The 42579-nt window shown below is 41.8% G+C and carries 39 protein-coding genes, 4 tRNA genes, 1 pseudogene and 2 riboswitches; of the genes and pseudogenes, 21 read left to right on the top strand and 23 right to left on the bottom strand.

Annotated features, from left to right (window positions below; genetic code table 11):
• Positions 1–209: 209 nt before the first annotated feature.
• The 4 genes from KI210_RS07840 to KI210_RS07825 all read right to left on the bottom strand — a co-directional run bounded on the left by KI210_RS07840 (position 210) and on the right by KI210_RS07825 (position 3928).
• Complete coding sequence (locus KI210_RS07840; protein ID WP_212781324.1) at positions 210–1589, bottom strand: amino acid permease; 1380 nt, start codon at positions 1587–1589, stop codon at positions 210–212.
• A 4-nt stretch (positions 1590–1593) separates the two neighbouring features.
• The gene (gene mmuM, locus KI210_RS07835; RefSeq protein WP_212781323.1) at positions 1594–2520 is read right to left on the bottom strand and encodes a homocysteine S-methyltransferase; all 927 of its coding nucleotides are present in this window, start codon (positions 2518–2520) and stop codon (positions 1594–1596) included.
• Between the two features lie 402 nt (positions 2521–2922).
• The gene (locus KI210_RS07830) at positions 2923–3249 is read right to left on the bottom strand and encodes a hypothetical protein (protein ID WP_212781322.1); all 327 of its coding nucleotides are present in this window, start codon (positions 3247–3249) and stop codon (positions 2923–2925) included.
• 196 nt (positions 3250–3445) lie between these two features.
• Positions 3446–3928 (bottom strand): hypothetical protein, encoded by a 483-nt coding sequence (locus tag KI210_RS07825; protein ID WP_212781321.1) that lies wholly within the window; start codon positions 3926–3928, stop codon positions 3446–3448.
• Between the two features lie 100 nt (positions 3929–4028).
• On the opposite strand from KI210_RS07825, the gene KI210_RS07820 reads away from it, so the two are divergent.
• The 7 genes from KI210_RS07820 to KI210_RS07790 all read left to right on the top strand — a co-directional run bounded on the left by KI210_RS07820 (position 4029) and on the right by KI210_RS07790 (position 10968).
• Entirely contained in the window at positions 4029–4730 is a 702-nt protein-coding gene (locus tag KI210_RS07820; protein WP_212781320.1) for an NAD-dependent protein deacylase, read from the top strand.
• 35 nt (positions 4731–4765) lie between these two features.
• Positions 4766–5539 (top strand): TerC family protein, encoded by a 774-nt coding sequence (locus tag KI210_RS07815; RefSeq protein WP_212781319.1) that lies wholly within the window; start codon positions 4766–4768, stop codon positions 5537–5539.
• Positions 5540–5611: 72 nt separating this feature from the next.
• A riboswitch (Lysine riboswitch) is annotated at positions 5612–5788 on the top strand.
• Between the two features lie 132 nt (positions 5789–5920).
• Complete coding sequence (locus tag KI210_RS07810; RefSeq protein ID WP_371870193.1) at positions 5921–7507, top strand: ABC transporter substrate-binding protein/permease; 1587 nt, start codon at positions 5921–5923, stop codon at positions 7505–7507.
• 1 nt (position 7508) lies between these two features.
• Positions 7509–8264, top strand: a complete 756-nt coding sequence (locus KI210_RS07805; RefSeq protein WP_212781317.1) for an amino acid ABC transporter ATP-binding protein — start codon at positions 7509–7511, stop codon at positions 8262–8264.
• A gap of 219 nt (positions 8265–8483) precedes the next feature.
• On the top strand, positions 8484–9377 hold the full coding sequence (locus tag KI210_RS07800; protein WP_212781316.1) for a PTS sugar transporter subunit IIAB: 894 nt from the start codon (positions 8484–8486) through the stop codon (positions 9375–9377).
• 9 nt (positions 9378–9386) lie between these two features.
• Positions 9387–10172, top strand: a complete 786-nt coding sequence (locus KI210_RS07795) for a PTS mannose/fructose/sorbose/N-acetylgalactosamine transporter subunit IIC (protein WP_212781329.1) — start codon at positions 9387–9389, stop codon at positions 10170–10172.
• Positions 10147–10968 (top strand): PTS system mannose/fructose/sorbose family transporter subunit IID, encoded by an 822-nt coding sequence (locus KI210_RS07790; RefSeq protein ID WP_371870192.1) that lies wholly within the window; start codon positions 10147–10149, stop codon positions 10966–10968. Before KI210_RS07795 ends, KI210_RS07790 begins: the two co-directional genes overlap by 26 nt.
• 43 nt (positions 10969–11011) lie before the next feature.
• Here KI210_RS07790 and KI210_RS07785 read toward each other — a convergent pair whose 3' ends face one another.
• The 5 genes from KI210_RS07785 to KI210_RS07765 all read right to left on the bottom strand — a co-directional run bounded on the left by KI210_RS07785 (position 11012) and on the right by KI210_RS07765 (position 14865).
• Complete coding sequence (locus KI210_RS07785; protein WP_212781314.1) at positions 11012–11947, bottom strand: HNH endonuclease; 936 nt, start codon at positions 11945–11947, stop codon at positions 11012–11014.
• Position 11948: 1 nt separating this feature from the next.
• A complete protein-coding gene (locus KI210_RS07780) occupies positions 11949–12590 on the bottom strand; it encodes a YfbR-like 5'-deoxynucleotidase (RefSeq protein WP_212781313.1) in 642 nt (213 codons plus the stop codon).
• Between the two features lie 123 nt (positions 12591–12713).
• Entirely contained in the window at positions 12714–14111 is a 1398-nt protein-coding gene (locus KI210_RS07775) for a DHA2 family efflux MFS transporter permease subunit (protein ID WP_281412876.1), read from the bottom strand.
• 134 nt (positions 14112–14245) lie between these two features.
• On the bottom strand, positions 14246–14389 hold the full coding sequence (locus KI210_RS07770; protein WP_212781312.1) for a hypothetical protein: 144 nt from the start codon (positions 14387–14389) through the stop codon (positions 14246–14248).
• 74 nt (positions 14390–14463) lie between these two features.
• Positions 14464–14865: an iron-sulfur cluster biosynthesis family protein gene (locus tag KI210_RS07765; RefSeq protein ID WP_212781327.1), complete on the bottom strand. Its 402-nt coding sequence runs from the start codon at positions 14863–14865 to the stop codon at positions 14464–14466.
• 213 nt (positions 14866–15078) lie between these two features.
• Here KI210_RS07765 and KI210_RS07760 point away from each other — a divergent pair, with 213 nt between their 5' ends.
• The 3 genes and pseudogenes from KI210_RS07760 (at position 15079) to htpX (ending at position 17763) form a co-directional block, all read left to right on the top strand.
• On the top strand, positions 15079–16185 hold the full coding sequence (locus KI210_RS07760; protein WP_212781311.1) for an SLC13 family permease: 1107 nt from the start codon (positions 15079–15081) through the stop codon (positions 16183–16185).
• 113 nt (positions 16186–16298) lie between these two features.
• Positions 16299–16847 carry a LemA family protein gene (locus KI210_RS07755; protein ID WP_212781310.1) on the top strand — a complete coding sequence of 183 codons (549 nt, stop codon included), beginning with the start codon at positions 16299–16301 and terminating at the stop codon, positions 16845–16847.
• 9 nt (positions 16848–16856) lie between these two features.
• Positions 16857–17763, top strand: a pseudogene (htpX, locus tag KI210_RS07750) (zinc metalloprotease HtpX).
• Between the two features lie 51 nt (positions 17764–17814).
• Here the strand turns inward: htpX and KI210_RS07745 are convergent.
• Complete coding sequence (locus KI210_RS07745; protein WP_212781309.1) at positions 17815–18783, bottom strand: AEC family transporter; 969 nt, start codon at positions 18781–18783, stop codon at positions 17815–17817.
• Between the two features lie 19 nt (positions 18784–18802).
• Positions 18803–20434 (bottom strand): malolactic enzyme, encoded by a 1632-nt coding sequence (locus KI210_RS07740; protein ID WP_212781308.1) that lies wholly within the window; start codon positions 20432–20434, stop codon positions 18803–18805.
• Positions 20435–20601: 167 nt separating this feature from the next.
• Between KI210_RS07740 and KI210_RS07735 the strand changes: the two genes are divergently transcribed.
• Positions 20602–21486 (top strand): LysR family transcriptional regulator, encoded by an 885-nt coding sequence (locus KI210_RS07735; RefSeq protein ID WP_212781307.1) that lies wholly within the window; start codon positions 20602–20604, stop codon positions 21484–21486.
• Positions 21487–21527: 41 nt separating this feature from the next.
• Here KI210_RS07735 and KI210_RS07730 read toward each other — a convergent pair whose 3' ends face one another.
• Entirely contained in the window at positions 21528–22466 is a 939-nt protein-coding gene (locus KI210_RS07730; RefSeq protein ID WP_212781306.1) for a helix-turn-helix domain-containing protein, read from the bottom strand.
• Between the two features lie 86 nt (positions 22467–22552).
• Positions 22553–22642: riboswitch (TPP riboswitch) on the top strand.
• 39 nt (positions 22643–22681) lie between these two features.
• Between KI210_RS07730 and KI210_RS07725 the strand changes: the two genes are divergently transcribed.
• Entirely contained in the window at positions 22682–24019 is a 1338-nt protein-coding gene (locus tag KI210_RS07725; protein ID WP_371870191.1) for an ABC transporter ATP-binding protein, read from the top strand.
• A 2-nt stretch (positions 24020–24021) separates the two neighbouring features.
• Entirely contained in the window at positions 24022–24675 is a 654-nt protein-coding gene (locus KI210_RS07720; protein WP_212781305.1) for an energy-coupling factor transporter transmembrane component T family protein, read from the top strand.
• A 34-nt stretch (positions 24676–24709) separates the two neighbouring features.
• On the opposite strand, the gene rlmH is transcribed toward KI210_RS07720, so the two are convergent.
• From rlmH to yycF, 9 genes are all read right to left on the bottom strand, one after another.
• Positions 24710–25189: a 23S rRNA (pseudouridine(1915)-N(3))-methyltransferase RlmH gene (rlmH, locus tag KI210_RS07715; protein ID WP_212781304.1), complete on the bottom strand. Its 480-nt coding sequence runs from the start codon at positions 25187–25189 to the stop codon at positions 24710–24712.
• 464 nt (positions 25190–25653) lie between these two features.
• On the bottom strand, positions 25654–26943 hold the full coding sequence (locus KI210_RS07710) for a S1C family serine protease (RefSeq protein ID WP_212781303.1): 1290 nt from the start codon (positions 26941–26943) through the stop codon (positions 25654–25656).
• A 128-nt stretch (positions 26944–27071) separates the two neighbouring features.
• Complete coding sequence (locus KI210_RS07705) at positions 27072–27869, bottom strand: MBL fold metallo-hydrolase (RefSeq protein WP_212781302.1); 798 nt, start codon at positions 27867–27869, stop codon at positions 27072–27074.
• A gap of 96 nt (positions 27870–27965) precedes the next feature.
• The gene (locus tag KI210_RS09110; RefSeq protein ID WP_212781301.1) at positions 27966–29468 is read right to left on the bottom strand and encodes a glycosyl hydrolase 53 family protein; all 1503 of its coding nucleotides are present in this window, start codon (positions 29466–29468) and stop codon (positions 27966–27968) included.
• Positions 29416–31293 (bottom strand): glycosyl hydrolase 53 family protein, encoded by a 1878-nt coding sequence (locus KI210_RS07695; protein ID WP_212781300.1) that lies wholly within the window; start codon positions 31291–31293, stop codon positions 29416–29418. Before KI210_RS07695 ends, KI210_RS09110 begins: the two co-directional genes overlap by 53 nt.
• A 177-nt stretch (positions 31294–31470) precedes the next feature.
• Positions 31471–32295, bottom strand: coding sequence for a two-component system regulatory protein YycI (locus KI210_RS07690; RefSeq protein WP_212781299.1), 825 nt, complete (start codon positions 32293–32295; stop codon positions 31471–31473).
• Positions 32295–33617 carry a YycH family regulatory protein gene (locus tag KI210_RS07685; RefSeq protein WP_212781298.1) on the bottom strand — a complete coding sequence of 441 codons (1323 nt, stop codon included), beginning with the start codon at positions 33615–33617 and terminating at the stop codon, positions 32295–32297. The genes KI210_RS07690 and KI210_RS07685 overlap by 1 nt, the downstream gene beginning before the upstream one ends.
• The gene (gene walK / locus KI210_RS07680) at positions 33607–35463 is read right to left on the bottom strand and encodes a cell wall metabolism sensor histidine kinase WalK (RefSeq protein WP_212781297.1); all 1857 of its coding nucleotides are present in this window, start codon (positions 35461–35463) and stop codon (positions 33607–33609) included. Before walK ends, KI210_RS07685 begins: the two co-directional genes overlap by 11 nt.
• Positions 35464–35513: 50 nt before the next feature.
• Complete coding sequence (gene yycF, locus KI210_RS07675) at positions 35514–36230, bottom strand: response regulator YycF (protein WP_212781296.1); 717 nt, start codon at positions 36228–36230, stop codon at positions 35514–35516.
• Positions 36231–36364: 134 nt separating this feature from the next.
• Between yycF and KI210_RS07670 the strand changes: the two genes are divergently transcribed.
• The 8 genes from KI210_RS07670 (at position 36365) to KI210_RS07635 (ending at position 40770) form a co-directional block, all read left to right on the top strand.
• Positions 36365–36437 (top strand) — tRNA-Lys (locus KI210_RS07670).
• 137 nt (positions 36438–36574) lie between these two features.
• Positions 36575–36647 (top strand) — tRNA-Lys (locus KI210_RS07665).
• Between the two features lie 108 nt (positions 36648–36755).
• Positions 36756–36828, top strand: a tRNA-Lys gene (locus KI210_RS07660).
• A gap of 150 nt (positions 36829–36978) precedes the next feature.
• Complete coding sequence (locus KI210_RS07655; RefSeq protein ID WP_212781295.1) at positions 36979–37731, top strand: lysophospholipid acyltransferase family protein; 753 nt, start codon at positions 36979–36981, stop codon at positions 37729–37731.
• 39 nt (positions 37732–37770) lie between these two features.
• The gene (locus KI210_RS07650) at positions 37771–38622 is read left to right on the top strand and encodes a glycosyltransferase family 8 protein (protein ID WP_212781294.1); all 852 of its coding nucleotides are present in this window, start codon (positions 37771–37773) and stop codon (positions 38620–38622) included.
• Positions 38622–39569, top strand: a complete 948-nt coding sequence (locus KI210_RS07645; protein ID WP_212781293.1) for a glycosyltransferase family 8 protein — start codon at positions 38622–38624, stop codon at positions 39567–39569. Before KI210_RS07650 ends, KI210_RS07645 begins: the two co-directional genes overlap by 1 nt.
• Positions 39566–40426: a 1-acyl-sn-glycerol-3-phosphate acyltransferase gene (locus tag KI210_RS07640; RefSeq protein WP_212781292.1), complete on the top strand. Its 861-nt coding sequence runs from the start codon at positions 39566–39568 to the stop codon at positions 40424–40426. The genes KI210_RS07645 and KI210_RS07640 overlap by 4 nt, the downstream gene beginning before the upstream one ends.
• A 113-nt stretch (positions 40427–40539) precedes the next feature.
• Positions 40540–40770, top strand: coding sequence for a cytochrome b5 domain-containing protein (locus KI210_RS07635; protein WP_212781291.1), 231 nt, complete (start codon positions 40540–40542; stop codon positions 40768–40770).
• Positions 40771–40815: 45 nt separating this feature from the next.
• Here the strand turns inward: KI210_RS07635 and brnQ are convergent, their stop codons facing one another.
• Both brnQ and KI210_RS07625 read right to left on the bottom strand, forming a co-directional pair.
• A complete protein-coding gene (gene brnQ, locus KI210_RS07630) occupies positions 40816–42213 on the bottom strand; it encodes a branched-chain amino acid transport system II carrier protein (protein WP_246487338.1) in 1398 nt (465 codons plus the stop codon).
• Between the two features lie 272 nt (positions 42214–42485).
• Positions 42486–42558, bottom strand: a tRNA-Asn gene (locus tag KI210_RS07625).
• Between the last annotated feature and the right edge of the window lie 21 nt (positions 42559–42579).

The following is a 42579-nucleotide window of genomic DNA, read 5'->3' as shown; positions in this document are numbered from 1 at the left end:
TCCATTTGTGACCTCCAATAGATGTTTTTGTGGTCATTAACATTCTATCAAACAGGTCCAAATGGACTTTTTTATTTTTCTAAAGTGTTCAATTTGATTTTACAATCGGCGAAATTAATAATTAAGTATGTTTCCATACGCAATATGCATACTAAAATCAAATAAAAACTGCTGATGGTTTGAAGTACACATCAGCAGTTTTTACATATTTAATCTGTCTCAATTTTGCCGTTTTTCCTCCAAATATAGTGCAATAAATAGCACAATGCCACAAATGGAATTGTATAGTACAGTGCCACCCGCTGAGTTGGATCAAACCAGATCAGCAAACAAGACAATAAGCTAGAAAAAAACGCAAAATACGGAACTACCGGATACCAAGGCGTGCGATATTTCAGTTCACTTAATTGATGACCTTCTTTGATAAAATTTTTTCGGAAATTCAATTCAGCTACTGCAATAGCCATCCACACGATAACCACTGCTAAACCGGAAATTGACACCAGCACCAAGTATACTGTGTCGGCAGCGACTTTGCTGGAAACTAAGGCAAGAATTCCGCCAAGCATACTGGCAATCAGGGCCAGGGTCGGAACACCATTTTTGTTAGTTTTTTGAAAAACTTTAGGAATAGTACCTTCATTGCTGAGTGACCATAACATTCTAGTTGAAGCATATAGACCGGAATTAGCTGCTGAAATAATAGCAGTCAAGACCACAAAATTCATAATATCAGCGGCAAAAGGAATGTTGATTTGCTCCAGCACGTAAACAAACGGACTTTGCGTGACCCCAGCTGTTTTGTAAGGAATTAAGGCAGCCATAACCACAATACTGCCAATAAAGAAAATAACTAGTCGCCAAAGAGTCGTTCTAATAGCTTCCGGGATAGCTTTTTGGGGGTCCTCCGCTTCACCCGCTGTGATGCCAATTAATTCAGTCCCTGAAAAAGCAAAATTGACAGTCAGCATGGTGGTAAAAATGCCGTACCAGCCGTTGGGAAACCAACCATTTTTATAAAAGTTAGCCAGTCCCGGCGCATGCTGATAGCCTTTTACTGGTATTACCCCAATGATTGCCAAAAAGCCCAAGACAATAAAAGCTACGATCGCAAAAACTTTTATGGCAGAAAACCAAAATTCGCTTTCTGCAAAAACTCGCACAGAAAAATAATTACTAATAAAAATCAACAGCATGCAAGCCAAGCTCCAAATCCAAACGGGGGTGCTAGGAAACCATTTTTTCATGATTAATCCCGCCGCCGTAAATTCAGATCCCAGAGCAATTGTCCAAGTAAGCCAGTACAAAATAGCGACCACGAAACCAGTCGACGGACCAATATACTTTTTAGCGTAGTAGTGAAACGAGCCGGTATATGGCATGGCGACAGAAAGTTCACCCAAACAAAACATAACTGCAAAAACAATTACCGCTCCCACCAAATAAGCAACAACCGTGCCTAAAGGACCTGCTTCGTGGATAGTATAGCCAGAACTTAGGAACAAGCCCGTACCAATCACGCCGCCAAGAGAAATCATTCTGATATGTCTGGTTTTCATCTTTCGGTTTAAATGTGTTTGATGTGCCATCTTTTCAATCCTTTTTAAGTTCAGTTAGCGTTTGACTAATTTGTTTAATCTCAGTTGGACCGGTTGTACAACATCCACCGATTAATCTGGCACCCAACTGGTACCACTGGCGGGTTAGTTTGGCAAAATCAAATTTTTGATCAAATACCCGCCACTCTTTGATTTCAGGATCATATGATCCACCTAGATTGGGGTAGACAACCAACGGAAGCTGGGTATACTTGCTAAATTCTTTTAGAGCAGGACTCACTAGTAATGGGCTAGTACAATTAATACCAATTGCAAAAACTTGCGAATATTGGTCAACTGCTCTAGCTGCATCTGCTATTGTCGTGCCGTCACTAATAGTCTGACCGTCTTTTAAAGTAAAGCTGACATAGACAGGGATATTAGGGTGATGCTGTTTTAACCAGTTAAGCACCGCTAGCGGTTCAGTCAATTTAGGCTGAGTTTCTAAAGCAATCAGATCCGGCTGTTCTTCCAAAACTAGCTTCAGTCGGGGCAAATGAAAATCAAGGTATTCGGATTCTGATAAATCATAATCGCCTCGATATTCATTACCATCAGCTAAATACGCACCATAAGAACCAATTGTAGCTGCCACATAATTGTGTTTACCAGTTTTGGCAGCATAATCATCCCGAGCTTTTTTAGCGATTTTAACTGCATTTCGAATAAATGTTTCCGCTTCTGTTCGACTATAACCCGCCTGAATAAAAGCCTGCACATTTGCTTGATAAGTATCAGTAATTACCAATTCCGCCCCAGCATTAAAGTAGTCGCTGTGAGCTTGATAAACCTTATCTAATTGATCAATCAAGGCGGTTGCTGTCCATAACTTGTTATTAGTTTCAACCCCTTGACGCTCTAATTCATCAGACATTGCGCCATCTAAAACAATACCGGCCTTTGCCTTTGTCAATAAACTCATACTTTTTCCTCGCTAAAAATAAAAAAGCACTCGCCCAGAAAAGGACGAATGCTTCGTGTTACCACCTTTTTTTGCTTAACGCTTACGCGCTAAACCTCAACGACTACAAATTCATAGTCTGTGATTGTTAACGGGTCACAACTCCGTTGCCAGCTAAATATCACCAGCACCGATTATTTCAAGCCCATGTTCACTAATCCCGCTAACGTCGCTTCACACCAATCACGATTCTCTGAAGAAAGTGGTAATTAATTACTCTGCTTTTTAAAATCTTTTAATTATTTATTCATCATGATACACTTAAGCTTTTTATCTGTCAAGCCAGAATTTTCAAAAACTATGAAATAAAAACTGCTGATGGCTTGAAGTACACATCAGCAGTTTTTACATATTTAATTAAGTTCAAGATTTATAGTACAAGTTAAATCCAATGAATATTAAAGCATAGACGGAATAATAAATTGATTCTGCATACCATGTCACCCCCCAATAATAAATCAGGATAGCCATCAGAATTATAGCTAACACTATTGTAACTAGGCGCAAATTTGGAAAATATGACAAGATTGGTAGAGCTAATACCAGTACTACTTCAGCAATACCTGAAACTATAATTATTATGTCTTTTTTACTATAAATATATTGTGTTCCTGGCAAAACTTGAATTAGCAAAAATAATGTCGAGAATATTCCAAGTACTAGCAATGCAATGTTAAGTTTCTTCTTCATTTTCTTCTCCTTCCTACTCAAGCCAATTATATTGTAAGCGTTTGCTAATATAAATTCAATGCATAAACATCCCTCATACCGTTGACAACAGGCTCCTATCCTATTCGTTTAAAGCTAATGCTTATATTTTTCTTTGGTTAGATCAAAATACTAAGTGCATCAAAAAACGCCTCGACTACTGTCAAAGCGCTTGTTTCTATTCCATTGGAGTCTGAACTTCAATCTCAACTCCATCGTTTAAATGGGTTTTTAGCTGTCCCAGCACATCACTTAAAGTTCCCATAAACTTCAGCATGTAGCTGCGCTGCCGGTCGGCTTTAAAGATGCAGACAACTTGCGGCTTAACAGGATTAGGCACATTTAAAACCGTTACCTGTTGAATTCGTTCGAATGGCAAAGTCCGTTTAAAATAGCCAGACAAGACCACCCGTTTTTTCGCAAATCCGCTAAAGCCGTCGACTACTCCGATCAGGATAAAGAGTGCCAGGAAAATGACAATAATCTTACCTCCTGACTCAGCCATCGGGTACAGAAGCCAAATAAAAATAAAGGTCCATACTATGCCAGAGTAGCGATACTGGGCGCGATATTCAACGATTGCCTGCCAATACCAGCTGTAGCAAGCATAAATCGCCATCAGTAAGACTATTACCAAGTTTATTTGGTTATCAAAATTCATCCTGATCGTCCTTTCGTAGTTAAGTTATTACTATTATAGCAAACTAAAGAACTATAATTGTAGTGATACCTAGCAGTTGTTTTTCATTTAGGAGGGCTTTATGGACCAGAAAATTACTGAATTGCAAACCGATATCGATCAGGCTAAGCATATTGTCTTTTTAACCGGAGCGGGCGTTTCAACTCACTCCGGCATCCCCGACTACCGGTCAAAAAACGGAATTTACAACGGCGTAAGCGAAAGCCCGGAGACCATCTTAAGCAGCGAGACCTTGCATCAGCGGCCAGAATTTTTCCACGAATTCGTGATGAAAAATATGTACTTTCCTGATGCCAAGCCAAACCCGATTCACCAAAAGATGGCTCAGATTTGCCAAGAAAAAGGCAGCCTCATTACCCAAAATGTGGACACTTTAGACACAAAAGCCGGCAATCCCCATGTCACGGAATTTCATGGCAACCTCTATAATATCTACTGTACTAAATGCCAGCAGCCAGTCAGCTACGAAGACTACGCGGCCAGCCCTTATCATAAAAATTGCGGCGGAGTTGTGCGACCAGGGATCGTCCTCTATGGTGAAGAAATTGACAGTCAAGTATTGCAAGCTTCCGTTGCTGCCATGCAGGCTAGTGATTTGGTAATCATTTGCGGAACCAGCTTTGTGGTTTACCCCTTTGCCCAGCTGCTAGCTTACCGCCGGCCAAATGCCAAGATTTGGGCAGTTAATAAGACTGAAATTGCTGCCCGTGGGGTTAACAGTATCATTGGTGATGCCCTTGACGTCTTTGGGGCATTACGTTAGATTACATATCGTACACTTTTTAAAGAAGGATCGATATGAATATTTTAAAACTTTATGCCCCATTCTTCAGTCTCAGCAACTGGGAACATGTGTTAACCAGTGCCAGCGACTGGATGATTATCCTAACCCTGATCTTAATGGAATGCCTCTTGTCCGTTGACAATGCCGTAGTATTAGCCGCCCAGACCCAATCTCTGCCCGACAAAGATGAACAGCGCAAGTCACTCTTTTACGGCTTGTGGGGAGCCTATATTTTTCGCTTTATTGTCATCGGAATTGGAACTTACCTGATTAATTTCTGGGAAATAAAACTAGCTGGCAGTCTTTACCTATTTTATTTGGCAGTTAAATATTTCTGGGATCAACGCCACCCCCAAGCAGCTCAAAAAAAGCACAAGGAACACCATAAACAGAAAAAGAATAAAAAGCATATTCTTTCATTATTCTGGCGTACGGTTATTTCAATTGAAGCAATGGATATTGTTTTCTCCATTGACTCTGTCTTAGCTGCATTGGCGGTCTCCAGCAATCCAGTAGTGGTCTTGCTTGGCGGAATGATCGGAATCCTCTGCATGCGGGGCGTGGCCGAAGTAATTATCAAGTTAATGGAAGTTATTCCAGAACTGCAGACCATGGCTTACGTCTTAATTGGCGTAATTGCCATCAAATTAGCTCTTTCCTTGCCGCCGCTGGATTATGAAGTGCCAAACAGCTGGTTTGCTGCCTTTGTTTTTGGCATTTTAGCGCTTACCATCATTTTCCATTACGTTCGCGTTAAGCATCATGGTCACAAGACTTTGAAAAAATAGCAGCTTCTTGAGGCTTTTTCTTGACAAAAAAGCAAAATTCATTTAATCTGTTTTTCAGTTAAATAAATATCCCAATGCAATAGAGGTCGCAACCAGAACTAACTTGATTGGAGCACACGAATGCGGTGAAGATCAAGTTGAGGCTGGGTTGCCGAAGCGGCTTGCTTCTTCGTGGAAGTCGGCTGCTGGGCTGCAGGAGCATATTCTGCAGACTGTCCTGGTTAGTCCCCAGGGAGCGCTATATGATTTGGTACTACTACTGATGATTATCCTCGTTGCAATTTGCGACGAGGTTTTTTTACGCTTTATTGTTTGGGCTTTTCTTGAAATGATATATTGGAGGATTTCAAAGTGAAGTCAAAAATTCGCATGATTGCAGTCATGGCTCTCTTTACCCTGCTAATGGTGTTGGGCTTGACTAATAATCAGTCGCAAGTTGAAGCTGCCAGTGATTCCGGCACGTTAAAGATCGGAATGGAAGCTAACTACCCGCCATACAACTGGACCCAAACAACCAGTGCTAACGGCGCTGTCAAGATCGACGGCTCAAAGCAATACGCTAATGGGTACGATGTGCAAATTGCTAAGCTCATTGGTAAGTATCTTCATAAAAATGTCGTTGTCGAAAAGACTGAATGGGATGGGCTATTGCCAGCCTTGACTTCTGGTAAGATCGACTTGATCATTGCCGGAATGTCGCCAACAGCTGAACGGCGCAAGCAAATCAACTTCTCAAACCCTTACCGTAAGAGTTCATTCGTGGTAATTGTCAACAAGGACAGCAAGTATGCTAAAGCCAAGACCTTGAACAGTTTCAAGGGAGCAAAGCTGACCGCGCAACAAGGGACGCTGCACTACAACTTAATCAAGCAATTAAAGGGTGCAGTCAGAGAAAATGCCATGAAGGACTTCTCTGCTATGCGTCAAAGTCTGCAATCTGGCACAATCGACGGTTATGTTGCCGAAGATATTGAATACTTAAGCTACAAGCGGGTTAACAGAAATATTACCGCCATCAACATCAGCAAGATGAAGGGCTTCAAGGTTTCAAAGAGTGACTCAATTACCTCAATCGGGGTTAAAAAGTCTAACACCAAGCTCTTAGCTCAAGTCAACCAGGCCTTAGCGACAATTTCGACCAAGAAGCGTAATCAGTTAATGGCCACTGCGGTTAAGCAGCAGCCTAAGGCTGGTTCGTCCCAAACTTCAGCCGAGAAGTCGCAGCCATGGCTGGTTAAGACTTGGAAGCAATACGGCAACATGATCCTGGGCGGTGTCGGCATGACCTTGCTTTTGGCCTTAGTCGGTACGATTGCCGGTTTCTTTATTGGTTTGGTAGTCGGAATTATTCGGACAATTCCTACTCCAACGACTGCTGGTAAAAAGGCCTTCTTAAAAGTTGTCAACTGGCTTTTGGCCGTTTATGTCGAAGTCTTTCGTGGCACTCCAATGATGGTGCAAGCGGCCGTAATTTACTACGGGATTGCCCAATTGTGGCACATCAACTTAAACCGCACGGTAGCTGCTTTGGTTATTGTTTCTATTAATACCGGGGCATATTTGGCCGAAGTTATCCGGGGCGGGATCATCTCTACTCCAGAAGGTCAGTTTGAAGCTGCCAGTGCCTTAGGGATGACGCACAACCAACGGATGTGGCATATCATTCTGCCACAGGCAATTCGGAACTGCTTACCTTCAATTACTAACGAATTTATCGTTAACATCAAGGATACTTCCGTATTGAGCATCATTTCTGTATCTGAATTGTTCTTTGTAGGTTCTACGGTTGCTAGTCAAACCTTCGAATTCTTCCCAACCTACTTCATAATTTCAGTCATCTACTTGATCCTGACCTTTACCATTACCCGGATCTTCAACTTGATTGAAAAGAAGCTGGCTGGTCCAAAGAACTACAACTTAATGGCCAACCAAATCCAAGTAGGCAATCCTGAAGACGAGGTAAAATAAGATGACAGAAACAAATCAAACAATTATCAGCCTTAAGCACATGCAAAAAGCTTACGGCGATCACCAAGTGCTTAAGGATATCAATGTCGACATTAACAAGGGCGAAATTGTCACCATCATCGGCCCTTCCGGTGGCGGTAAGTCAACTACCTTGCGTTGTATCAACCTTTTAGAGCAGCCAACCGGCGGTGAAATTGATTTTCACGGCGAAAACATCCTCGCTCCCGGCTATGACTTGAATGACTACCGGGCAAAGGTCGGCATGGTCTTCCAGCAATTCAACCTCTTTAACAACTTAGACGTCTTGAGCAACTGCATGGTTGGTCAAGAACTAGTTTTAAAGCGATCCAAAGATGAAGCTAAGAAGATTGCTTTGGAAAACTTGAAAAAGGTTGGCATGGAGCCATTCATTAAGGCTAAGCCTAGCCAGTTATCCGGAGGTCAGCAACAACGGGTAGCAATCGCCAGAGCGATTTCAATGGACCCTGAAGTCCTCTTGTTCGATGAACCAACCAGTGCCCTCGACCCGGAAATGGTCGGCGAAGTTTTGGAAGTTATGAAAAAGCTGGCTACGACTGGTTTAACCATGATTATCGTTACCCACGAAATGGCTTTTGCTAGAGATATCTCAGACCAGGTATTGTTTGTAGCTGATGGGATTATCACTGAAGCTGGTGAACCGGATCAAATCTTCAACCATCCACAAAACGAAAAATTGCAAAAATTCTTGCGCAACTTCCGCGCAAATTCTTTATGAAAACAAAGTCCTCGGAGCACTCCGAGGACTTTTTCATTTAGGCTTGATAAAAAATAGGCATTTTTGGCAAACAGCAAAATAAAAAGCAATTTCAAATTACCGGTCTAGACATTGGTATATACTACAAATATCCTATTATAAGCGTTTACATTCGATATTTTCTTTAATTGGTATAATTCTTAGTCTATAATAATCCTCGTAGTTTTTCAGGAGGGAATCATGGAGAATCTATTACTTATCAGTCATGGCAGTTATGCCCGTGCTACCCTAGAGAGCTGCGAGATGATAGTGGGTCCGCTAGCTAATGTCAGGGCAATTGAATTTAAGCAAACCATGAATCAAGATGATCTGCTAGCCGAAATTGCAAAAACGGCCACTGAATTTTCAGCCATGCCAACCATCTTGGTCGATTTCAAAGGCGGAACTCCATCAAATACCGCCTTGCGTTTTCAAAAAGCTCATCCAGAAGTCAAAATCTACACCGGACTTTCATTTTCCGTCCTGTTAGGGCTGGCTACCGGGTTGAGTTTTGCTGAAGCATTTAAGGAGAGTGCCGAAACTTCGGGTCTTTTAGGAGATCAACCAGCTGCACCAAAGCAAAAGGAAAACAATCAAAAAGAAAATACTACAACTGCTGGCGCCTTAAATATTCGGATTGATGAACGTTTAATCCATGGCCAAGTTGCGACCATGTGGACCAACCGGCTGCAATTAACCCGTTTGATGGTAGTTGATGATCAAATCGTCAAGAGCCCAATCCAAAAGACCGCGCTAAAAACAGCCTGTCCTGCTAATGTTCACCTCAGCATTTTAACTGCAAAAGGCGCAGCCAAACGGATTAACGAAGGAAAATACCGGCAGCAGCGGGTCTTATTGCTGGTTAAAAATCCTGGCGTCCTCCGCCAATTGCTGGATTACGGCGTTGATTTACCGGCAATCAATGTTGGCAATATGTCAACTAAGGACGATTCCAAGCAGGTTGCTAAAAGCGTCGCAGTAACCAAACAAGATATCAGCGATTTTGAATACTTAGCGCAACACGGACTTAAGCTTTATCACCAAATGGTTCCTACCGAACCAGCAGCAGACTTTATGCCTATGCTGCAAAAATAGAAAGGATGCATCATGATTACTTGGTGGCAAATAATTTTATTATCAGCCTTGGCCTTTTGGATGATTATCGACCAGCTGACCGTTTATTGGGTTAACAATCCCCTCTGTATTGGAATGATTAGTGGCCTCATCATGGGCGATATCAAAACCGGCTTGATCGTCGGCGCAACATTGCAATTAATGGTATTAGGAGTCAGCACTTACGGCGGTGCCAGCATGCCTGACTATATGACCGGAGCGATTGTCGGGACGGTTTATGCCGTACTTGCTGGAAAAGGTACTCAATTTGCAATTGGCTTAGCAGTACCGGTTGGTTTATTGATGGTACAGCTTGATGTCCTAGCACGTTTGGCTAACACCTTCTTCCAAAAACGCGGTGAACGCTTCATCAACGAAAATAACCCCAAATCAGCCGGTCGCAATGCCTGGTTGGGGATTTTCTCTTGGGGCTTTTCACGGGCAATCCCCGTATTCTTACTGTTACTTGTCGGCAACAGCATTGTTAAAGCCATTTTGAATGCTATTCCCGTTTGGTTGACTAATGGGTTAAAAGTTTCCGGCAAAATTTTGCCAGTTGTGGGTATCGCAATCTTGCTTCGCTATCTTCCAACCAAGAAATACCTTTCTTATTTAATTATCGGCTTTGTTGCAGCAGCTTACCTGAAGATTCCAATGCTGGGAGTAGCCTTGTTAGGACTAGCTTTAGCGCTGATCAACTATCAACGTCAAAGTGAAGCCCAACCAAAAGCAGCAGTTAGCGAATACGAAAATGCGGAGGGTGAATATGAAAACTAGTGAAAACAAGAGTTTAACCAAACACGATCTTTTTAGGGCAAACTGGCGCTGGTTGTGGGCCAGCCAATTATCCTGGAACTATGAAAAGATGATGGCCCCAGGCTACTTCTACACCGTCCTGCCTTTCTTGCAACGTTTCTATCATGATGATGAATTAGTAGAAATGATGCGGATGCATGACCAGTTCTTTAATACTAATGCCTTCACCGGTCCGTTTATCATCGGGATGGACTTAGCGATTGAAAATCACCAAGGCTATGCTGCTAAGGACACTGTTGCCGGACTGAAAACCGGTTTGATGGGACCACTAGCCAGTGTGGGCGATACGATTTTTGGCGTTATCATCCCTACTGTTTTTGGTTCTATCGGCGCATATATGGGGCTTAAAGGCAGTCCAATTGGGGCTTTGATGTGGATTGCCGTCAACTTGCTGATCTTCTTCCTCCGTTTTTCACTGTTGCCTTTAGGATACTATCAAGGAGAAAAGTTAATCGACTCTGCTGAAGGCAAACTTAATTTGATTACCCAGTCTGCAATTTTGCTGGGGTTGACCGTAGTCGGAGCCTTAATTCCCACTGTGGTTACCGTAAATGTGCCATTAGTTTTCCAAACCGGTAAGGTTACCTTAAAGCTGCAGAGCGTTTTAAACGAAATCATGCCTTCGCTGGTACCAGTCTTGCTTGTAGCATTTGTTTACTGGCTGCTCGGCAAAAAGAAAGTAACCTCTACTAAGGTTATCTTATTCGTTTTGGTATTAGGAATTGTGTTGAGTTATTTCAACATTTTAGGCGTATGAAAAAAACCAGGCTTGCTAAACTAGCAGGTCTGGTTTTTGATTATTAAATTATATCAGGATTTTGCCCAGCCTCATGTAGCTTCCAGCCAGATGCAAAATAAGCTTCTCGTGCTTGGCGCAAGGCATCATAATCAGCCTGCAGACTATCAATGGTATCCTGCAGACTCTTATTGGTTTTACGCATCGCAGCCAGTTCCGGATCATTAACGACCCCTTTCAGATGGACTTGCCCAGCTAAGTCTCGCTTGCGGGTTTGAAATTCTTGTTTGAGTGTTCCCAGCGTATTTTCGTATTTAACTAATTTAGCATTTACTGGCTTAAGTTCATCATTCAGTTTCACGAACAAGTCATAGGGCATGTTGGACTTGATGCGATTGCACTCGCTGCATGCCAAGATCAAATTATCCAGCTTATTATTATGCGACAAAGATACCGGATCCTTGTGGTCGACACTGCGCCCATAACGTCCGCAATACTGGCAGCGGTAATGATACTTGGCTCTAATCCGTTCACGGTCGATATAATCAACCTCATTCAGTTGGAAATTGACCTGCAAGCCCAGTTGCGTCAGATTTTCAGAAAATTCTCGTCCTTGGTCCGGCATGGGCAAACTGCCATCTTCACAACTGATGATGGCCTGTTCCAAATCTTTGGCAGCCACTTGCTGGCGGACCAAAGAATTAGTATCAAAGTCCTGCAAAAAAGCCTCAAGCTGCTTGCGTTGGCGCTTGTCAGCTACCAGATAAGTCGCCGGCTGGGTCTTTTCTGCTAGACTTAAACTCTGCTCGCTCTTTCCGTCAAAGCTATAAAGCATCCCTTTAGCCGCTACTTCCACGGCACTATTAGCGTAGCTTGCCGCCACCAGCCCCCGCGCCCGGCAAAAGTTGCAAATACTTGCCAGCTTGGGATTAAGCAGGCCGGCTTCTTTAAAATGCTGTCCATTTATCCGCAAACCGCAGCTGGGACATTGAAATTTCAATTTAGTCCTCCATCAATAAAATACTGAAGGCAATTCGTTGCATTTTGTCTTTGCCCACAAAATCACCTTCGAATAAATCAGGCAATATATGTTTAATGAAGTATTTTACGCAAACTAAGTCGTCAAACTGCTTGATCGTCTCTAAGCTTTCCCGGAACATCTGCATGTAAACCGGATTAGGATTGCCCAATTCAATTTCACCATATGCTTCATATAATAAGTCTAGCTTATCGCAAACTGACAAAATTTTGCCTTCCAAGGTACTATCTTTGGCTTCAGCTAACCGTTTAATATAGATTTCTTGAAATTCTTGCGGAATCTCATCTTTGATAAACTTGTTGGTCATCGTCTCTTCGACTTCGCCGATCTGCTTACGCAGCTGTGGAGTGGCGTATTTGACTGGTGTTTTAATGTCGCCAATAAAGCGTTCGGTGTAATCGTGATTTAAACTCTTTTCGTAGAGAGCCTTCCAATTAATCTTTTGCTTACCTTTAACTTCTTCAATGTCGCCCATCATTTGTGCCAATTCGGCCGTCCGAAAACAGTGTGCAGCTACTGAATGATGTTGATATTTAAAGTAGCCTGGAGCTCGATCGATTGATTCCAGACTGTTAAAACCTTGAATGTATGCATTTAATCCCATATTTTCATGTCCTCCCTAACAAAAAAGTTTAAAAATTTTTACTATGTTACCAAAGAAACAAGATTTTTGCAAACAAAAAGATGCAGACAACTGCCTGCATCCCTAATCATAATCATGTTAATTTTATTCGTTATCGTCTTTTTTAATTGCCAAGCTCAACAAGAAACCAACAATTACCAAGACTAAGGTGAAATGAAAACCAAAGTGGGTTCCCTTAGTAAACCGATCTGCTGAATTAGCAGCATGAGCCATATTTTGTCCTAAAGACAACAAAATCGTCGCAATAGCCGTACTAATTGCTCCGACAATCTGCTGCAAGGTGTTCATAATCGTGCTTCCGTCAGCACTAGCCCGGCCTTGAATTGCGTTCAAAGCATAAGTTTGTGATGGTGACATTGCCAAAGAACAACCAATCATCAAGATCACATGAGCTAAAATAATGTACCAAACTGGCGTCTTAGTGGAAACAAAGATGAACATCAAAACCCCAATGAAGGCCAAGACAAAGCCAATCATGGCTGGTTTTCTAGCCCCAATGCTATCGTAGATCCGACCAGCAAAAGCCGAAGTAATGGCGTTGATAATTCCACCAGGAAGCATAATGATCCCAGTTAAAGCAACTGCTAATAAACGACCGCTTTGGATGTATTGGGGTAATAAGTACATGGCTGACAAGATAATTCCAAAGTCAACCATTACAATCAAGGCACCTACTCTAAAGGCTTCAACGCTAAAGATCTTTAAATTCAAGATAGGATTTTCTAAAGTAATTTGGCGCCGGACATACAATCCCACGACCACTATTCCTACTATCAATAAGATGATAACTAATGGTGAAAAACCCATATCAGCAATCAAGCTAACGCCACTAACAATCGCTGCAAAGCCAACTACTGATTCAATAATGGACGGCACATCAACAACCGGCTTAGTAAGCTCATTCGTACTTTTAATGGAAGTAATTGCAAAAATAAGGGCAACGACCAAAACCGGTACAAAGCACCAAAAGATCCAGTTCCAGGACAATGCTCCCAGGATGATCCCGGTTAAAGTCGGGCCAATAGCTGGAGCCAGCATAATCACCATGGCACAGGCCCCCATGACGGTCCCTAACTTATAAGGAGGGAAAATCCGCATGGCTACAGTGAACATTAATGGCAGGATGATCCCGGTACCAATCCCTTGAATCATTCTCCCAATTAACAAGACACTAAAGACTGGAGCAAGGGCTGAGATAATTGCTCCAACCAAGAAAGCAGATAAACCAAAGATTACCAACTTCTTAGTTGAGAACCACTTGGTCAACAAACTTGATAAGGGTAAGACAATCCCAATCACCAGCATATAACCCGTTACCATCCACTGCATGGTCCCGGTCGAGACCTCAAAGGCCTTCATCAATTGTGGCAAGGCAATGTTTAGTGACGTTTCTGACAACATTCCCACAAATGCACCCAACATTAATGGTAAAAGTGCTAACCACGGATGCGCAATTTTATCCTTTTCGTCTTTTAAAGTCAAAAAATTCTCCTTTCAACAAATCCAATTTTTTGAGTCGTTGATCAGAGTACCACAAATATTTTTTTCTCGTAAGTAATTTTTAGGGATAGAAAAAAGCTAAGGCATCAACCTTAGCTTTTAGTTCGTATTAAATACTACTTGTTTTCGTCTTGTGTAGCCTTACCGTTCAAGAAAGCAACAACTTCAGCAGCGTGACGTACACGAGCTTTAGCATTGCGCTTGTTCTTAGGTCTTTGGTTTGGTTCACAACCAGTATTGTAGTTTTCGCCTTTACGCATAGATCTATACTTCCTTTCAGATTTTCGAAAATCTATATTAGTTTACCACGTCTATACGCTAGGCGCAAGAGCCTTTAGCAGGTCTTGCCTTCCTTCAAGTCTTTAGCAGTCAATTCTTCTGGGGCATATTCAGCAATTGAAACGGCGCCATCAATAATCCCGCTATCATCAGACAAGCTCATTACCGCGTTTCTGGCATTAATTACCAAGTTATCGCTCAAAAAGCCCATTTCAGGTTCAGCGGTCCATAAGTTTAAACCGGCATTATTATCGATCTTAATGGTGTATTCTGGGTCCTTGGCATCCAAAATAACAAATTGGAAGTTAGCCCCAATCGTACAAGTACCACCCATCTTGGAGTACTTGTTTGAACCATCATTCAAAGCGAGCAAGACTACCTTGTCGCCATGGATACGCTTCTTAATGATGTCAGCAGCCTCTGGCTTGATGTTCATCGAAATCGTCTTAGTTTCAATCATAAATACTCGTCCCTTCTATTGAGATGATAATGTTATATGTCATTTACTTTTTGTTAGTGCTTACTATACTCTCATCTTTACACCGTGTAAATTTTTTTGCTTGCAATTAACCCTAAGTTTTCTGAAATTTACTATTGCAAGCATTGCCAGAAAAACCTTAAAATGGAAGTTAGGGTTTTTAGGCGATTATCACAGTAAGGGGGACCCTTAATGACCGTCTTAAAAAATATTGCTAAAGATCGGATTCTGCAGATTACCGTAGTAATCACGATTATCAGTTTATTCTTTGCGAGGCCCCGCATAGGAGACATCAACTTCCATACGTTATATTCAGTGGCCGCAATGCTGACGCTGATCCAGATATATTCTTATCTGCACGTCTTGGATGTTATCGCATATAAACTGACAAGCATTGCGGACGACACCCGTAAGTTGAACGTGGTGTTCACCCTCTTAGCAATAGCTTCAGGGATGTTTTTGGGGAATGATATCACTGCTCTAACACTCATCCCATTATATTTAAACATTGCAAAGAAATACGATTTACCCCAGATTCTGCCAGCAACTTTGATCGGCATGGGTGCCAATATCGGAGCTGCCTTTACACCATGGGGTAACCCACATAACCTTTTCGTAGTTAGTCATTTTAGTGTCACGGCGAATCAGTTTTTCAAATGGTCAACCCCATATCTGATCGCTGCACTGATCATCTTCGCGATTATTTTTGTGAAGATTCCTAAAGTTAAAGTACCAGTACAACGAGCTGAAGACATCGACATTAATTGGCGACTGACTTTGATCACAACAGCCGTTTTTATTTTCTTCTTTTTTGGCGTGTTTAGGATTGTACCCATTCAATATCCGATGATCGCTGCTGTTATCCTAGCACTCTTGATAAGACCAAGAATTATGTTGAAAATTGACTATTCCTTGCTGCTGACTTTTCTCTGCTTCTTTATCTTCATTAGTGATATTCAGCAGATTCCAGCAGTTTTAGCAATTATCAACATGACTGTTCACACTGAATCGTCAACTTATTGGACTTCAATCATTTCTAGTCAGTTTATGAGTAACGTTCCATCGACAATCTTAGTTGGGAAGTTTACCAAATATGCTGAAGCACTATTCTTGGGATCCAATATCGGTGGGTTTGGTTCACCAATCGGTTCAATGGCCAACATGTTGGTTATGAAAACCTTCAACCAGCACGCATCCGTAAGCAAAGGCAAATTCTTTAAACAATGGCTTTTGATGCAAATAATTGGTTTAATCATCTTAGCAATTATTGGCTGGCTATTATTATTCTTCAACATTTAAGCTTGAAAATTGCTACAAGAGCGCCGCAATTCGGTGTTCTTGTTTTTGTTTGCGTAATTAATTAGAATATAGGGAAAGACAATACTTATAATTGAAAGGATCAAGGTGTAATTATGATAATTGCCCTGGTTATTATTGCGATTCTCGTAGTCGCATATATCGTCATTTACAACGGTTTGCAAAAAGCGAAAATTAATGCTGATGAAGCTTGGAGTCAAATCGATGTTCAGCTTAAACGCCGGAATGATTTAATTCCCAATTTAGTTGAAACCACCAAAGGCTATGCTAAACATGAAAAGGAAACTTTTGCTCAAGTGGTAGAATTGCGTAACCAACTGACTGAAGTACCAGCCAATAACCATGAAAAAGCAATGGAAGTTTCTAACCAATTGTCGCAATCTTTAAAGTCAATTTTTGCGCTAGCTGAAGCCTACCCTGACCTTAAAGCCAACCAAAACTTCTTAAGCTTGCAGGAAGAATTGACCAATACGGAAAATAAGATCGCTTATTCACGTCAGCTCTATAATTCAAGCGTTCGTATCTACAACCAAAAGCTTGTAGTTTTCCCGTCCAATTTGGTTGCCAAAATTCATCATTTCGGTGCAATCAACTTTTTGGAAGTACCAACTGAAGAAAAGTCAGTACCAAAGGTTAAATTCTAGGATTAAATTATGTTATACCAGCAAATTGCCCGTAATAAGCGAAAGACTTGGGGGCTATTAATCGTCTTCTTGATCATTCTCGCTTTAGTTGGAGCGGGGCTGGGTTATTTACTTGGTGATGATCCCTTATCAGGGATCATTATTGCGTTAATAGCCAGTGTGATCTACCTCTTTATCGTCTATGGCAACTCATCTGACATGGTGATGAGTTTAAATCATGCCCAAGAAATCCATGAAAAAGATAATCCCCAGCTTTGGTTGGCATATTGTCGAAGATATGGCTTTAGCAGGCCAAGTCCCTATGCCCCGCGTGTTTATTATCCCAGATCAAAGTCCTAATGCTTTTGCTACCGGACGCGACCCAGAACATAGTGCGGTGGCGGTGACCCAGGGGCTATTAGCGATGATGAACCGGGAAGAATTGGAAGGCGTTTTAGGACACGAGATCTCTCACATCCGTAATTACGATATCCGCGTCTCCACGATTGCCGTTGCCTTAGTAGCAGTAATTTCCTTTATTTCTGGCTTTGCTAGTCGCTTTATCTGGTGGTTTGGACCCGGCGACCGGCGAGATAATGACCGGGAAGAGGGCGGCAACCCCATTACCATGATTTTACGAATTGTAGCAATTCTTTTTGCCATAATTCTCGGCCCATTAGCTGCCACCTTAGTGCAGCTGGCTTTATCACGTAACCGTGAGTATTTGGCTGACGCAGGTTCAGTAGAATTAACGCGGAATCCGCAAGAGTTAATTTCTGCCTTGCAGAAGATTGAAAATAGTCAGCCGATGAAAGAGGCCGATCGCAGCAGTGCTAGTCTTTATTTTGAAAATCCCTTTAACCGTGGCCAGCACGCTAGTCTGTTTTCAACCCACCCATCAACAGCCGATCGCATTAAACGTTTAGAACAAATGTAAAAAAGCAGATATCGCTTTAAACGATATCTGCTTTTATGTTTATCTGGTTGTTTATAGGACATTAATAATTAACATTACAATTGGAGCAACTACTACAAAGAGAATTGTGCTAATTGCTACGATATTGGTGGCGTAACGAACATCGCCCTTACCGTCGTTAGCTAATACTGGTAGGACAGTCAATGCCGGAACCGCTGATTGCATGATGAACGTACTTCTTTCAACCGCTGGCAAATTTATCCCAAGTCGCTTAACGACTAATAGCATGCTAATCATTGCGACCGGAGCTAAAATAAATTTACCTATTAAAGCTACCGCCGTATCACGGTCAATGCGCAAGGACTTAAGACCAGCATTACTTAAGACAATGCCGATATAAATCAAAGCCAGTGGAGTAACCAAATTGCCTAAATATTGGGTGGTCGTCGTAATTGCATCTGGCAGCTTAATATTCAACAAGACAAATACCATTGCAATTAAGAAAGCAATTAGTGGTGGTGAAAAGACCTTCTTTAACATGCCCCTTCTACTATTTTTCTTAGCTTGGGCTGTTTCCATTGGATCGTTAGTAATTAAGAAAGCGCCAAATGCCCAAGTAGAAACCGTGTTAATGACGTAGTATACCAAGAAAAAGGTAGTGGCTTTTGACCCGAACAAGGCAATATTCAACGGCATCCCGATAAAAATCGTATTTGCATTGGCAAACGTATTGATAAAGATTCCCCGTCTGCCTGGTCTAACCTTCAATAGTTTGACCAGAATGAATGCCAGCAAATAACTGATTACGACCGCTGCTCCACTAATCAACAAGCCTTCTGCAAATGAAGTAAGTTGTGAAGCTGTCAAGCGACTGACCACTGAGGTAAAAATTGATGCCGGCAGAGCTATCTTCATGATGAGCTTTGAAATATCGCCAGCGAAACTATCCTTAAACCATTTCAGTTGACTTAGCACATATCCAATCACCACAATTACGACAATTGGAAAAATGCTCTTGAGTACCTCCAATAATATGTCCATAAAATCACCCTAACAAAAATTATTTCTGGTAAACGGGTTCCCACTTAGCTGCTTTCACGCATGCTTTAGCATCGGTGAACTCATTGCGGTTTAACCCTTCCTTCTTTGCTTCTTCAGCAACCGCAAAGGCAACTGTTTCTGAGAATTGGTCCAGCTTTGAAACTGGTGGCAAAACGGCTGCTCCTGCTTCATTTGGATCAACAATTCCGCCGATTGAGTGAGCAGCTACTGAAATCATTTCATCAGTTAACAACTTAGCACCTGAGGCAATTACGCCTAAGCCTAAGCCTGGGTAAATCAAAGCGTTGTTGGCTTGACCAATTTCGTAGCTTACGCCTTGGTATTCTACTGGTGCTGATGGTACGCCCGTAGCTACTAAAGCCCGGCCATCAGTCCAGCGAATTAAGTCTTCAGCAGTGGCTTCGGCTAATTCAGTTGGGTTGCTGATTGGGAAAATAATTGGACGCTTGGTGTGAGCTGCCATTTCCTTGACGATTGATTCGGTAAATGCACCTGATTTAGTAGAAGTACCGACCAAAATAGTTGGGTGAATGGCCTTAACCGCAGCTTCTAAAGTGGTAAGTTCATCAGCATTGCTAAATTCTGAACGCTTGCGAGCAAATGGCTTTTGTTCTGGAGTCAAGTCATCCATATCATCGAATAAAAGCCCTTGCCGGTCGACCATGTAGAAACGACTACGTGCATCTGCTTCGCTCATGCCTTGGTCCAGCATTTCTTGGTAAATCCGCTTGGCAATACCACAACCTGCGGTACCAGCACCAAAGCACATGTAAGTTTGGTCTGCCAGTTTTTCACCTGAAATATTCAAACCGCCCAAGATCCCGGCTAAACAGATAATTCCTGTTCCTTCAATGTCATCATTGAATACAGGGTATTGCTTGACATATCTGTCTAACAACTTAGCAGCATGACCCCGGCCAAAGTCTTCAAAGTGCAGGTATAGATGTGGGAAAAGCTTTTCGACTAAAGTTACAAACTTGTCAACAAAAGCGTAGTAAGTTGCATCGTCAACCCGCTTGTGGTGCAAGCCAACGTAACCTTTATCGTCAATCAAAGCCTGACGGTTGGTCCCAGCATCAAGAACAACTGGCAAAACTCGCTTAGGATCAAGTCCAGCAGCACCTGTGTAAACCATCAATTTACCAATTGAGATGCTGACGCCGTTAGTACCCCAGTCACCGATTCCCAAAATAGCTTCGGCATCAGTGACTACGATTAAATCAATGTCGCGGCCAGCAGCTGCATTCTTAATTGCTGCTTCCATTTGTTCTGGATGGTCAACTGACAAGTAAGCTGCATTTTGTGGGGTAACTAAAAACTTGCTGTATTCACGAATACTTTCAGCAATGCCTGGATCATAAATAATTGGCATTAATTCAGCAACATGTTGCTTAAATACGTGGAAAAACAAGGTCCGATTACGACTGAAAATGTTCATTAAATAGTGCCGCTTTTCACTAGCATTTGGCTTAGCTTCAACGTTGGCATAAACTTCTTCAGCTTGTTCTTCAATAGTTCTTACTGTTGGTGGCAGAATTCCTACCAAGCCGTACTTAGCTCTTTCTTCTTCGGTAAAGGCTGTACCTTTGTTAAGAAATGGATCGTTTAATAAATCGTAACCTGTCTTCATCTTAAAAGCTTCTTTCCATAAACTTATATCTTTAGATGTCATTTTAGAACTATTTCTTAGCTCTTTATTTAATAGTATATAAGGCTGGTTTTACTGACGGAAGAACAAGTATGGTACACTTAAGGTGTCAATATGACATATCAATAAGCAATAGAGGTGAAAGTCAAATGGCCACTTATAACTACTATAAAATATTTTATTTTGCGGCTTTTTTTAAAAGCTTCTCTAAAGCCGCCGAAGTTCTCTATAGCAATCAGCCCAATGTCGCCCGCAGCATTACCCGACTTGAAAGCGAACTTGGATGCAAGCTATTCGTCCGCTCCAACCGCGGCGTTACCCTTACCCCTGAGGGAGAAGCCTTATATAAACATGTCGCAATCGCATATGAAGCTTTAACTGCAGGTGAAAAAGAACTAGCCGAAATGCAAGGCTTGAAGACTGGCAATGTCGCAATCGGAGCTAGTGAAACGGCATTGCGCCTATTTTTACTCGATCGCGTTGAAAAATTTCACAACAAATATCCTGGCGTCCATTTAAAAATTCGCAATAGCCAAACGATGCACACTTACCACGCCCTAGAAAATGGCCAAGTTGACTTTGCGGTTATTACCGCACCCTTAGATACCAGCAAGGAATTTCATACTGAAGTAATCTATCAATTCCAAGAAGTGTTGATTGGGGGACCTCAATTCAGCCAATACGCCGGGAAGAAGATTAGTTTTTCCGAATTAGCCAAACTGCCCCTAATTGGCTTAACTAAAACCAGCAGCAGTTATGAATTTTACACCCACTTCTTTTTACAACACGGCATCCCCTACGACCCGGATATTGAAACCGAAACGGTCGACCAAATCCTCTCACTAGTCAAGCACGGCTTTGGTTTTGGCTTTTTCCCAGCCAGTCTGGCTAAAAAACAGCTGCGCCGGGGAAAAATCCTAACCCTGGACCTTGAACAAGCCCCTGAACCTCGTAAAACTTACCTGGTTTATAATCCTGAACGCAACCGTAGTCTGGCTGTCCAAAAAGCAATCGATTTTATTCGCAAGCCATGAAAAAAAGGTGCAGTTTCTATTTGGAAATTGCACCTTTTTGACTAGTTCAAATTAATATTGGCCTGCCGGAAGAGCTCCCGCCGCATGGCTGCCGGAGTAGTCCCGTAAAACTCATTGAATTTTTTATAAAAGAAAGACTTGCTGGAATAGCCCACCATTCCGATAATATCATGCAGCGAAACATTAGGCTGCGCCAGCAATCTTCTAGCTTCAATCATCCGCCGTTCATCCACATGATCAACGAAACTCTTACCAGTCTCCTTTTTAACTAAGTTAGAGAAGTAGTTAGGGTTGAAACCGAAATACTTGGCCGCATCCGCTAATTTAGTATCAGCATAGTGAATATCGATATAGTGATCCAGCTCACTGCTTTGGAACTTGCGATTACGGTCGGCTGGCACGGCAAAGCGTTTAGCCTTAAAGGCACTCACCAAGGCCAAGGTCAACCGTGCCTCAATTGCTGCTTGGGCAAACAAATCCGCATTTAAGTAGTCGTTTAAGACGGCTTGGATATCAATCGAAGAGGGCGACAAAACGCTGCCACCCAAGAACAGATATTGTTCCTGGCCCAACATATCAACAACTTGCTTCAGAATTTGTTGTTCCTTGCCGCCTGGCTTCACAAAGCGAGCAAAATAGTCACTAAAGATAAAGCCTGGTTTGAATTTAAGTTTAGCAAATACGGCATTATCACTTTGACTTGTTACCTCATAGCCAAAAGCACCAGTTACCAAAACCAGATTGCCGCCATTTAGATTGATGGTCTGCTCACCGGAGCGAATTTCAGCTCGGCCACTAAGTAAATATAAAATCGCCGATACATCTGGCTGGTAGCTATGAATGCCTGAGTTATGATTTTCCAGGTATAAAGTAAACAAATCAAATTGATTAATCGTAGTTGGTATTTTCAACTCATTTTTGTCATCATAATTTGATTTCAAGACACTTTCCAAATATCGTGTCAATTCAACTGCTGCCATTTGACCACCTTCCATAGTTCTGTTTATACATAATTATATCTGATCTGCAAAAAACATGGACAGAAAGCGCTTATTCTTATACAATCGTTAATGAATAGGGGTGCCGATAGGCTGAGATGATACCCATTGAACCTGCTCTGGTCAATACCAGCGAAGGGATTATACGTTCTGCAGCCGCCCGTATTGGCGGTTTTTTTGTGTTTTGGATGATAATGATGACTGAATTAGCTGTAAAAAATTTATCTTTTAACTATGATAATGCACCAAGTCTGATAAATAACTTATCTTTAACTTGGCCAATTGGCGATTTTTCCTTATTGATCGGCCCAACAGGCTGTGGCAAATCAACCTTGATGAAACTGCTAGCCGATTTATTGCAGCCCCAACAGGGAAAAATTTGCCGGCAAGGTCGAGTGGGCATGATGTTTCAAGATGCAGGCGAGCAGTTTACGATGGCGACGCCGCGTGACGAAATTATTTTTGCCCTGGAAAATTTACAAGTCTCGCCTCAAAAGTACCCAGCCCGCTTAGATTATGCCGTAGCTACCACACAGATCGGCAACTTGCTTGATCAGGAAATTGTAACCATGTCAGGTGGGCAAAAGCAGCGAGTTGCCCTGGCGGTTTTATTGGCAATGAATACTGATATTTTGTTGCTGGACGAGCCTTTTGCCAGTGTCGATCCTGAAGGACGGCAATTTTTAATCGCCAAGCTTAGTCAATTGCAGCAAGCCGGAAAAACAATTATTATCAGTGATCATTTATTAGATGACTACGCTGATGTAGTACAACACGTTTTTAGCTTTTCAAAACAAGGCGTCACGGAATTAGGCGAAGCTGAAAAAAAGCAGCTTTTCCAGCCTTCTCCTCAAGTTTATGGTCACTTTGCCACCGAGGTTGAAACTAGTTGCTTCACGCTCACGCAAACGCAGCTTACCACCAACCAGCTGATTCTCGACCAGGAGCATTTGCAGCTGGCCAAGGGCAAAATCACCCTCATTACCGGAAAAAATGGTGTCGGTAAGACTTCGCTCTTCCGGGCTTTGAGTAAATTAATGCCCTACACAGGCAATATCAGCTACGAAGGAAGCGAACTTTCCCAGCTAAAGGCGCGTACTTACCTGCAGGAAGTGGCGCAGGTTTTTCAAACGGCAACTGATCAATTCTTACGAGTCACGGTTGGCGAGGAACTTGCTTTGAGCAAGCAACGGCGTAATGCTTTTTACACTGATAAGCGAATTCAACAAGTGTTGGAAGAGATGAACCTCGCCGATAAACTAGATCAAAGCGTCTATACGCTTTCGGGCGGGCAAAAAAAGCTGCTGCAGTTGTTAATAATGCTGATCACCAACCATCGCGTCTTACTAATTGACGAGCCGCTTTCTGGCTTAGACGCCCACGCTTGCCAGTTAGCCGTCAAGCTAATTAAAGAAAATCAAACAGCGTTGCAGCAAAGCATCTTGATCATTAGCCACCAAACACGCTTATTGCTGCCGATCTGCGATTATCATCTAGAATTTGCCAACCAACGGCTAGTTTATCGGGAGGTGTGACCATGAATCCTAGTTTAAAATTCATTTTGGTCCTGATCATTTCACTGGAAGTATCGGTCAAAATGAGCCTAACAGCCAATGTCGTCTTAATTATTGGCGCGATTATCTATTTGCTTTTTCAAAAAATGCCCCTCTTAAAAATTGGCCGGCTCATTGTAATTCCCATCCCTGCCGCTCTGACCGTTTACTTGACTTTAGCCGTATTCACTGCCCACCCCGACCAATATAGTGGGCTAAGTCTAGCGAGCCGGGTCTACGTTTATGTGCTCTTAATTGCTTGTGTAATTGTTAATACGAGTGCGGCTACCTTTGCCAGATCACTTGAACAAAATCTCCATCTACCCAGCAAATTTGCCTATGGCGTTTTAGCAGCACTGAACCTTTTTCCAAAAATTCAACAAGCAATCAAGCAGATTCGTGCCAGTGGCATGATGCGTGGGGAGTACTTGTCTTTTTGGTCGCCGATGCTGTATTTTAAAGCAATTTTGCAAGCGCTAAATTCTGCTGAGAATTTATCCCAAGCAATGCAGACCCATGGTTTTGTCGAAGGCCAAAAGCGTTCAACCATCGCCCAAGTGCCAATTTTCTTAAGCGACTGGCTCAGCTTTGCCGGCCTTTTACTCATAATTACATATCTTGTTTGGTTTTTTAACTAAAACTAGCAAAAACGACCGCTTGAGGGCGGCCGTTTTATTTATGGTAAGGACTACCAGAATTTATCATGAAGGCGCGATAAATCTGCTCAATCAAAACCAGTCGCATTAATTGGTGCGGCAAGGTAAATTTACCAAAACTAATTAACTGATCAGCTCGTTGATTGACAGCTGGACTAGTACCCAAACTGCCTCCAATGACAAATGTGACATCTGAATGTCCATAAGTACCCAAGTCCTGAATTTCTTTGGCAAATTCTTCGCTAGTTCGTTCCTTGCCTTTAATGGCTAGAACATAAACATACTCCTTATCTTTGATTTTACTCAGAATTCGCTGGCCCTCGGTTTCTTTTACCTGTTCTTCCTGGGCGGGACTTAAACTTTCAGGTGCCTTTTCATCAGCCACTTCGACAATTTTGACTTTGGCAAAACGCGTCATGCGTTTAGCATATTCAGCAATTCCATCTTTAAAGTATTTTTCTTTTAGTTTTCCTACACAAACAATTTTGATATTCATACCCATAGTTTATCCCACAATTTACATTGTTTCCACTGTACTTATCCACAGCTGTGAATATCCTGTGACTATATTTGGTAGGTAGGGAAAAATATTACCATAGACTTTGTGGTCCAGATCAATTTCAAAAAAATATTAATTTCTTTTCCCACAAAAGGCCTTGGGATAATCGGTTTTCACAAATTTTGGGCTATAACGCTTGATATAATGGGCTTCTTTTGAAAGTTAGCAAGCATCAGAATTACTTTATGCCCAAGTTATCCACATGAGTTAACCACTTACATTTGTTAGTTATGCACAATCCACAGCGTTTTCCACAGTTATCCCCAGTTATTAACTTTCCTTTTTGACTTGACAATCTCAGTTTACGAACTTAATTATGTTACACATGATTTTTGTTAACAAAAATGGCGGTACCCGCTATGTACCGCCATTTTTAACAGATATTTTTTTCTTAATTACGACTAATTACTTTGTAGCGTAACCTTTAAACTAATTGTTTTACCACTCCGATTAATGGTTAAAGTTACGGTATCACCGACTTTGTGCTTATTCAGAAGCGTGTGTAACTTAGCCACCGTACTTACTTTAGTTCCATTTAATGCTGTGATAACATCGCCCTTCTTCATGCCAGCCTTTTTAGCAGCACTGCCACTGGTTACGGAAGCAACAAAGATACCTGACTTAATGCTGGTGGAAATTCCCAGCTGCTTCTTATATGCCTCTGGCAGATCGCCAATAGCAATTACTTTAATTCCTAATTGCGGACGAGTAACTTTACCATTCTTAACTAGTTGATTGATAATCTTTACCACTTCATTTGAAGGAATGGCAAAGCCCATCCCCTCAACACTAGTACCATCACTCGAGCTGGCGAGCTTCATTGAGTTAATTCCCACAATCTGACCAGCTGAGTTGACAAGTGGTCCACCTGAGTTTCCTGGGTTAATCGCCGCATCAGTTTGAATAACTTTTTCAGTAGTTGAGCTAGTAGTTAAAGTCCGACTAGGTGAAGAAACAATTCCCTGAGTTACCGATGAAGCATACTCAGTTCCAAGTGGCGAACCAACCGCAATGACTGTCTGACCAGCAATTAGACTGCTAGAATCACCAAATTCTGCTACCTGAGTGACATAGCGGGCAGGAATTGATAAGACTGCAAGGTCAGTTGTGGAATCAGTCCCTACAATCTTAGCCGTTACCTTCTTGCCGTTAGCCATAATCACGCGAACGGAATCAGCTCCTGACACCACGTGGTTGTTGGTTACAATATAGCCGCGACCATTAGACTTCATATAAACCACGCCTGAACCTTCACTATAGGTTTCCAGGCTACTGTTCTTCGAAGATGAAGAACTGGAAGAATCATTATCGCCAAAGATGCTATTCCAAGCATCGCTAGAAGAACTTGATTCGCGTTGTAAGTTAATAACCGAAACAACAGCACCCTTGATTTGTTTATAGGCGCTCGACATTGAACTGCTTGTTTCAGCAGACTTCTTGGAAGTTGTTGCACTCTTGGAGCTTACTGAGGCAGTAGCATTGGTGTTATTGCCAAAGGCTCCGTTCTCCCACGCAACAAATGCACCAACTGAAATTCCACCACCCAAAAGCCCTGCTAATAGGCCAATTACCGCAGTTTTAAGAAATACTCGGTTTTTCTTTTTCTTAGGCTTAGGATTCCGAGCAGCTTGCATATTTTGCATTCGATCCGTATTTTGCGGATTCTGCTTAAAATCATCATTATTATCCATTATTTCTCGGACCTCCTTTAAAACGTTGATATCATTGTAACTTTAAGCTGTGAAAGAAGTTTGAACAAATTCCGCAAAATTAGTAAACATGGGTTAAATATACTAAGAAATTGTAAAAATTAACTATTTCATAGCTTGATTATTTTGGTTGGCTTTTCCGGATCGGTATCTAAAATTTGGACATCCGGTGGCAAAGCCGATTCGCCTTCCACTAACATCTCAACCGCCGTTTGATGGGCCAATTTTTTCGTATTATTGTGCTGACTACGGTGAGCCAGAAAAATATACTTGGTTTTTTCTGACACTACATCTAACAAGGCGTTAGCCGCATCTTCATTTGATAAATGCCCATGATCTGACAAAATTCGGTCCTTCAGAGACCAGGAATAAGGGCCGTTGCGCAGCATCATGGGATCATAGTTAAATTCCATTAAATAGGCATCTGCGCCTCTAATAGCCTGCTCCATTTTACTAGAGACATAACCAGTATCAGTCAAACAAGCAAATCGCTTTCCCTTATTTTCAAAAACGTAATACTGGGGGCAAGCAGCATCATGGCTAGTTGCAAAAGCCGTAATCGTCAAATCATCAATTTCTAGCGTTTGCCCGGGATCAATGAAATTCATTTGTTCTACTGGAACCTTGCCGATTTTTCTTTTTCTAATTAAAAAATCCCAAGATCCCCGGTTGGCATACACCTGAATTTTTGGATAGCGGCGCATTAAAACGCCCAAGCCCTTGCTATGGTCAGAGTGGTCATGACTTAAAAACGCCAAATCGATATCGTTAATATCTACATGTACTTGCGTAAGCAAATCTTCAATCTTTTTACCAGACAAGCCGGCATCTAACAGCACCTTATGCTGATCAGTCATAATAAGGCTGCAATTACCATCAGAGCCACTGGAGAGGACTGTAATTTTCAAAATCTCTGCTTCTTTCTTTTTGGACTATCTTTCATAATATACCAAAAAAATCCCCTGTGGGGCTCAATTGAGCTTACAGGGGATCTTCTAATTAATTTATTTTACAGATTTAGAATTGATGTAACCAACCCACTTACCGTGCTTAGAAGTGTACAGTGAGTAGTACCGGTAGCCATTTGCGTGGTTGTAATAATACTTAGCATAGTACTTGTGGCCTAAAGCTTTGGTGCTTGACTTCTTCCAGTTAAAGTTACGGTAAACCTTGTAATTGCGGGTAATTTTGACCGTCTTCTTGTAACTGTGAGCCTTGCCTTGAAGCGTGGTTGCCTTAGTACCCTTGGCATTGATGTAGCCTACCCACTTCTTGGTCTTGGCATCGTAGAGTGAGTAATAACGTCTGCCGCTAGCGTGGCTGTAGTAGTACTTAGCGTAGTAAGTCTTGCCCAAAGCATTTACGCCAGCTGCTTGCCAGTCAAAGTTCTTATATACTTGGTAGTTGCCTACAACTTTAACTGCCCGCTTGTAGCTGTGTGCCTTGCCTTGAAGCGTAGTTGCCTTAGTAGCATTAGCGTTAATGTAGCCTACCCACTTCTTAGTCTTTGGACTGTATAGTGAGTAGTAAGTTCTACCACTGTTCAGCTTGTAGTAGTACTTAACAACATACTTTTGCTTGTAGGCGTTAACCTTGGCCTTCTTCCACTTGAAGTTCTTATATACCTTGTAATTATTCTTGTAAACTTGAACGTTCTTAGAAATGCGGCCCTTCTTGAGCACGCCATTCGGATCGTTCTTCATCTTATTGCTGTCAAGGTAAGTAAAGGTTACTGTAGCCGTGTAGGCCTTGTCGCTCTTTACTTCCTTAGAACTAGCTTCAGCTGTGTAATTAGCAACCTTGGCAGCCTTAATAGTTGCCGTAGAACCTACTGGGATCCGCTTATAAGTTGGCGCTGCAATTTCTTTACCATCTTGGTCGACGTATCTAACCTTAACCAGTTTTACGCCTTTTTCATTGCCAACTGCATCCTTGTAGAACTTAAGGGATTGTAGTGGGTAACCTAAATCGTCAAATAGGGTTGCGTTATCCCATGAAGTACCACCCCAAGTTGGTTTGCCGTTGTAGTAAAGCTTTGAATCAGGCACATACCCTTTGGCATTGCTGTTGATCCAGCCAGTACCGTATTCTTCAGAAGCTTCTTTATTTTCCTTCCAATTCTTCCAACCGGCATGAACTGGAATCCAAGCAGGTTCCCAGTAGAAGGCACCCAAACCATTGTCGTTGCTATTGTCGACAATAGTCTTGTACATGTCTTCTAACTCGTCAACTTGGCCTTGTGGCCCCACTTGATATGGAGAGTTCTTAATTTGGTCGCTACCGATGTTGTTACCAGTACCATCAGCATCTTGTACTGAATTTATCCCAGCAGTTTCAAATACGACAAACAATTTACCATCCTTAGCTGCTTCATTTTGGACAGCGTTCAAATTAGTTGGATTGTTGTTGCCGTAACCATACAGTGGGTAGTAAGAAGATCCTAGAACATCATAGTCAACCCCCAGCCTTCTTCCAAGAATCCATAATGGCTCTGTACTTGTTGGCATCTGGAGTTTCTAGGTGGATAGCCACTAAAGCATTAGGGGCAGCTTTGCGAACAGCCTTTGAACCAGCCTTCAAGTAGGCATTGTTACGGTCAGAGTAGGTTGAGTTAGTCCAAGCTTCTTGCCAGTTTGAGCCAAAGCCATCCAAAAATCCTTTGGTAATTTCATTACCAACTTGTACCATCCCGACATCAACGCCAGCATCGGTAAATTTCTTAACCGTGTCATAAGTGAAGTTGTAGACATCGTCACTCAACTTCTCAGTGTTGCCCTTATCTTTTTCCCAAGCCTTAGGCATAATTTGGCCTGATGGGTTTGGATCTGCCCAACTATCAGAGTAGTGGAAGCAGAGCAAAACTTTCATACCGTATTGAGCGGCTTCTTTAGCAATCTTTAAGTCAGTAGCAACGTCGTTGTTACCACCACCATAGTACTTGCCTTCAGCGTTCTTAGGGTCATTCCAGATCCGCAAGCGAATGTAGTTTACCCCATTTTCCGCCAAGACCTTCATCAATGGCTGTTCTTTGCCTTCGAAATCGTAGTATTTAACACCGGCATTCTTCAAAGCTTCGTATGAAGAAATGTCCACCCCGCGAATATCGTTAGCAGCCAAGTTGTTAATCTTGGAAATATTAACTTTCTTTTCCTTTAAGCCAGTATCGGTACCATCACGGTAAGGGTTGCCAGTAGTATCAATGGTCTTGCCTTGAACTGTCCCAAAAACAGCTAATGATTTAACTGCATAGCCGTCATTGTCAAACAAACCATTCCAATCACCAACGGCTGCAGCACTATCAACTACAATTCCGCCAGCATTAGAACTATTAACAGTAGCGTTTAAAATACTGTAAATGTCATTAGTTTGCGTGGTAACACTAGCCTTGCCATCACTTGATTGGTTGGCTACCTTAACGCCAGAAACAATAAATTGCTTCTTTGGCGCTGCAGCTGCAAAAGCATCCCGCATCGCAGTCAAATCACTGGTTGAAGTGCTGTCAGGATAGTCTGTTACGCCTAAAATATCGTAGTCAGCTTTAACCTTATCTAAAGCAGAAGCCACCCACTTAATGTCGCTCGCCTTGCTTGGAGCAGCAACACCGTAGGCTACCTTGGCATTTTTATCGCTATCCTTTACTACTTTTGCCAATTGAGCTAAGTCGTAAAAGCCATTCCAGTCATTATCATCGTTACCGGTTAAGCCTAAGAAATTGTAATTAACTTCATTGCCTAAGGTAACAATATCAGGATTAGCCTTGCCGTCAGCCAAAGTCTTCAAAGTCGACTTGGTATAGTCTTTTGCTTGGTCCAATAACTTATCAGCAGCCGTTTGACTGTCAGCCTTGTTCCAACCGTCTGGCAAAGTTTGATCCTTAGCGTAGGTTTGCTTGTCAGAGAACATTAAGACTGCATTCGTCTTTAAGCCTGCCTCTTTAGCAGCACTTAAAGTCTTAACGGCGTTGTCTAAACTAAACTTAGCATTGTCTTTATCTGGTTTAACAGCAATCTTGACAGTAACCGTATTAACTCCTGAGTCCTTCAAGAACTTCATCAAGTCAACACTGGTCTTTAGTTCAGTACCATTGTAGGTATAATAAGTCTTCTTGTAATCATTTAAGTATTGTTGATAGTCAGTCATATCAACACTTAACACTGAATCAGAAGTTAAGTCAGCAATCTTGCTAGCCTTAAGGTCTGAGTTCTTAGTGCTTGCATCAGCAGTAGTATCTGCGGCTAAAACTGCACTTACAGGGCCACTAACCACACTGCCTGCAAGTAAAGTCAACATTAATGCTGAAGCCGTAATTGTTTTTATACTTCTTTTACGCATAATATCCTCCACTATATCTCATACTCGATCATTGTAACAAAATATTGGTATTATTCAACAATCGTTTTTTGTATGTAAACCACATCATTATAAGTAATAGGTAGAAAAAAGAACAAGCTTTTTTCTAATCAAAAAACTTGTTCTACTATGCTAAAAATTTAACTTCAAGCTGCTTTATTAGTCATCTAAATTATAGGTCGTGTTGGTTTGCAATACTTCCCCATTAAAAGCATTTACTCGTTTAAGCGTGACATTGCCGCTTTCTTTGTTCTTAACCCAAACGAGCCAACTAGGAATCAAGATAACATTGCCCCGAACCGTTGTCATCTTGGTGTAGCCAAGCTTAATCTCTGTTACCCGGGTATTGTTAGCTAATTCTTGATCAGTGTACATAGCGTAAATCGCTCTCCAAGCACTGATAGTCGACTGTAATTCACGCACTGGGCTAACTGCCCCAATGTAAGTTTCTTCATATTTGACCAGTCGACCTTTTTTTACGGTAAAAGTCAGGGTAGCATCATCATCATAAATATTGCCGTAAGATGAAGTTTGGACAAATACAAAGCTGTTGCCACTAGACAAGTTAGGTTCATACTTAAACTGCTTGCCATATGGAACATTATTTTCGTCATTCTTAAATTTGGTGAGTGAACTGGCAATCTGCCCCTTCGTCAGCCCCACAGCTACCTCTGTTTGCGGAGTCGCCGTAAGGATCTTATCACTCTTGGAGTAGCTGGCATTCACGCCGGTCAAAGAGCTGACCTTTTTAGCTAAATAATTATTCTTGGTGGCTGCCAAATAGTAGCCAGATCCAGACTTAGATGATAAATTTCGCGGCAAAGAGATGCCATCAGCTCTCATTTCAACCCGCGCATTAGAACTAGCAGTCCCAGTTTCGCTATTATTCAGTTGGACTGGCGAGTTGAAAATTTCAAACGCAAGATACAGATCAATTAGGCTGAAAATTATTAAAAACAGCCATTCAATTCGTTTGTGGTCCATTACTTCGTCCCCTCTGAATTCGTAATTGAGTAGCTATCATTGAGGGCATCTTTCCACCCATCAAAGCTCTTCCACTCACCATAAATCTTGATATAGTAGGTTGGAACTAAATCAATTAGATTCTTTCGATTGTTGTCTCGCTGCTCTTCAAAGCCGACAACAATTTTTTGAATGCTATTTTGTGAGATTCCCCGGTTCGTTAAAGCACTAATGACCGAAGCCGTGTCAGGCAAGGTGACGGACTCCCCATCATATGGAATAGGAATCTGCAGGTTGGTGTTGTTAAAAGCAATCTTTACCGCCTCACTCGTGTAACGCGTGGTAATCTGCAGCGCATCCCCGGTTGAAAAGACGGGTATACCTTCAACAAAATTGGTATATAAGATGGTTTTCCCATCTGAGTCAAAGAAGTGCAGATCCTGTTCGCTTAAGCCGATTCGCCGGATATAATAAACGACATTTTCTAAACGTCGTGTTGCACTTGACGAATTACCCTTTTCATAGTGAGTATAGGTGTAAATATGACTGCCCTTGGCAGGGGTCTTTAACCGGTTGTAATAACTCAAAGTATAGGTGGTTGACCCATTTTTGTTGTTCTTACTAGAAACCCCCGAAGTTCCTAACAGACGATTAACGTAGTAGCTGCTGGTTTGGTGGGTTACTAGGTAACTATAGACATTGGCTTTGATACTATTTTTATAGTAAACCGAGTAGCCATCACGCAATTGCACCAAACTAACTTCACGTGCTGATGAAGCGTGATTAGCATATTTGCGCAAACGGTTAAAGTTAGCCTTGCTTACTTCCATCCGATAAACCGTTTTGGTCTTATCATTGCCAAAGTAAATAACCCGATTAGAACTGGACAAAAAGATGCGGCTAAATTCTTTATACCCGCTTTTCATTTTGATTTTCTTATCAAACAAGGAAAAAGTAACCTCATCCGGATAAGCCAATTGCAAGTAATTTCGGTTATCTAACATTTCCCGATACTTAGCAGTGGAAGTCGAAACAATTGTTGGCGTTGCCAAGTTTACGGTCTTAAATTCATTAATGAATTCCAATGACAAATTGTGTTTTTCGTCATAAAGCTGACACAGCTTGCCTTTGCGATAGCCATATACTGACGATGGCGAATAAAGATCATAAAGCGACTTGGTGCTGACGCGGTTTTTGGTAGTTTGCGTTGTTGCCTGCTGGTCGATGTGGCTAAAACGTTGGTCACTAGTCATGATGGTAGTCCAAAGAATGATTGATAAGCCGATTGCAAAAGCAGTGGCAATCAGCAGCAGCACATCGGCAAAGTTATTTTTAAACTTCATCCCAATCATCCTCCTCGTCACTCATTGGTTCATATGGCAAAGAAATAAAGAAAGTAGACCCTTTGCCTTCACTACTATCAGCCCAAATGCGACCTTTATGAGCTTCCACAATCTCCTTAGCAATCGCTAACCCCAAGCCAGTACCGCCTTGAGCTCGAGAACGGGCCTTATCAACGCGGTAAAACCGGTCGAAGATTTTATCCAAGTCTTTGCGCGGAATTCCCAAGCCTTGGTCAGCAATGCTTAAAACTACCCGGTCTTGACTTTGAATCAAACGAACCGTGATCACTCCCCCATCAGGCGAATATTTGATCGCATTGTTCATGATGTTGTCGATAACCTGCATCATCTTATCAGTATCAATTTCAACCCATAAGGCTTGGTTGCCTAACAGACGTTTAATACTGTATTTTTTCTTTTTCCCATTCTTGCTGTCGCTTTTTACAATCATGTCAAAGCGATCAAGAATATGACTTAAGAAATCATTCAAATTGACCCATTCTAATTCAATCTTGGCAGTTCCCCGGTCCATTCTGGACAGACTAAGCAAGTCATTAATCATCCGAATCATGCGATCGGTCTCCTGCTGCGTTACGCTCAAGAACTTGGGTGCAATATTAGGATCCTTCCAGGCTCCTTCAACCAAGGCATCAATGTAAGCACTCATACTAGTTAACGGCGTCCGCAATTCATGAGAAACATTGGAAACAAATTGTCGCTGACTATTTTCATTCTTAGTTTGTTCTGTGATATCGTGCAAAACACAAACTGATCCAGACACAAAGCCAGTCACGCGTTTAATCAACGAAAAGTTAGCCCGCAAAATCATCTCAGCGTTGGTGCCTTCATTCACAGTAATATCAATGTCATCTTTTCGCGACATCAGCTCGCTGGAACTGTCATCAACGCCAATCACGTCAGCAATCGGCTTGCCAATAACCGCCTCTTCTTCGGTATTTAAGAAATTAAGCGCCATTTGATTGACTAGCACCACGTTACCGTGACGATCTGTCGCTAAAACCCCATCAGACATGTGCGACAACACCGAATCCAGACGCCGGCGCTCCCCTTCTGATTCTTCTTGTGACAACTCGATCCGAACTGCCAGGGTATTGAAGGCTTTTCCTAATTGCCCTAATTCATCATTTGAGTAAATACGAACTTGATTGGAATAATCCCCATCAGTAATGTGCAAGGCCTGAAATTGCATTTCTTCAATCGGCCTGGTTATTGCTCGGGAAATAACCAGCGATAAAACTGCTCCCATTACCGCCGCAATTAGTGAAGCGACCAAGAACATAATCGAGGTATTGCGCAAGGTATTAAAAACCCCACTCATGCTGGCTTGAACATAAACCGCACCCACGGTATTGTTTGACCCGCTGCCACTAGTTAATGGCGTAATTTGGACCATATAATTACCATGGTCATTGATTACCTGAGTTAACTGTTGTCCGGTACTGGTAACCTTTTTAACAGAGGAATTATTGATCCGTTGACCGATGCGATTTTTGTCATTTAAGTTTGAAACGGCACGAATAATATCTTTGTTGTCAACTACAATCAAATTACTAATAGTCGTATTGTTATAATCACTGACAATCTGGCTTAAGCGTTCATCCGCTTTTTTAGTATTTTTCACCAGCTGGTTTGCCATTTGGTTAGTGACAATGCTCGGAATCTGAATTGAGCTTTGAAAGCTTTCAATTGAGCTCTGGTCAAATTGACGCGTGAAATAGGCCCCAATTACTTCAATCGTTGCCAGCAGCATTAGCATAAAGACTACGGCTAGCTTTGTATTAATTGAACTAAATATTTTTTTGAATTTTAGAGTTAATTTTTTCATTGAATTTCATTCATAACAAAAAAGAAAGCCACGCGCTGCGGCTTTCTTCATTAGTCTTCCGTTGGCTGTTTTACATAGTAGCCGACGCCACGACGAGTTACTAAAATCTTTGGTTGAATTGGATTATCTTCGATCTTCTCCCGTAAACGGTGTACCGTTACGTCAACCGTTCGCACATCACCGAAGTAATCGTAACCCCAAACTGTTTGCAACAAATGCTCTCTGGTCATTACTTGTCCCATGTGTTGGGCTAAATAATAAAGCAATTCGAATTCCCTATGGGTTAATTCAATCTTCTTACTATCTTTTTCAACAATATATGCCTCTGGCATAATCGTTAAATTGCCGATCTGAATACTCTTATCAGCAGCCTCTTGATTCTGGCTCTCCGCCTTCTTAACAATGTCGCGTCGACGCAAATTTGCTTTAACGCGGGCAACCAGTTCACGATTAGAAAATGGCTTAGTGACATAGTCGTCAGCTCCCATTTCCAATCCTAAGACCTTATCAATTTCAGTATCTTTAGCCGTTACCATAATAATGGGCATGTCATGAGTTTGGCGAACTTCCCGCGCAACCTCTAACCCATCTTTTTTCGGTAGCATCAAATCCAAAATCATCAAATCTGGATCGTATTCTTCTACTTTTTTAACAGCTTCTTCGCCATCATAGGCAGTGTCGACGTCGAAGCCTTCCTTAGTCAAATTAAATTTGATAATATCGGAAATTGGCTTCTCATCATCGACGACGAGAATTTTTTTGGACATCGAGTACAGCCTCCTTGTCTTCAACTATTATATAGGATTTTTCCAACTAGTCCAAACTTTGACACAAAATTGTTAAAAAATAGCTTGATTTTCCTATGATTAAGTAGCATAATTATTCAAGTCGTTTAAAACTTGGGTGGCTAGCTCAGCTGGCAGAGCAACGGACTCTTAATCCGTGGGTCCAGGGTTCGATCCCCTGGCCACCCATTTTTGAAGAAGCACTGCGGGATGCGGTGCTTTTTTGCTTGTTTTGAAGAAAAAAATATTTTTTCTTCAAAAATGCTTGCCAAACTCAAACACAACTGGTAATATACTTAATTGTCAGCCCAAGCTGATAGGAATATGGGTGGCTAGCTCAGCTGGCAGAGCAACGGACTCTTAATCCGTGGGTCCAGGGTTCGATCCCCTGGCCACCCATTTGAAGAGGCACTGCAGGAAGCGGTGCTTTTTTGTTATTTCTAACTAATTTTTTGCAAAAATAACTTGCATTTGCTTTCTTTTTTTAATATCATTAAATACGTTGATGGGTGGCTAGCTCAGCTGGCAGAGCAACGGACTCTTAATCCGTGGGTCCAGGGTTCGATCCCCTGGCCACCCATACCTCAAAGGCACTGCTGATGCAGTGCCTTTTGTTTTACTCAGATAAGACATCTGTCAAATTCTTCGACATTTTTGCTAAAATTGCTGATTGCTTTTCATCCCCAGCAAGCAATAATTAATAAGTGATACTGGTTTCAGGGGGGCGACTATGACTAAAAAGCAGATTTATTATCAAAATTTGACCGACGACCTTGTTAAGTCGGCCAAGCAAGATATTAGTCTACCTGATGATTATCAAATTTTACCTCAAAGTCCCGGGAAGCAAAGCTGGGCTAAAATAGTTAGACATTTGATGGTTATCTGGGCTCACTTATATCAGCCTTGGGCTCACGTAAAGATCATTGGCAGCGAAAAATTGCCGGCTACTGGCGGATATTTCATTTTTGCCAACCATACCCAGCCCCTAGGCGACGTCCTCAATCCTCTCCTGGCCGTACCTGCCGATAAGTATTATGTGATTGCCAGCCAGGCAAATTGGGGCATTCCTGTTATCGGTAAATTTGTAGTGCCATATGCCGGACTCCCCGTCGGCAAAAATTTAAAACAGGCAGCCAAATTAATTAAAGCGACCAAGCAAGTTATTGCCGATCATGGAATTGTTATGATTTATCCCGAAGCTCATGTGTGGCCTTATTTTACAAAAATTCGACCATTTGCCCAGACCAGCATGCACTTTCCGGTCATGACCAAAGCTCCTAGCTTTGTTTTTACAACTACGTATCAACGCCGTAAATTTGGTAATAAACCCAAGATTACGATATACGTTGATGGACCATTTAAGGTCGATTCAACTTTGCCTAAAAAAGCTGCTCAGGCCAAACTTCATCAACAAATATCGGATACAATGGTAGAAAGAACCAGCTTAAACACTTATAATTATTATCAATATCATCAAAAATGATATTAGCACTTTCAAATATTCGAGGAGGCAGGACAAGGTATGAATATTCTCTTTTGCGGCGATTCACATGCTGAAGATGGTGTGCTTATTGCTACGCTATCCCTTATGCAGCATACGGATGAACTACATCTGTATATTCTAACGATGTATGCTGCGACATCGGGAAAAAGCTTCCGCCCCTTTAGCAAGCAAGCAGCGCAGTTAATCCGGTCTTTACTGGCTAAACACAACCCCCAAGACACTGTGGAGTTGATCGACTGCACCGAGGTTTTTCGCCAAGAACTCCCAAAAGCCAATATGTCTTCCCGCTTTACTCCTTACGCAATGCTGCGTCTTTATGCTGACGAATTGCCCCAACTGCCAGAAAGGCTGTTGTATTTAGATGATGATGTCATCGTTAGAGGCGATTTAAGCCCGTTTTACAATCAACCCATGACTGGCGTTGAGTTTGCCGGCGTACTGGACTATTGGGGAAGATTTTTTTACCACAATCCTAAAAACCGAACCTTATTTGATTATGTGAATTCAGGCGTTTTGTTACTCAATATGACTGAAATAAAGCGTACTGGCCTTTTTGCCAAAATTCGCCAGATGGTAGCACAGAGAAAAATGCTTTTGCCAGATCAAGCTGCTTTAAACAAGTTAGCCCATAAGAAAAAAATCTGGCCGCGTAAATATAATGAGCAGTATCGACTGCAAGCAGATACTGTGATTCAGCATTTTACTACCACCTTCCGGTTTCGGCCGGTCTTTCATACGCTTACAGTCAAGCCTTGGGACGTTGATCGCGTCCATAGCGTATTGCAGCTACATGAATATGATGAACTGCTAGCGGAATATTTGCGGTTAAAACCACAGCTTCATGCAACAGATATGGAAAGGAACAAATAATGACAATACCAGTTTTTTACTGTATTAGTGACGACTACACCCGCTTTGCTGCTGTATCTTTACATTCTTTGGTAAAGCATGCAGATCCGGCTAAGGATTATACCGTAACCATCATCAGTCAAAATATGTCGGCAGAACATCGCCAAGATCTAAGCGAATTAGGCAGCAAGAACGTTCACGTCAAATTCTTTGAAATCAGTGACAAATTATTAGCCCCTATCCAAAATCGCAAGGAAAACTATTTACGGGCTGAATTTTTCACCATGTCCATCTTTTATCGGCTATTTATTCCCGACCTATTTAAGGAATATGATAAGGCCGTATATATCGACAGCGATACCATCGTAAATGACGACATTGCTAAACTTTATGCTACCGAGCTAGGCGACAAGTTATTTGCTGCTTGTGCTGATTCTTCTATTCGCTACGTTCCCGAAATGCAAGCATACATCAGTGATAGCTTAGGAATTGATCGTTCCCAATATATCAACTCGGGAATGCTGGTTTTAAATTGCAAGGCGTTCAGAGATGAAGGCTTTATTGATAAATTCATGGAGCTTTTGACAACTTATCACTTTGACTGTATCGCTCCTGATCAAGATTATCTGAATGAAATTTGTGAAGGCCGAATCTTGCACCTAGATGCCACCTGGGATGCGATGCCAAATGACCACACCCCTGAATTAGCCAACCCGAGCTTGATTCACTACAATTTATTCTTCAAGCCTTGGCACTTCAAGGATATACAATACTTTGACTACTTCTGGGAAAATGCTAAAGAAACTAAGTTTTATCCTGAATTAAAAGCAGAACTTGATAATTACACCGACCAGCAACGGGCGCGTGATCGGGAAAAATTAGCTGAAATGCTGCTAAAACAAGATTCTGTCGTTAAAGACCCTAATAATTGGGCACATGTAAAGAAACGGATTAAGGTAACTTTATGATTATTGGCGGCGACCGCAAACCGGTAATTGAAAATATTAAAAAGGCTGCAAACGCACGAGACTTCACAGCCAAAGGTGAGCTAGGCGATCCAGAAATGAGCCTGGCTGAAAGAAGTAAATTGGTCGCTGATTTCTGGGACAAGCAAAACCAACCAGTAACCAAGCTAAATCATGCAGCTGGACATTTAATAGTGGATATCTTAGCCCGTAAGTTTAATCGCGATACTAGAATTAAAGGACTTAGCGAGCTTAAAAATGCGCCTCAGCACGCCATTATTACTTGCAACCATTTTAATCAAATCGATGCGCTAGCCGTTAAATACTTAACCCAAAAGGTTCATCACAAACTGTCAATCGTGATTGAGGATACCAACTTAAAACTGCCGGGAATTTTAAGCTACCTGATGTATAATATCGGAACCATTCCCTTGTTACGGACGCCTAATTATGTCGGACGCGATATGCCCGAACACATCAAAGACGCAATGGTCAAAAATAATTGGGTGCTAATCTATCCTGAACAGGAAATGTGGTGGAATTACCGTAAGCCCCGCAAGCCTCAACGGGGTGCATATTATTACGCTGCTCGCTTGAACGTGCCGATTATTTCCCTTTTTATTGAAATTCAAGATACCGATAAAGTAGAAAAAGATTATCCGGATTTCTATGAAACGCGCTACGTAATCCACGTTTTAAAAACTCTCTACCCTGACCCGACAATTGGGGTAAATGCGGCAGCAAGCAAACTAGCCGCGCAGGATTATGCCCAAAAAGTGGCCGCTTACGAGGAATGCTACGGGAAGAAACTAAATTATGATTTTCAGCCATGGGATATTGCCGGTTGGCGAGGTCAATAATTTTTTCAAATTTTGAGCTTTTTTCGTGACATTTATTTTGTTGATGATAAAATAAGAATATCGAGTGACACGGTGTCACTTAGCTATTTGATCTCAACAAAGGAGTTTTTCTTATGAAAGAATTTACTAAAGAAGAATTGGCAGAATTTAACGGCGAAAACGGCAAGAAGGCTTACGTTGCCGTTGAAGGCAAGGTTTACGATGTAACTGGCAATGCTCACTGGGTTGGTGGCAAACACCACGGCGTGGTAGCTGGTCAAGATGTAACTAAGGCAATCATGTCTTCACCTCACGGTACTGCTGTCTTAGCTAAGCTTGAACAAGTTGGTACTTTGAAGGGTTAAGCTCAACATAAAAAGACGGATACGCTTAGGCGTACCCGTCTTTTTTTATCCCTGTGCAGCCACAGGCTTCTTAAACCGTTTATACAGATAACTAACTACTAAACCAAGTATCAAACCAACCAACATTGGCACTAACCAGGTTAGCCCATACGTAGCCAGGGGCAGCTTATCGCGAAAATCAACAACTGCCAGGCCAAAGCTACTCTTGCTGATAACCGTCGGCATACTTGCAACTAAGTCTAAAAAGGCTGGAATTACGGTGAAGCCGACGCCAAAGCTGTAAACGATACGATCCTTTTTGAAGAATTTAACTCCAATTGAAAGAATGATCAACACAATTGAAATTGGATATAAGAACATCAGGAATGGAGTTGACCAAGAAATAATTGTTTCTAACCCAAAGTTGGCAACTGTAAATGAAGCCAGACAAGAAACAGCCAACCATACATGATAACTTACCTTAGGGAAATGCTTATTAAAGTCTTGGGCAAAGGCTGCTACCAATCCAACTGCGGTAGTCAAGCAGGTAAGCACGATTAACGCAGCTAGGAGGGCCTGTCCCCACATTCCAGCATAGCTTTGGACAATTTGTGAGAATGCCGTTCCACCGTCTGCAGCGGCCTTAAAACGCCCCAAAGACATTGCACCTACCAGGATTAGCAACAAATAAATCAAGCCAACCATGCTCATGCTTAAAGTACCTGACTTGGCAGTAACTAAAGCAACTGCGCTGTCTTTTTTCTTACCTAACTGCCGAATTGCCGTTACAACGGTAACCCCAAAAGCTAGTCCAGCTAGGGCATCCATCGTATTATAGCCTTCTAAAAAGCCATTCATAAAACTAGTACCAGCTTTAGCATAATCGGCCGTTGCCGGTGCAGTGCTCATTTTTCCCATTGGTGAGGCAAATGCGACCACAAACACCAAGAACAGCAATACTAGAAATGCGGGATTCAGCACCTTACCAACTAAGGTCAAGATATCACTTTCATTATAGGAAATGATAAAAGCAGCCAAGAAGAATAAAGCTGAGTAAATAAACAGGCCTAATTGTTGATATTGCACTGGTAGAAATGACGAGATACCTACAGTAAAGGATACCGTTGCCGTTCTTGGAGTACCGAAGAAGGGCCCAATAGTAAGGTGAATCAGCGTCATAAATAATAGCGCAAACCAAGCTCCGATTGGCAGGCCAATATCATAAACCCCTTTAGCATGAGTCAAAGCAATTGCTAAAACTGAAAACAGTGGTAATGCTACGGCCGTAATCAGGAAGCCAACCGTGGCTGGCAACCAATTGTGTCCTGCAATTTGTCCTAAATGTAGAGGAAAAATTAAGTTGCCAGCACCAAAAAATAGTCCAAATAATAAAGAGCTGACTACAAAGTAGTCTTTTTTGGAAAGCTTGCGCTCACCCGTGAGCGTCTCCAATTCATCTTCCATTAAAATTTCCTCCGATCTAAAAGTCGTTTGAGGAATATTATGCCACAATAATTAAATGAAGTCTATTTTTATTCTCATTTTATGTCAAAAATATTATTAATGGTGTAGCAATAATTTCATTCTTATAAATCAATTGAAAAGCTTTGATATAGGCAATCTTTCCACTGGTTCTGAATAGTACTTAAGTTAATGTCACAGTTAGATCACAATTGAGCCTCATAAATGATTAAAATAAAAAGAGTCAAGCACCTTGCTTGACTCCCTCTTCCTTACTCCGGCTGTCAGACTCGAACTGACGACATCGTGATTAACAGTCACGCGCTCTACCAACTGAGCTAAGCCGGAATATTAAAAAAAGCGCGGCGA

Origin of the sequence: Lactobacillus corticis (assembly GCF_018327645.1) — a bacterium.
GTDB lineage: Bacteria > Bacillota > Bacilli > Lactobacillales > Lactobacillaceae > Lactobacillus > Lactobacillus corticis.
The sequence above is the reverse complement of the archived record's forward strand: the minus strand, read 5'-3'. Positions and strand labels throughout refer to the sequence as shown.

Bases quoted from the DNA above. Each gene is read 5' to 3' on its own strand.
- KI210_RS07840 (WP_212781324.1), bottom strand. From the start codon at position 1,589: ATGGCACATCAAACACATTTAAACCGAAAGATGAAAACCAGACATATC.
- mmuM (WP_212781323.1), bottom strand. From the start codon at position 2,520: ATGAGTTTATTGACAAAGGCAAAGGCCGGTATTGTTTTAGATGGCGCA.
- KI210_RS07830 (WP_212781322.1), bottom strand. From the start codon at position 3,249: ATGAAGAAGAAACTTAACATTGCATTGCTAGTACTTGGAATATTCTCG.
- KI210_RS07825 (WP_212781321.1), bottom strand. From the start codon at position 3,928: ATGAATTTTGATAACCAAATAAACTTGGTAATAGTCTTACTGATGGCG.
- KI210_RS07820 (WP_212781320.1), top strand. From the start codon at position 4,029: ATGGACCAGAAAATTACTGAATTGCAAACCGATATCGATCAGGCTAAG.
- KI210_RS07815 (WP_212781319.1), top strand. From the start codon at position 4,766: ATGAATATTTTAAAACTTTATGCCCCATTCTTCAGTCTCAGCAACTGG.
- KI210_RS07810 (WP_371870193.1), top strand. From the start codon at position 5,921: ATGGCTCTCTTTACCCTGCTAATGGTGTTGGGCTTGACTAATAATCAG.
- KI210_RS07805 (WP_212781317.1), top strand. From the start codon at position 7,509: ATGACAGAAACAAATCAAACAATTATCAGCCTTAAGCACATGCAAAAA.
- KI210_RS07800 (WP_212781316.1), top strand. From the start codon at position 8,484: ATGGAGAATCTATTACTTATCAGTCATGGCAGTTATGCCCGTGCTACC.
- KI210_RS07790 (WP_371870192.1), top strand. From the start codon at position 10,147: ATGCGGAGGGTGAATATGAAAACTAGTGAAAACAAGAGTTTAACCAAA.
- KI210_RS07780 (WP_212781313.1), bottom strand. From the start codon at position 12,590: ATGGGATTAAATGCATACATTCAAGGTTTTAACAGTCTGGAATCAATC.
- KI210_RS07770 (WP_212781312.1), bottom strand. From the start codon at position 14,389: ATGCGTAAAGGCGAAAACTACAATACTGGTTGTGAACCAAACCAAAGA.
- KI210_RS07760 (WP_212781311.1), top strand. From the start codon at position 15,079: ATGACCGTCTTAAAAAATATTGCTAAAGATCGGATTCTGCAGATTACC.
- KI210_RS07755 (WP_212781310.1), top strand. From the start codon at position 16,299: ATGATAATTGCCCTGGTTATTATTGCGATTCTCGTAGTCGCATATATC.
- KI210_RS07745 (WP_212781309.1), bottom strand. From the start codon at position 18,783: ATGGACATATTATTGGAGGTACTCAAGAGCATTTTTCCAATTGTCGTA.
- KI210_RS07740 (WP_212781308.1), bottom strand. From the start codon at position 20,434: ATGAAGACAGGTTACGATTTATTAAACGATCCATTTCTTAACAAAGGT.
- KI210_RS07735 (WP_212781307.1), top strand. From the start codon at position 20,602: ATGGCCACTTATAACTACTATAAAATATTTTATTTTGCGGCTTTTTTT.
- KI210_RS07730 (WP_212781306.1), bottom strand. From the start codon at position 22,466: ATGGCAGCAGTTGAATTGACACGATATTTGGAAAGTGTCTTGAAATCA.
- KI210_RS07725 (WP_371870191.1), top strand. From the start codon at position 22,682: ATGACTGAATTAGCTGTAAAAAATTTATCTTTTAACTATGATAATGCA.
- KI210_RS07720 (WP_212781305.1), top strand. From the start codon at position 24,022: ATGAATCCTAGTTTAAAATTCATTTTGGTCCTGATCATTTCACTGGAA.
- rlmH (WP_212781304.1), bottom strand. From the start codon at position 25,189: ATGAATATCAAAATTGTTTGTGTAGGAAAACTAAAAGAAAAATACTTT.
- KI210_RS07710 (WP_212781303.1), bottom strand. From the start codon at position 26,943: ATGGATAATAATGATGATTTTAAGCAGAATCCGCAAAATACGGATCGA.
- KI210_RS09110 (WP_212781301.1), bottom strand. From the start codon at position 29,468: ATGCCAACAAGTACAGAGCCATTATGGATTCTTGGAAGAAGGCTGGGG.
- KI210_RS07695 (WP_212781300.1), bottom strand. From the start codon at position 31,293: ATGCGTAAAAGAAGTATAAAAACAATTACGGCTTCAGCATTAATGTTG.
- KI210_RS07690 (WP_212781299.1), bottom strand. From the start codon at position 32,295: ATGGACCACAAACGAATTGAATGGCTGTTTTTAATAATTTTCAGCCTA.
- KI210_RS07685 (WP_212781298.1), bottom strand. From the start codon at position 33,617: ATGAAGTTTAAAAATAACTTTGCCGATGTGCTGCTGCTGATTGCCACT.
- walK (WP_212781297.1), bottom strand. From the start codon at position 35,463: ATGAAAAAATTAACTCTAAAATTCAAAAAAATATTTAGTTCAATTAAT.
- yycF (WP_212781296.1), bottom strand. From the start codon at position 36,230: ATGTCCAAAAAAATTCTCGTCGTCGATGATGAGAAGCCAATTTCCGAT.
- KI210_RS07655 (WP_212781295.1), top strand. From the start codon at position 36,979: ATGACTAAAAAGCAGATTTATTATCAAAATTTGACCGACGACCTTGTT.
- KI210_RS07650 (WP_212781294.1), top strand. From the start codon at position 37,771: ATGAATATTCTCTTTTGCGGCGATTCACATGCTGAAGATGGTGTGCTT.
- KI210_RS07645 (WP_212781293.1), top strand. From the start codon at position 38,622: ATGACAATACCAGTTTTTTACTGTATTAGTGACGACTACACCCGCTTT.
- KI210_RS07640 (WP_212781292.1), top strand. From the start codon at position 39,566: ATGATTATTGGCGGCGACCGCAAACCGGTAATTGAAAATATTAAAAAG.
- KI210_RS07635 (WP_212781291.1), top strand. From the start codon at position 40,540: ATGAAAGAATTTACTAAAGAAGAATTGGCAGAATTTAACGGCGAAAAC.
- brnQ (WP_246487338.1), bottom strand. From the start codon at position 42,213: ATGGAAGATGAATTGGAGACGCTCACGGGTGAGCGCAAGCTTTCCAAA.